Origin of the sequence: Mycobacterium sp. pV006 (assembly GCF_041287115.1) — a bacterium.
In the GTDB taxonomy this organism is placed as follows: domain Bacteria; phylum Actinomycetota; class Actinomycetes; order Mycobacteriales; family Mycobacteriaceae; genus Mycobacterium.
In genome coordinates this window covers 1-57,671 of record NZ_JBGGKT010000013.1, presented here as the reverse complement: position 1 = coordinate 57,671, position 57,671 = coordinate 1, and the positions used below count along the sequence as shown (strand labels likewise).

General features: G+C 68.2%; 48 protein-coding genes and 1 riboswitch (1 of these 49 running past the window's edge). Of the genes, 20 read left to right on the top strand and 28 right to left on the bottom strand.

Annotated features, from left to right (window positions below; genetic code table 11):
- The 3 genes in view from ACAG25_RS19095 to ACAG25_RS19085 are tightly spaced (each overlapping or abutting the next) and all read right to left on the bottom strand, a layout consistent with a single transcriptional unit that may run on beyond the window.
- Window positions 1-86, bottom strand: the start of a protein-coding gene (locus ACAG25_RS19095; protein WP_370490045.1) for an ABC transporter ATP-binding protein. It extends 1,726 nt beyond the left edge of the window; 86 of the gene's 1,812 nt are visible here — the first part of the coding sequence; its start codon is at window positions 84-86; its stop codon lies off the left edge, out of view.
- Entirely contained in the window at window positions 83-1,936 is a 1,854-nt protein-coding gene (locus ACAG25_RS19090; protein ID WP_370490044.1) for an ABC transporter ATP-binding protein, read from the bottom strand. The genes ACAG25_RS19095 and ACAG25_RS19090 overlap by 4 nt, the downstream gene beginning before the upstream one ends.
- Window positions 1,929-3,947: an ABC transporter ATP-binding protein gene (locus ACAG25_RS19085; RefSeq protein WP_370490043.1), complete on the bottom strand. Its 2,019-nt coding sequence runs from the start codon at window positions 3,945-3,947 to the stop codon at window positions 1,929-1,931. Before ACAG25_RS19085 ends, ACAG25_RS19090 begins: the two co-directional genes overlap by 8 nt.
- 129 nt (window positions 3,948-4,076) lie before the next feature.
- Between ACAG25_RS19085 and prrA the strand changes: the two genes are divergently transcribed.
- On the top strand, window positions 4,077-4,787 hold the full coding sequence (gene prrA / locus ACAG25_RS19080) for a two-component system response regulator PrrA (RefSeq protein ID WP_370490115.1): 711 nt from the start codon (window positions 4,077-4,079) through the stop codon (window positions 4,785-4,787).
- A gap of 9 nt (window positions 4,788-4,796) precedes the next feature.
- Window positions 4,797-6,131, top strand: a complete 1,335-nt coding sequence (locus ACAG25_RS19075; protein WP_370490042.1) for an ATP-binding protein — start codon at window positions 4,797-4,799, stop codon at window positions 6,129-6,131.
- A 42-nt stretch (window positions 6,132-6,173) separates the two neighbouring features.
- On the opposite strand, the gene ACAG25_RS19070 is transcribed toward ACAG25_RS19075, so the two are convergent.
- Window positions 6,174-6,548, bottom strand: a complete 375-nt coding sequence (locus tag ACAG25_RS19070) for an FKBP-type peptidyl-prolyl cis-trans isomerase (RefSeq protein ID WP_370490041.1) — start codon at window positions 6,546-6,548, stop codon at window positions 6,174-6,176.
- 52 nt (window positions 6,549-6,600) lie between these two features.
- Between ACAG25_RS19070 and ACAG25_RS19065 the strand changes: the two genes are divergently transcribed.
- Window positions 6,601-6,849, top strand: a complete 249-nt coding sequence (locus tag ACAG25_RS19065) for a DUF2630 family protein (protein WP_370490040.1) — start codon at window positions 6,601-6,603, stop codon at window positions 6,847-6,849.
- A 4-nt stretch (window positions 6,850-6,853) separates the two neighbouring features.
- On the opposite strand, the gene ACAG25_RS19060 is transcribed toward ACAG25_RS19065, so the two are convergent.
- The 4 genes from ACAG25_RS19060 to ACAG25_RS19045 are packed head-to-tail and all read right to left on the bottom strand — an operon-like array spanning window position 6,854 to window position 9,016.
- Window positions 6,854-7,126 carry a hypothetical protein gene (locus ACAG25_RS19060; RefSeq protein WP_370490039.1) on the bottom strand — a complete coding sequence of 91 codons (273 nt, stop codon included), beginning with the start codon at window positions 7,124-7,126 and terminating at the stop codon, window positions 6,854-6,856.
- Window positions 7,127-7,133: 7 nt separating this feature from the next.
- Window positions 7,134-7,667 (bottom strand): hypothetical protein, encoded by a 534-nt coding sequence (locus ACAG25_RS19055; RefSeq protein WP_370490038.1) that lies wholly within the window; start codon window positions 7,665-7,667, stop codon window positions 7,134-7,136.
- Window position 7,668: 1 nt separating this feature from the next.
- Window positions 7,669-8,352: an MspA family porin gene (locus ACAG25_RS19050; RefSeq protein WP_370490037.1), complete on the bottom strand. Its 684-nt coding sequence runs from the start codon at window positions 8,350-8,352 to the stop codon at window positions 7,669-7,671.
- A gap of 1 nt (window position 8,353) precedes the next feature.
- Window positions 8,354-9,016: an MspA family porin gene (locus ACAG25_RS19045; RefSeq protein WP_370490036.1), complete on the bottom strand. Its 663-nt coding sequence runs from the start codon at window positions 9,014-9,016 to the stop codon at window positions 8,354-8,356.
- A gap of 171 nt (window positions 9,017-9,187) precedes the next feature.
- Between ACAG25_RS19045 and ACAG25_RS19040 the strand changes: the two genes are divergently transcribed.
- Window positions 9,188-9,661: a hypothetical protein gene (locus ACAG25_RS19040; RefSeq protein WP_370490035.1), complete on the top strand. Its 474-nt coding sequence runs from the start codon at window positions 9,188-9,190 to the stop codon at window positions 9,659-9,661.
- Window positions 9,662-9,671: 10 nt separating this feature from the next.
- Complete coding sequence (locus ACAG25_RS19035) at window positions 9,672-11,210, top strand: phytoene desaturase family protein (RefSeq protein WP_370490034.1); 1,539 nt, start codon at window positions 9,672-9,674, stop codon at window positions 11,208-11,210.
- Here ACAG25_RS19035 and ACAG25_RS19030 read toward each other — a convergent pair.
- The 5 genes from ACAG25_RS19030 to pdxH form a co-directional block, all read right to left on the bottom strand.
- Window positions 11,207-11,626, bottom strand: a complete 420-nt coding sequence (locus ACAG25_RS19030) for a MarR family winged helix-turn-helix transcriptional regulator (RefSeq protein WP_370490033.1) — start codon at window positions 11,624-11,626, stop codon at window positions 11,207-11,209. The genes ACAG25_RS19035 and ACAG25_RS19030 overlap by 4 nt on opposite strands.
- Window positions 11,616-13,052: an MFS transporter gene (locus ACAG25_RS19025; RefSeq protein ID WP_370490114.1), complete on the bottom strand. Its 1,437-nt coding sequence runs from the start codon at window positions 13,050-13,052 to the stop codon at window positions 11,616-11,618. The genes ACAG25_RS19030 and ACAG25_RS19025 overlap by 11 nt, the downstream gene beginning before the upstream one ends.
- Before the next feature lie 176 nt (window positions 13,053-13,228).
- A complete protein-coding gene (locus tag ACAG25_RS19020; protein ID WP_370490032.1) occupies window positions 13,229-14,533 on the bottom strand; it encodes a citrate synthase in 1,305 nt (434 codons plus the stop codon).
- Between the two features lie 106 nt (window positions 14,534-14,639).
- Window positions 14,640-15,290, bottom strand: coding sequence for a TetR family transcriptional regulator (locus ACAG25_RS19015; RefSeq protein ID WP_370490031.1), 651 nt, complete (start codon window positions 15,288-15,290; stop codon window positions 14,640-14,642).
- Window positions 15,291-15,371: 81 nt separating this feature from the next.
- Window positions 15,372-16,028, bottom strand: coding sequence for a pyridoxamine 5'-phosphate oxidase (pdxH, locus tag ACAG25_RS19010; protein ID WP_370490030.1), 657 nt, complete (start codon window positions 16,026-16,028; stop codon window positions 15,372-15,374).
- A gap of 70 nt (window positions 16,029-16,098) precedes the next feature.
- On the opposite strand from pdxH, the gene ACAG25_RS19005 reads away from it, so the two are divergent.
- The 3 genes from ACAG25_RS19005 (at window position 16,099) to ACAG25_RS18995 (ending at window position 18,355) form a co-directional block, all read left to right on the top strand.
- The gene (locus ACAG25_RS19005) at window positions 16,099-17,217 is read left to right on the top strand and encodes a citrate synthase 2 (RefSeq protein WP_370490029.1); all 1,119 of its coding nucleotides are present in this window, start codon (window positions 16,099-16,101) and stop codon (window positions 17,215-17,217) included.
- A complete protein-coding gene (locus ACAG25_RS19000; RefSeq protein WP_370490028.1) occupies window positions 17,214-17,828 on the top strand; it encodes a maleylpyruvate isomerase family mycothiol-dependent enzyme in 615 nt (204 codons plus the stop codon). Before ACAG25_RS19005 ends, ACAG25_RS19000 begins: the two co-directional genes overlap by 4 nt.
- 74 nt (window positions 17,829-17,902) lie before the next feature.
- Entirely contained in the window at window positions 17,903-18,355 is a 453-nt protein-coding gene (locus tag ACAG25_RS18995) for a VOC family protein (RefSeq protein ID WP_370490027.1), read from the top strand.
- On the opposite strand, the gene ACAG25_RS18990 is transcribed toward ACAG25_RS18995, so the two are convergent.
- The 3 genes from ACAG25_RS18990 to ACAG25_RS18980 all read right to left on the bottom strand — a co-directional run bounded on the left by ACAG25_RS18990 (window position 18,352) and on the right by ACAG25_RS18980 (window position 23,898).
- Window positions 18,352-20,976: a family 1 glycosylhydrolase gene (locus ACAG25_RS18990; RefSeq protein WP_370490026.1), complete on the bottom strand. Its 2,625-nt coding sequence runs from the start codon at window positions 20,974-20,976 to the stop codon at window positions 18,352-18,354. The two genes, ACAG25_RS18995 and ACAG25_RS18990, sit on opposite strands and share 4 nt — an antisense overlap.
- Window positions 20,977-21,165: 189 nt before the next feature.
- A complete protein-coding gene (locus ACAG25_RS18985; RefSeq protein ID WP_370490025.1) occupies window positions 21,166-22,842 on the bottom strand; it encodes a 4Fe-4S binding protein in 1,677 nt (558 codons plus the stop codon).
- Window positions 22,843-22,860: 18 nt separating this feature from the next.
- Window positions 22,861-23,898 (bottom strand): diiron oxygenase, encoded by a 1,038-nt coding sequence (locus ACAG25_RS18980; protein ID WP_370490024.1) that lies wholly within the window; start codon window positions 23,896-23,898, stop codon window positions 22,861-22,863.
- A gap of 217 nt (window positions 23,899-24,115) precedes the next feature.
- Between ACAG25_RS18980 and serC the strand changes: the two genes are divergently transcribed.
- Together serC and sepH are read left to right on the top strand one after the other, a co-directional pair.
- A complete protein-coding gene (serC, locus tag ACAG25_RS18975) occupies window positions 24,116-25,225 on the top strand; it encodes a phosphoserine transaminase (RefSeq protein ID WP_370490023.1) in 1,110 nt (369 codons plus the stop codon).
- Window positions 25,226-25,326: 101 nt separating this feature from the next.
- On the top strand, window positions 25,327-26,169 hold the full coding sequence (sepH, locus tag ACAG25_RS18970) for a septation protein SepH (protein ID WP_370490022.1): 843 nt from the start codon (window positions 25,327-25,329) through the stop codon (window positions 26,167-26,169).
- Here the strand turns inward: sepH and ACAG25_RS18965 are convergent.
- Both ACAG25_RS18965 and ACAG25_RS18960 read right to left on the bottom strand, forming a co-directional pair.
- A complete protein-coding gene (locus ACAG25_RS18965) occupies window positions 26,137-26,418 on the bottom strand; it encodes a DUF2537 domain-containing protein (RefSeq protein WP_370490021.1) in 282 nt (93 codons plus the stop codon). The genes sepH and ACAG25_RS18965 overlap by 33 nt on opposite strands.
- Window positions 26,415-27,254, bottom strand: a complete 840-nt coding sequence (locus ACAG25_RS18960) for a TrmH family RNA methyltransferase (protein ID WP_370490020.1) — start codon at window positions 27,252-27,254, stop codon at window positions 26,415-26,417. The genes ACAG25_RS18965 and ACAG25_RS18960 overlap by 4 nt, the downstream gene beginning before the upstream one ends.
- Before the next feature lie 79 nt (window positions 27,255-27,333).
- Here ACAG25_RS18960 and ACAG25_RS18955 point away from each other — a divergent pair, with 79 nt between their 5' ends.
- Together ACAG25_RS18955 and ACAG25_RS18950 are read left to right on the top strand one after the other, a co-directional pair.
- Window positions 27,334-27,579: a DUF2530 domain-containing protein gene (locus tag ACAG25_RS18955; RefSeq protein WP_370490019.1), complete on the top strand. Its 246-nt coding sequence runs from the start codon at window positions 27,334-27,336 to the stop codon at window positions 27,577-27,579.
- 31 nt (window positions 27,580-27,610) lie between these two features.
- Window positions 27,611-28,063 carry an SRPBCC family protein gene (locus ACAG25_RS18950; protein WP_370490018.1) on the top strand — a complete coding sequence of 151 codons (453 nt, stop codon included), beginning with the start codon at window positions 27,611-27,613 and terminating at the stop codon, window positions 28,061-28,063.
- Here the strand turns inward: ACAG25_RS18950 and ACAG25_RS18945 are convergent, their stop codons facing one another.
- On the bottom strand, window positions 28,064-28,879 hold the full coding sequence (locus ACAG25_RS18945; RefSeq protein WP_370490017.1) for a DUF3027 domain-containing protein: 816 nt from the start codon (window positions 28,877-28,879) through the stop codon (window positions 28,064-28,066).
- Between the two features lie 179 nt (window positions 28,880-29,058).
- On the opposite strand from ACAG25_RS18945, the gene ACAG25_RS18940 reads away from it, so the two are divergent.
- Together ACAG25_RS18940 and ACAG25_RS18935 are read left to right on the top strand one after the other, a co-directional pair.
- A complete protein-coding gene (locus tag ACAG25_RS18940; RefSeq protein WP_370490113.1) occupies window positions 29,059-30,660 on the top strand; it encodes an MFS transporter in 1,602 nt (533 codons plus the stop codon).
- Window positions 30,657-31,139: a DUF2771 domain-containing protein gene (locus tag ACAG25_RS18935; protein ID WP_370490016.1), complete on the top strand. Its 483-nt coding sequence runs from the start codon at window positions 30,657-30,659 to the stop codon at window positions 31,137-31,139. The genes ACAG25_RS18940 and ACAG25_RS18935 overlap by 4 nt, the downstream gene beginning before the upstream one ends.
- Here ACAG25_RS18935 and ACAG25_RS18930 read toward each other — a convergent pair.
- Complete coding sequence (locus ACAG25_RS18930) at window positions 31,136-32,149, bottom strand: glutathione S-transferase family protein (protein ID WP_370490015.1); 1,014 nt, start codon at window positions 32,147-32,149, stop codon at window positions 31,136-31,138. The two genes, ACAG25_RS18935 and ACAG25_RS18930, sit on opposite strands and share 4 nt — an antisense overlap.
- Before the next feature lie 106 nt (window positions 32,150-32,255).
- Complete coding sequence (locus tag ACAG25_RS18925) at window positions 32,256-32,666, bottom strand: cold-shock protein (protein ID WP_370490014.1); 411 nt, start codon at window positions 32,664-32,666, stop codon at window positions 32,256-32,258.
- Window positions 32,667-32,832: 166 nt separating this feature from the next.
- Between ACAG25_RS18925 and ACAG25_RS18920 the strand changes: the two genes are divergently transcribed.
- From ACAG25_RS18920 to ACAG25_RS18905, 4 genes are all read left to right on the top strand, one after another.
- Complete coding sequence (locus ACAG25_RS18920; RefSeq protein WP_370490013.1) at window positions 32,833-33,240, top strand: YccF domain-containing protein; 408 nt, start codon at window positions 32,833-32,835, stop codon at window positions 33,238-33,240.
- Window positions 33,237-34,298 carry a GTP 3',8-cyclase MoaA gene (moaA, locus tag ACAG25_RS18915; RefSeq protein WP_370490012.1) on the top strand — a complete coding sequence of 354 codons (1,062 nt, stop codon included), beginning with the start codon at window positions 33,237-33,239 and terminating at the stop codon, window positions 34,296-34,298. Before ACAG25_RS18920 ends, moaA begins: the two co-directional genes overlap by 4 nt.
- A 3-nt stretch (window positions 34,299-34,301) precedes the next feature.
- Window positions 34,302-34,568, top strand: a complete 267-nt coding sequence (locus tag ACAG25_RS18910; protein ID WP_370490011.1) for a MoaD/ThiS family protein — start codon at window positions 34,302-34,304, stop codon at window positions 34,566-34,568.
- A gap of 240 nt (window positions 34,569-34,808) precedes the next feature.
- Window positions 34,809-35,011: riboswitch (cyclic di-AMP (ydaO/yuaA leader) on the top strand.
- 9 nt (window positions 35,012-35,020) lie between these two features.
- Window positions 35,021-36,220, top strand: coding sequence for a transglycosylase family protein (locus ACAG25_RS18905; RefSeq protein ID WP_370490010.1), 1,200 nt, complete (start codon window positions 35,021-35,023; stop codon window positions 36,218-36,220).
- 23 nt (window positions 36,221-36,243) lie between these two features.
- Here ACAG25_RS18905 and ACAG25_RS18900 read toward each other — a convergent pair whose 3' ends face one another.
- From ACAG25_RS18900 to ACAG25_RS18885, 4 genes are read right to left on the bottom strand one after another with little or no spacing between them, the layout of a single operon-like run.
- Window positions 36,244-36,669 (bottom strand): molybdenum cofactor biosynthesis protein MoaE, encoded by a 426-nt coding sequence (locus tag ACAG25_RS18900; RefSeq protein WP_370490009.1) that lies wholly within the window; start codon window positions 36,667-36,669, stop codon window positions 36,244-36,246.
- Complete coding sequence (locus ACAG25_RS18895) at window positions 36,666-37,145, bottom strand: molybdenum cofactor biosynthesis protein B (protein WP_370490008.1); 480 nt, start codon at window positions 37,143-37,145, stop codon at window positions 36,666-36,668. Before ACAG25_RS18895 ends, ACAG25_RS18900 begins: the two co-directional genes overlap by 4 nt.
- On the bottom strand, window positions 37,142-37,630 hold the full coding sequence (gene moaC, locus ACAG25_RS18890) for a cyclic pyranopterin monophosphate synthase MoaC (RefSeq protein ID WP_370490007.1): 489 nt from the start codon (window positions 37,628-37,630) through the stop codon (window positions 37,142-37,144). The genes ACAG25_RS18895 and moaC overlap by 4 nt, the downstream gene beginning before the upstream one ends.
- A gap of 11 nt (window positions 37,631-37,641) precedes the next feature.
- Window positions 37,642-37,827, bottom strand: coding sequence for a hypothetical protein (locus tag ACAG25_RS18885; RefSeq protein WP_370490006.1), 186 nt, complete (start codon window positions 37,825-37,827; stop codon window positions 37,642-37,644).
- A 65-nt stretch (window positions 37,828-37,892) separates the two neighbouring features.
- Here ACAG25_RS18885 and ACAG25_RS18880 point away from each other — a divergent pair, with 65 nt between their 5' ends.
- Window positions 37,893-40,145 carry a helicase-associated domain-containing protein gene (locus ACAG25_RS18880; protein ID WP_370490005.1) on the top strand — a complete coding sequence of 751 codons (2,253 nt, stop codon included), beginning with the start codon at window positions 37,893-37,895 and terminating at the stop codon, window positions 40,143-40,145.
- Here ACAG25_RS18880 and ACAG25_RS18875 read toward each other — a convergent pair whose 3' ends face one another.
- Complete coding sequence (locus ACAG25_RS18875; RefSeq protein WP_370490004.1) at window positions 40,146-43,391, bottom strand: hypothetical protein; 3,246 nt, start codon at window positions 43,389-43,391, stop codon at window positions 40,146-40,148.
- Window positions 43,392-43,779: 388 nt separating this feature from the next.
- Here ACAG25_RS18875 and ACAG25_RS18870 point away from each other — a divergent pair, with 388 nt between their 5' ends.
- Window positions 43,780-45,429: a DNA repair helicase XPB gene (locus ACAG25_RS18870; protein ID WP_370490003.1), complete on the top strand. Its 1,650-nt coding sequence runs from the start codon at window positions 43,780-43,782 to the stop codon at window positions 45,427-45,429.
- 5 nt (window positions 45,430-45,434) lie between these two features.
- Here ACAG25_RS18870 and ACAG25_RS18865 read toward each other — a convergent pair whose 3' ends face one another.
- Together ACAG25_RS18865 and ACAG25_RS18860 are read right to left on the bottom strand one after the other, a co-directional pair.
- On the bottom strand, window positions 45,435-55,862 hold the full coding sequence (locus tag ACAG25_RS18865; protein WP_370490002.1) for a hypothetical protein: 10,428 nt from the start codon (window positions 55,860-55,862) through the stop codon (window positions 45,435-45,437).
- Window positions 55,863-56,658: 796 nt separating this feature from the next.
- The gene (locus ACAG25_RS18860) at window positions 56,659-57,609 is read right to left on the bottom strand and encodes an LLM class F420-dependent oxidoreductase (protein WP_370490112.1); all 951 of its coding nucleotides are present in this window, start codon (window positions 57,607-57,609) and stop codon (window positions 56,659-56,661) included.
- Window positions 57,610-57,671 lie beyond the last annotated feature (62 nt).

Below are 57,671 nucleotides of genomic sequence, written 5' to 3'. Positions count from 1 at the left end.
AGCGCCCGTGCCTCGCGGCGCCGCGGCTGGGTCTCGTCGATCGGCAGGTCGGCGTGCTCGTCGAACCGGCCCCGCCAGTCGGTCATCGGGGTCGCTCCGCGGTCTGCAGCGGGCGCGCATCGTCGACGTCCTCGTCCGCGGCGAGCAGGTACCGGTATTCGGGGACCTCGGCGAGCAACTGCGCATGCGTCCCGACGTGGGTGATGGTTCCGTTCTGCAGCAACGCCACCCGGTCGGCGAGCAGGACGGTGGAGGCCCGGTGGGCCACCACGACGCCCGTCACGTCGTCGAGGACGCGGCGCAACGCCTCCTCGACGACCGCTTCGGTGTGCACGTCCAGGGCGGACAGCGTGTCGTCGAGCACCAGGATCTTCGGTTGGGCGAGAACCGCACGGGCCAGCGAAAGTCGTTGGCGCTGACCGCCGGACAGGCTCATGCCCTGCTCACCGATGCGCGTGTCCAAGCCGAACGGCAGCTCGTAGACGAAGTCCGCGGCGGCCACCTCGACGGCGCGTCGCAGGTCGGCGTCGGAAGCCTCCGGCCGGCCCAGCCGGAGATTCTCCGCCACCGACATCGAGAACAGGGTCGGGTCCTCGAACGCGGTGGCCACGGTGCGCCGCAATGCCTCGACGGGCAGCTCCCGGATGTCCTGCGCGTCGATGCGGATCTCACCCTCGGTGACGTCGTAGAGCCGCGACAGCAGACCCACCAGGACCGACTTGCCCGACCCGGTGGCACCGACCAGCGCCAGCGTCTCACCCGGTTCGACGGTGATGTCGACGTGGCGCAGGACCCAGTCGTCTGCCGGTTTGTCCGGCCCGCCGGACGCCGAGTCCGGGAACCGGAAGCCCACGTCCACGAGCTCGAGGCGGCCGCGGCGCGGCGCCTGATCGCGGGGCCCGTCGGTGATGTCGCGCGGGGCGTCGAAGATCTCGGCGATGCGGTTGGCCGCGGTGAACGATTCCTGGGTCATCGACAGCAGGAAGCCCAGGGACGCGATCGGCCACACCAGCGACAACATCATGGTGATGAACGCGACCAGCGTGCCCATGGTGACGTGGCCCTGCCCGGCCGCATACGCACCGAACCCGAGCACGACGATCAGCGTCAGGTTCGGGATGACCTCGAGCAGCGTCCAGAACTTCGCCGACACCCCGACCCTGCGGATCTGGGTGTCGTAGAGCGCGGTCAGCTGCTCGTCGAAGCGACCGTAGATGTGCTCCTCGCGGCCGAACGACTTGACCACCCGCAGACCGTGAGCCGCCTCTTCGACGTGGGTGGCGACGTGGCCGGCCTGATCCTGCGCCAGGCGCGACAACCGGGTGTACTCGCGCTGGAAGTGCAGCACCGTCAGCGTGATCGGCACGATCGAGACGCACACCACCACTCCGAGCGGCCAGTACATCACCAGCAGGATCGCGGTGACCACCGTGATCTGCAGCATGTTGAGCAACAAGAACAGCATCCCGAACGACATGAACCGCCGGATGGTGCCCAGGTCGTTCATGATCCGCGACAGCAGCTGCCCGGAGTCCCAGCGCCCGTGGAACGACATCGGCAGGATCTGCAGCCGCGCGTACAGATCCTTGCGGATGTCGGCCTCGACACCCATCGTGGCGCGGGCAACCAGCCAGCGGCGGATGAACCACAGCACCGCCTCGGTGACACCGATGCCCAGCGCGGCCGTACCCAACAGCCACAGACCCCGCTGGTCCTGATCGGTCACCGGTCCGTCGATGACAGCCTTGGTCATCAGCGGGATCGTGATCGTCGCGGCCAGGCTCGCGAGGGCGACGACGACCATCGCGATCCACCGCACGCGGTAGGGCATGAGGTAGGGCAGCAGACGCCACAGGTCCGAGCTGGGTCGCACCCGGTCGCGGCGCGGCGCGATCGCCGGGCCAGCGCGCAGCGCGTCGGGCCGGGAGTCACTCACTCAGAGAATCTTCCCAGTGTGCGCAATCGGATAACCCGTCGCCGGTGCGGCCATGGACGCAGCGGATCTGCGCCGGCGGGCTCGAGGGGACGCACGCCCGCCGATCGGTGGGGCCGAACTGGGTGCGGTACAGCTGGGCGTACCGGCCCCCGCGGGCCAACAGTTCGGTGTGCGTGCCGCGCTCGACGATCCGGCCGTCCTCGACGACCAGGATGACGTCGGCGGCGCGGACCGTGGACAGCCGGTGCGCGATGACCAGCGAGGTCCGTCCGGCCAACGCCTCGGCGAGCGCCTGCTGAACCGCAGCCTCGGATTCCGAGTCCAGCGACGCCGTCGCCTCGTCGAGGACGACCACCCGGGGCGCAGCAAGCAGCAGACGCGCGATGGTGAGGCGTTGGCGCTGCCCACCCGAGAGTCGGTAGCCGCGCTCGCCGACGATGGTGTCCAGTCCCTCGGGCATCGCGGCGACGACGTCGTCGAGCCGCGCCCGGCGCAGCGCCTCCCAGAGGTCGTCGTCGGTCGCGTCCGGAGCGGCCAGGGTGAGATTGGACCGGATCGACTCGTGGAAGAGGTGGCCGTCCTGGGTGACCATCCCGACGGTCGCCTTCAGCGACGCGAACGTCGCGTCGCGCACGTCGAGTCCGTTGAGCCGGACCGCGCCGTCGTCGCGGCCGGATGTCGGCGCCGTCGCGCCTCCGACGTCGTAGAGACGCGCCAACAGCGCGGCGATCGTCGACTTCCCGGCTCCCGATGAACCCACAAGCGCGACCATCTGGCCCGGCTCTGCGGTGAACGAGATGCCGTGTAGCACCTCCTCGCCGCCGCGCAGGTCGGCGTCGGACAGTTCGGCGACCTCTTCCAGCGACGCCAGCGAGACTTTGTCCGCCGACGGGTAGGCGAACCGCACGTCGTCGAACTCGACGCGCACCGCTCCGGCGGGGATGTCCACCGCGTCGGGACTCTCCCGGATCAACGGCACCAGGTCGAGCACCTCGAAGACCCGCTCGAAACTCACCAGGGCGCTAGCGATCTCGACCCGCGCGTTGGCCAGCGCGGTCAGCGGCGCGTAGAGCCGGGTCAGCAGCAGCGCGAGCGACACGATCGCGCCGGCCTGGAGATGCCCGCCGAGCGCGAGCGCCCCGCCCAGCCCGTAGACCAGCGCCAACGCGAGCGCAGACATCAGCGTCAACGAGTTCATGAACGTCGACTGCAGCATCGAGGTGCGCACGCCGATGTCGCGGACGCGCGCCGCCCTGGCCCGGAACTCGCGGGACTCGGCGGCGGGGTCCCCGAACAGTTTGACCAGGGTGGCGCCCGGCGCGGAGAAGCGCTCGGTCATCTGGATGTTCATCGTCGCGTTGTGTACCGACGCCTCGCGCGCCAGCGACGCCATCGCGGTGCCGATCCGGCGCGCGGGGATCAGGAACAGAGGCATCAACGCCAGCGACAACAACGTGATCTGCCAGGACAGACTCAGCATGACCGCGAGCGTCAGCGTCAGCGTCACGAGGTTGGACACGACACCGGACAAGGTGTCGGAGAACGCGCGCTGCGCGCCCAGCACGTCGTTGCCCAGCCGGCTGACCAGCGCACCGGTGCGGGTGCGGGTGAAGAAGGCCACCGGCATCCGCTGGACATGGTCGAACACCGCGGCGCGCAGGTCGAGGATCAGACCCTCGCCGATGGTCGAGGACAACCAGCGCGTGGTCAGCGACAGCGCGGCCTCGGCCAGCGCCACCACGGCGATGACCACCGCCAGGGCCACCACGACACCGGCGCGGCCCGCGCCGGTGATCTCGTCGATGACGCGTCCCGCCAGCAACGGCGTGGTGACCGTCAGCACGGCGCCGATCACGCTGACCGCCAGGAACACCGCCAACCGGCGATGATGGCGTGCCGCGAAACGCCAGATGCGACCCATCAGTTCGCGGTCGAAGACCGCATGCAGGTCTGTGCCGCGCGCGCGGGTCTGGCGGTACAGGGTCTGCCGCGCCACGGTTTCCAAGCTCATGAAATCACCGTAGAACCTCAACAAAGGATCAGGTCAAAGCCTTCCGCGGCGCGCCCGCGTCCCGCCGACCGGCCCGGTGCCCACCCAACCGGCACGGCATCCCGCGGGCGGACGGCATCTTCAGGCAAGATTGCGGGCATGGACAGTGGTGTGGGTTCACCCCGGGTGCTCGTGGTCGACGACGACCCCGACGTCCTGGCCTCGCTCGAACGTGGTCTGCGGTTGTCCGGATTCGAGGTCTCCACCGCCGTCGACGGCGCCGAAGCGCTGCGCAGCGCCACCGAGACCAAACCCGACGCCATCGTGCTCGACATCAACATGCCGGTCCTCGACGGCGTGTCCGTGGTCACCGCGCTGCGCGCGATGGACAACGACGTGCCGGTCTGTGTGCTCTCGGCGCGATCCTCGGTCGACGACCGGGTGTCCGGCCTGGAAGCCGGCGCCGACGACTACCTCGTCAAGCCGTTCGTGCTGGCCGAGCTGGTGGCACGGGTCAAGGCGCTGCTGCGCCGGCGCGGATCCACCGCGACGTTCTCCTCGGAGACCATCACCGTCGGCCCCCTGGAGGTCGACATCCCGGGCCGGCGGGCACGGGTCGACGGCGTCGACGTCGACCTCACCAAACGCGAGTTCGACCTGCTCGCGGTGCTGGCCGAACACAAGACCGCGGTGTTGTCGCGCGCCCAGCTGCTGGAGTTGGTGTGGGGTTACGACTTCGCCGCCGACACCAACGTCGTCGACGTGTTCATCGGCTACCTGCGCCGCAAGCTCGAGGCCAACGGCGCTCCTCGGCTGCTGCACACGGTGCGTGGTGTGGGCTTCGTGCTCAGGCAGCAGTAGGTCGCGGCGATGTTGACCCGCATCTTCCGGCGCACCCCGTCGCTGCGCACCCGCGTCGCCTTCGCCACCGCGATCGCCGCCGCGATCGTCGTCGGCATCGTCGGAACCGTGGTGTGGGTCGGGATCACCCAGGACCGCAAGGAACGGTTGGACCGTCGACTCGACGAGGCCGCCGGGTTCGCGATCCCGTTCCTGCCGCGTGGACTCGACGAGATCCCGAAGTCCCCGAACGACCAGGACGCGGTGATCACCGTGCGGCGCGGCGGCGCGGTCACGTCGAACTCGAACGTGGTGTTGCCCGCACTCGAACCGGGCTACGCCGACACCTACGTCGACGGGGTGCGGTACCGGGTCCGCACGGTCGACCTGGCGGGCCCGGAACCCATGTCGGTGGCTGTCGGCGCCACCTACGACGCGACCATCGCCGACACCAACAACCTGCACCGGCGGGTGCTGGTGATCTGCACGCTGGCGGTCGGGGCGGCGACGTTCGGCGGCTGGCTGCTGGCGGCGTTCGCGGTGCGACCGTTCAAACGCCTGGCCCAGCAGACGCGGTCGATCGACGCCGGTGACGAGCGGCCCGACGTCGAGGTCCGGGGCGCCACCGAGGCGGTCGAGATCGCCGACGCTGTCAACGGTCTGCTGCAGCGAATATGGAAGGAACAGGACCGCACCAAGGCTGCGCTCGCATCGGCGCGCGACTTCGCGTCGGTCTCGGCGCACGAGTTGCGCACCCCGTTGACCGCGATGCGCACCAACCTCGAGGTGTTGTCCACACTCGACCTGGCCGAGGAGCAGCGCAAAGAGGTCGTCAACGACGTCATCCGGACGCAGACCAGGATCGAGGCCACCCTGGGCGCGCTGGAGCGCCTGGCCCAGGGCGAACTCTCCACCGCCGACGACCACGTGCCCGTCGACATCACCGAACTGCTCGACCGGGCGGCCCATGACGCCATGCGCGTCTACCCGGATCTGGAGGTGTCGCTGGTGCCCGCGCCGACGGTCATCATCGTCGGATTGCCGACCGGTCTGCGCCTGGCGGTGGACAACGCGATCGCCAACGCGGTCAAGCACGGCGGCGCGACCCGGGTACAGCTGTCGGCGGTCAGCTCGCGTGCGGGTGTCGAGATCGCGATCGACGACGACGGCGTGGGCGTACCCGAAGAGGAACGCAAGGTCGTGTTCGACCGGTTCTCGCGGGGATCCACGGCGTCACATTCCGGGTCCGGTCTGGGTCTGGCGCTGGTCGCGCAGCAGGCCGAACTGCACGGCGGGACCGCATCGCTGGAGGCGAGTCCGCTGGGCGGCGCCCGGTTGCTGCTGCGGCTCCCGGGCCACCGCTGAGGGGCTAGCGGGTGGCCAGCAGGTCGATGACGAAGATGACGGTCATCGGGTGGCCAGCAGGTCGATGACAAAGATCAATGTCTTGCCCGACAGGCGGTGCCCACCGCCGGCAGGTCCGTAGGCCAGCGCGGGCGGGACCACCAGCTGACGACGACCGCCGACCTTCATTCCGGGGATGCCGTCCTGCCAACCCTGGATCAGCCCACGCAGGGGGAACTCGATGGATTCGCCCCGGTTCCACGAGCTGTCGAACTCTTCGCCGGTGTCGTATTCGACGCCGACATAGTGCACCTCGACGTTGGCGCCGGGAACGGCTTCGGGTCCGTCGCCGACCACGAGGTCGGTGATCACGAGCTCGCTGGGCGCCGGACCGTTGGGGAATTCGATCTCGGGCTTCTGCCCGGAAGAAGACGTCATCAACTCACCCTACGCAGGTGTCGAGCGGCCGGTACGCGGGCAGACTATCGGCGTGGTGAAAGACGAGGACATCCTGGCCCAGGTGAACAAGCTGGTGGCCGAAGAGCAGGATCTTCGGTCCAAGCTGCAGCACGGCGAGATCGACGAGTCCGAGGAACAGCAGCGACTGCACGCCGTCGAGGTGCAACTCGACCAGTGCTGGGATCTGTTGCGGCAGCGCCGCGCGCTGCGTGATGCCGGCGCCGATCCGCGCGAGGCGCAGGTGCGGCCCCCGGACGAGGTCGAGGGCTACCTCAACTAGAGGGCTACTGCGATCCGTCCGGCGGGCAGTTGATCGACACGTACGCCGCCGGTGGCGCCGAGGTGTCGATGCTGGTGACGGTGCACTGCGACAACGGGATGTTCGACGGCGTGCCGGCGACCCAGTTGACGTGCACCGTGAACCCCTGATCGGTCAACTCCTGCATGGTGTCGGCCGGCGACTGCGATCCCGCTGCCGGCGTCGCGGTGGCCACCGGTGTTGTCCACGCGCCGACGGCCACCGCCGCCGCAGCAACCGCTCGCGCCACCATGGTCATGACCTCATCATGCTCCCGGCACGGGCGGCGCCGCAGGCGGTTCGACCGGAAGCGGCTTGTTGAGGTCCTGCACCGGCCGCTGCCCGAGCAACCCGCCCTCGAGTCCACCGGCCTGGTACATCTCCCACAGCCGGCGCAGATAGTCGATGCTGCGGATGTCGGCGTTCTCCTGGCCCGGTTCCACGCCGAAGACCGTGCCCTCCCCGGGCGCGGCCGGAGCGACGTTCTGCGGCAGCAGATACTGGTTGTTGAACGCGTTGAGGTGCGGTGGCGCGGCCGGCCCGGTCCCGGGCAGCGACGGCACCGCATGTTGACCGAGCATCAGCTCCCCCGGACCGGCGATCTGCGGTGGCAGCCCGGCGATCCCCGTCGCCGATCCGCTCTGCGCCAGCGGAGCCAACAGCTGCGAAGGCGGTGGGACGGGAGCCGGCAGGACCGGCGCCGGTCCGGGCGGTGCAGGCGGTGCGGGCGGCTGGGCCAGCGCCGGCGGCGTCAGGAAGAGGGCCGCACACCAGAGCGCCGGGATCACCGAACGCGCCACCTCACACCGCCTTCGCGACGCCGTAGTACGCGACGATGTCGTCGGCGGTGTCGGTCGAACTCGTCAGGACCGCGTAGGAGCGCAGGAACGACTGTCCGACACAGCCGTCGATCTTGATGCGGGCGTCCTTCACGGTGACCCTGGGGTCGGTGCCGGTGAAGGACTTCTGGGTCAGTTGCACCGTGATGACCTCCCCGGGCTGTGGGAACACCTCGATCTGTGCGGTCACGGGGAACCGCACGTTGTCCAGGATGGGCAGCAACAGGTTCGTCGACGGCGTCACGCCCACCGACCCGTTCAGCTTCACTACGTTCAGACTGATCCCGCACCCGATCTGGTAGCCGACCTCGAGGGTTCCTCCGCTCAATTCGCTACTGCCGGAGCCCTTTACGCTGCCGGTGAAGGTGCCAGCGACGAGAAACTCCCGCGACGACAGCGCCGTCGTCAACGGCGCCACCGCGACCTGGACCTCGTCACGTCCGGCCACCGTGAGCTCCCAGCCGTCGGGCGTGACGACGGTGCCCGGCGGACCGGACGGCACCGCACCGTCGGGCGGTAGCACGTCGGCGGCCGCCGAGACGGTGTTGTCGGGTCCCGTCACGGGGTCCGGTTGGGCTGAGGCGGGAGGCGTCGTCGCTGCCAGGATGCACAGCGCGCTCACGATGCTCGTTGTCCAGGCCCTCATCTCAGACCACCGTGACCTGACCGGCGTAGGTGACGATGTCCGAGGTGTCGGCGGTGGAGCTGGTGAACGTCGCGTACGACTGCAGGAAGGACTGCCCGACACAGCCGTCCACGCGCACCCGGAAACCGGTCACCGTGACTCGGGCTTCGTCGGACTTGAAGTTCTTCTGCCCGACGGGAACCAGGGTGACGGTGCCCGGTCGCAGGTTCACCTTGATCTGGCCGTTCAGCGGGAACTCGATGTTGGGGTCCACCCCGATGCGGGGCGACACCCCCGCAGATCCCAGCAATTCGACCGGACCGCCGATGATCCCGCAGCCGATCCGATAGCCCACGACCAGCGAACCACCCGTCAACGATGTGCTCCCGCTCCCGGTGACCGTCCCGGTGAACGTGCCGCCGACCAGGTATTCGCGGGAGCTCAGCGCCGTGGTCAGCGGCGCGACCGGTTGATGGGTCTCGTCCTTGGCAGCCACGGTCAGCTCCCAGCCCTCGGGCGTCTTCAGGTACCCGGGCGGCGACGAGGGCACCGCCGACGTGGGCGGCGGCGGGGCCTCCGCGGCCACCGGTTCGGTCTCCGGGGCAGGCTGGGCCGACCCGTGCGGCATCGTCGCGGCGGTAGCCAGTACACCGGCCGCAACCACGACGGCCGTCCGTTTCCACATGTACCAGCGCCCTCCGACCCGCCAATTCCTTTGAGGTACTAAGGGTACGGGTTGCGCGGCCAGCGCGTTCGGCGAACTGCCACCTGGACTCGTGTGAGCACAAATCCCTTCGCCGGACCCGCCGGTGTGATCTGCTGTCTGCGTCCTGGTGGATCGGCGCGGAAGGCACGGATGAGACGTACCCGGGTGCTCGTCGCGGCGTTCGCCGTGTCGGCCGCCGCGTGGTCGCCGGGCTGTCCCGCGTCGGCGCAGCCCGCCGATCCCGCCCCGGAAGCCGTGGCCGCCTGCAGCGAGTTCGCCCGGGCCCTGGATCTCGCGGCGCTGAGCTACTCCGACTTCGCCAACGCGCTCGCACTCGGCGAGGCCCGACCGGACTACGCCGACCCGATCGTGTCCTCGAGTAACACCTACGGCCGGACCGGGCTGCGGGAGGCGGTCGGAGTCGCGATGAGCGCGGCAGGGACTCCGGGGCTCGCACCCCAGATCGCGGCGCCGATGCGGGCCTGGGCGTTGGGTGCCACCAAGCTGATCGTGCTCATGGGTCTGCGCGTCGGCGTCGACCGCTTCAACGCCAACGCCACCGCGATCAACGAGCACACCGAAGCCGTGCAGCAGGCGTGCGCGGACGCCGGAACGCGGGCCTGACGGAAAACTGATGCGGCACAGACAGTTCGACGCCCTCATCATCGGCGGCGGGCACAACGGCCTGGTCGCTGCGGCCTACCTGGCCCGCGCCGGCCGTCGGGTTCGCATTCTCGAACGCGCCGATCACGTCGGCGGGGCAGCGGTGTCGGCCCATGCGTTCGACGGCGTCGACGCGCGGTTGTCCCGCTACTCCTACCTGGTAAGCCTGTTGCCGCGCCGGATCGTCGAGGACCTGGATGCGCACGTACGCCTGGTGCGCCGGCGCTACTCGTCCTATACCCCGGACCCGTCGAGCGGCGGTCGGACCGGACTGCTGGTCGGACCCACGTCGACGTTCGCGGCCATCGGCGCCGAACCCGACGAGGCGACGGTTGCCGAGTTCTACGGCCGCTGTGGCGCCGTCGCGCAAGGCTTGTGGCCGACACTGTTGGCTCCGCTTCCCACCCGCTCCCAAGCCCGCATCCTGGTCGACGACTCCGACGCGTGGCAGACCATGACCGGTGAGCCGATCGGGCACGCGATCACCCGTGCGGCACAGCATGATCTGGTGCGCGGGGTCATGGCCACCGACGCACTGATCGGGACCTTCGCCCGCCTGGACGATCCGTCGCTGGTGCAGAACATCTGCTTCCTCTACCACGTGCTGGGTGGCGGTACCGGAGACTGGGATGTGCCCGTGGGCGGGATGGGTGCGGTCACCGGTGCACTCGAAGCCGCAGCCCTGCGGTTCGGCGCCGAGATCGTCACGGGCGCCGACGTCTTCGCCGTGGACCCCGACGGCGAGGTCCGCTACCGGTTCGACGGCGCCGAGCACCGGGCGGATGCCGAGTGGATCCTGTCCAACGTGACGCCGTCGGTGCTGGCCCGGTTGGTCGGTGCTGCCCGGCCACGACAAGCGGTCGGCTCCCAGGTCAAGGTCAACCTGCTGCTGCGGCGCCTCCCCCGCCTGCGTGACCAGACGGTCACCGTCGAACAGGCCTTCGGCGGCACCTTCCACGTCAACGAGACATTCAGTCAGCTCGATGCGGCCTACGATCAGGCCAGCGAAGGGCTTGTCCCCCAACCGCTCCCGTGCGAGATCTACTGCCATTCCCTGGCTGATCCGACGATTCTCTCCGAGGACCTGCGCGCAACCGGCGCGCACACACTCACCGTCTTCGGGCTGCACACCCCGCACACACTTCACGACCGACGCGACCCCGACGACCTGCGCGACACTCTCACCGCCGCGGTGTTGGCTTCGTTGAATTCCGTTCTGGCCGAGCCGATCGAGGACGTGATCCTCACCGGACCCGACGGCCGGGCCTGCATCGAGACCAAGACCACCGCGGATCTGGAGTCGACGTTGGGGATGACCGACGGGCACATTTTCCACGGCGCGTTGCAGTGGCCCTTCGCCGAGGATGACGAACCTCTCGAGACCCCGGCGCAACGCTGGGGCGTCGACACCTCTCATGAGCGAATCCTGTTGTGCGGCTCGGGTGCACGCCGCGGCGGCGGCGTCTCGGGCATCGGCGGCCACAACGCCGCGATGGCCGTCCTCGGCTAGCGGTCGGCGAGCTTCCCCAGGATCCGACGCAGCGCAGCCAGGTCGTCGGCGTCGAGAACCGAGAACACCTGCGGTGCGGGGTCGTGGACCTCGTCGATGACCCGCAGGAGGTCGCGGCCCGCGTCGGTCAACGACACCTGTTTACACCGCCGATTGTCCGGATCGACCTGTCGCACCACCAGACCGCGCTCCTCCAGCGCGTTGACCGCCACGGTTGCCGCCGATGCGTCGATGGTGGCCGCCGACGCGATCTGCTTGACCGTCATCGGCGTCCGGGCCAACCGTTTCAACACCCGGATCCGACTGAACGGCAGCCCCGCTTTCTCGATCACGGCCCGCTTCCAGGTGTCGCGGTGCTCGATGACCAGCGCGACCAGATCGCGCCACACCTCGTCGGCGAGTTCCTCACCGGACATGTGCGTCTCCTCGGGTCGTCACATCGCCGGAGATGAGCGGCGCCAACCGTTCCGCCGAGCGCAGCGCCCGTTTCGAGGTCGAGAACAACGCCAGCGCCGTGATCACCAGACCCACGCCGACGCAGACGAACCAGAGCGGGCGGGCCGCGGCCGCGAAATCCGTCGTGGTGCCCGCAAGTGCTCCGCCGGCCACCGAACCACACAGCGCCACACCGATACTCACACCGATCTGCCTGCTGGTCGACGTCACCGCCGACGCCGCGCCGGCGCGTTCCAACGGCATGCCGCTGACGGCGGCGTTGGTGATCGGCGCGTTGACCATCGAGAACCCGATGCCGAAAACCGCGAACACCACGAGCAGCAGCTCCACCGGGGTGGTCGCGGTGAGGAACGTCAGCATCCCGGCCGCGATGGTGATCATGACACCGGCGGTCAGCAGTGATGGGCGCGCACCGAAGCGGCCCACCATCCGGCCCGACAGCGGGGAGAACAACAACGCGCCGATCGCGATGGGCAGGTAGATCAACCCGGTCTCCATCGCCGAGAAGCCCCGCTCCCCCTGCAGGTACAGCGACATCATGAACAGGAACGCACCCCAGCCCGCGAACGCCGAGATCGCGGTCACCGTCGCCGAACTGAACGGGATGCTCCGGAAGAACCGCAGATCGATGAACGGGTCACGCCGACGCGACTCGTAGCGCAGGAAGACGACGAACGCCACGGCCGCGACGACGCCGGCGGTCGCCGTGCGAGGGTTGGTCCAGCCCAGCACCGGACCCTCGATCAGCGCGTAGACCACACCGAAGAGGAACAGCACCGCAAGCACCTGCCCGATCGGGTCGATGTCACGCATCGTCGGCGACTTGGACTCGGGGACGAACACGGCGGTGAGGACGATCGCGGCCGCGCAGATCGGCAGGTTGATCCAGAACACCGAGCGCCAACCGACGAGGTCGATCAGCAGACCACCGACGATCGGGCCCGCCGCCATCGAAATACCCACCACCGAACCCCAGATCCCCAGCGCCCGTGCCCGTTCCACCGGGCCGGTGAACACCTGAGAGACGATGGACAGTGCGACCGGATTCATCATCGAACCGCCCACGGCTTGGAGAAGGCGCGCCGCGATCAACGTATTCATGTCCGGCGCCAAGCTGCACAGCAGCGATCCCAGCGCAAAGGTCGTCAGACCGATCTGGAACACCCGGCGTCGCCCGAACCGGTCACCCGTGGCGCCGGCGAGGATCAACAGGGAGGCGAGCACCAGGGTGTAGATGTCGATCACCCATTGCAGCTGCGACGGTGTCGCGTGCAGATCGGCGCGGATCGCCGGGATCGCGACGTTGACGATCGTCGCGTCCATCGACACGATCAGCAGGCTCAGACAGCAGGACGCCAGGATGATGGCCTTGCGTTGCGCTGTCATCGCGTCGGCGGGTGCGGTCACCCAACGATTGTGAAACTACAACTGTTATCGGGCAAGCGGCAGAACTGTGACATTCAGCGCGATCGAACGCGCGCAAAATGCCGGCCCGCCGCGGCGCGTCGAGGCGCAGACGCGCGCGCTCGCGGGAAGAGGGAGGGCCCGCCTCGCGGGATGAATCAGCGGGAGGTGATGTCGGCGTAGTCGCGTTCGGTGTAGCCGGTGTAGATCTGGCGCGGGCGGCCGATCTTGTTGGGCTCGCCGTGCATCTCGCGCCAGTGGGCGATCCAGCCCGGTAGCCGTCCGAGGGCGAACAACACGGTGAACATCCGGGTCGGGAAGCCCATCGCGCGGTAGATCACGCCCGTGTAGTAATCGACGTTCGGGTAGAGCTTGCGCTCGATGAAGAAGTCGTCGGTCAGCGCGATCTCTTCGAGTTCCTTGGCGATGTCCAGCAATTCGTCCTTGACGCCGATCTTGCCGAGGATCTTGTCGGCCTGCTCCTTGACGATGCGCGCCCGCGGGTCGTAGTTCTTGTAGACGCGGTGGCCGAAGCCCATCAGCTTGACGTTGTCCTCGCGGTTCTTGACCTTCTTGACGAACGTCGCGACGTCGTCGTCGCCCTCGCGGATCTTCTCCAGCATCTCCAGCACGGCCTGGTTCGCGCCGCCGTGCAGCGGACCCCACAACGCGTTGATGCCGCCGGACACCGAGGTGAATAGGTTGGCCTGCGACGAGCCGACCAGCCGCACGGTCGAGGTCGAGCAGTTCTGCTCGTGGTCGGCGTGCAGGATGAACAGCATGTCCAGCGCCCGCACGATCTCGGGGTCGACTTCGTAGGGCTCGGCCGGCAGGCCGAAGGTCATCCGGAGGAAGTTCTCCACCAGGGTGAACGAGTTGTCCGGGTACAGGAACGGCTGCCCCTCGGACTTCTTGTACGCATACGCCGCGATGGTCGGCAGCTTGGCCAACAGGCGGATGGTCGACAGCTCGACCTGCTGGGGATCGAAGGGATCCAGCGAGTCCTGGTAGTAGGCGCTCAACGCGTTGACCGCGCTGGAGAGCACCGGCATCGGGTGCGCGTTGCGCGGGAAGCCGTCGAAGAACCGCTTGAGGTCCTCGTGCAGCAGCGTGTGGCGCTGGATCCGTGTGGTGAAGTCCTCGAGCTGGTCGGCGGTGGGCAGTTCGCCGTAGATCAGCAGGTAGCTGACCTCGATGAACGTCGACTTCTCGGCCAGCTGCTCGATGGGGTAGCCGCGGTAGCGCAGGATGCCGGCGTCGCCGTCGATGTAGGTGATGGCGCTCTTGGTCGATGCGGTGTTGACGAAGCCACCGTCGAAAGTCGTGTAGCCGGTCTTCGCCAGCATGGACCCGAGCGCGATGCCGTCCGCGCCTTCGGTCGCTTTGACGATGTCGAGTTCGAGCTCTCCACCGGGGTACTTCAGGGTGGCGTGCTCCTGCCCGGCTTCGGCGTTTTCGGCCACTGCGATCCCTTCAGTTCGTCTGTAGGTCCAACGCGAATTCACAGAGTCTGACTACAGAAGGTAGTCCCATTCCTGCCGGCCCGCCCGCGGGGGTACGGCCGGACGGTCAGACGGGTTGCCCGATGCCCGCGATTTCACTCGTGAATTCGGCGAATGTGGCCTCGTAGGCGTCGATGACGTCGTCGACCGTCATCGCATCCAGACTGGTCAGATTGTCGGCCAGGCTCTCCAGCGCCGTCATCATCAAAGCCCCGGTCACCCCGGCCGCCAGTTTGACCCGGCGGTCGTCCACGCCCACGCCGAGTCGCTGGGCCACCACCATGTCCACGGCGTTGACCCGAAACTCCACCGCCGCGGTCCGCAACACCGGCGAGGTCATCAGGATGCGCAGGAGCTGCAGCAGACGAGGGGCCGGTAGCGCGTCCCTGCGGCCCTCGCGACAGGCGATTGCGGTGGCGACGTACGCGCGTCGAATCGCGTCGTAGAGACACATGTCCAGAGGTTGCCGGGCGAGCTCGGCGGCCGTGATCGCGAGGACGTCGTCGATCAGGGCGAGAGCGATGGCTTCCTTGGTGGGGAAGTAACGGCTGAACGTTCGGGGCGAGACGTTGGCGATCGCGGCGATCTGGTCGACGGTGGTGCGTTCGAAACCCTGCTCTTCGCACAGTTCCACCGCCGCACTCAGCAGAGTCGCCCGGGTCTGCCGTTTCTTGCGCTCTCGCAAACCGATCGTGCGGCCCCCCCGTAGATCAACCACGTTCCGGATGCTATCTCCCCAAGCTTGGAAAATTGTGAGAAACGGACCGGGCGTCCGCACCGGCCCGCCGGCCCGCGGCAGCTACGGCTGCAGACGTTCGACGATGTCGCTGTGCAGCCGGATCCGGTTGTGGACCCGATTCTCGCGACCCTGCCAGAACTCCACCACGTCGGCGGCGATCACGTATCCGCCCCAGGTGGGCGGGACGGGGATCTCGTCGAGATCGGCGAAGCGGGCGGTGACCTCGGCCAGCTTGTCGAGCAACGCGGCACGCGATGCGATGGGGGCGCTCTGCGCCGAGGCCCAGGCACCCAGCTGGGAGCCGCGCGGACGCTTCGCCCAATAGGCCGCCGTCGCCTCGGATGCCACCTTGGTGACCGAGCCGCGCACGTGCACCTGCCGTCCCAGACCGAACCACGGGAACGTCGCCGACGCGAACGGCGTCGCGGCGAGCTGCCGCCCCTTGTCGGAGTCGTAGTTGGTGTAGAACGAGATTCCCGACTCGTCGACGCTCTTGCACAGCACCGTGCGGGTGACGGGGCGACCGGTGGCATCGACGGTGCCCACCACCATCGCGTTGGGCTCGGCCAGCCCCGCGGCCGCGGCGTCACCGATCCAGCGGTTCAGCAATGCGGCCCAGCCGTCGGCCAGCCAGTCGGCATCGAGGTCGGCGCTGCCGTCCTTCTCGACCGATCCGTACTCCACCCGCATCCGCGCCAGGTCATCTGAGGTGTCCACGCGACAACGCTACGCCCGACGTTGGGCGGTCCGGGTCCGGTGACCCCGAGCCGGTGCGACAATCTGGCCCATGACTGCGGTGCCGGAGGATTTCGCGGCCGGTTTGTCCGGCGTGGTGGCGTTCGAGACCGAGATCGCCGAACCCGACAAGGACGGCGGGGCGCTGCGTTATCGCGGCGTCGACATCGAGGACCTGGTGGCCCGGCAGGTGACGTTCGGCGACGTCTGGGGCCTCCTCGTCGACGGCCGGTTCGGCGACGGGTTGCCGCCGGCCGAGCCGTTCCCGCTGCCGATCCACAGCGGTGACGTCCGCGTCGACGTGCAGGCCGGTCTGGCGATGCTCGCACCGATCTGGGGTTACCGGCCGCTCCTCGACATCGACGACCAGACGGCCCGCGACCAGTTGGCGCGCGCGTCGGTGATGGCGCTGTCCTATGTCGCGCAGTCGGCGCGCGGCATCTATCAACCCGCGGTGCCGCAGCGCACCGTGGATGAGTGCGACACCGTCACGGCACGGTTTATGACGCGGTGGCAGGGCCAACCGGATCCCCGCCATGTCGAGGCCATCGACGCCTATTGGGTCAGCGCGGCCGAGCACGGCATGAACGCGTCCACGTTCACGGCCCGCGTCATCGCGTCCACCGGCGCCGATGTGGCCGCCGCGCTGTCCGGGGCGATCGGCGCGATGAGCGGTCCGCTGCACGGGGGAGCGCCCGCGCGCGTCATCCCGATGCTCGAGGAGGTCGAGCGCACCGGCGACGCCCGCGCGGTGGTCACCGGCATCCTCGACCGCAACGAGAAACTGATGGGCTTCGGCCACCGCGTGTACCGGGCCGAGGACCCGCGCGCACGGGTGCTGCGCGCGACCGCCGAGCGACTCGGCGCCCCGCGCTACGAAGTCGCCGCGGCGCTCGAGCAGGCGGCGCTGGCCGAACTCCGGGAACGTCGGCCGGACCGCGCGATCGAGACCAACGTGGAGTTCTGGGCGGCGGTGATCCTCGACTTCGCGCAGGTGCCGCCGACGATGATGCCGGCGATGTTCACCTGTGGACGCACCGCCGGTTGGTGCGCCCACATCCTCGAGCAGAAACGGCTCGGCAAGCTCGTGCGGCCGTCGGCGGTCTACATCGGTCCGGCGCCCCGCAGGCCCGAGGCGGTCGAGGGCTGGGATCTGATCTCCCGGTCATGACCGATGCGCGCGCGGTGTTCTCCCTGGCCGCCGACCATTTCGTCACCCTGGTAGGCAGAATCCCGGCCGACCGTTGGGACGACCCCGGGTTGGGCGAGTGGAGCGTGCGCGACCTGGTCGGGCACACCTCGCGCTCGCTGCGCACCATCAGTACCTATCTGAAGACGTCGGCGCCACGCGAAGATCTGGCCGACGCCGTGGACTACTACGTGGAAGCGCAGTCCCTGATGTCCGGCCTGGGGGCCGCGGCCATCGTCGAACGCGGCCGGCAGGCCGGCCGCGACCTCGGGCAGAACCCGACCGGCGCCGTGGCGGACCTGGCGAGGCAGGCCCTGGCCGACGTCGCCGCCGCCGGCGACCCGCTGATCGAGGTGATCGGCGGCCACGGCATCAGGCTGGGCAAATACCTACCGACCCGGACTTTCGAGCTGACAGTGCACAGCATCGACATCGCGCGCGCCACCGGCGTGGAGACGACCGTGCCGGTCGACGTGCTCGCCGACGCGGCCGCCCTCGCCGCGCGGATCGGTGTCGCTCTCGGCCACGGACCGGCGCTGTTGCTCGCGCTCACCGGACGCGCGGACCTGCCCGACGGATTCTCCGTGGTGTGACCGTCTGCGGGCGATGAGTTTCCGGTCGGGTGGCGGTCTGTACGGCGACTGCACCCGACTCCCGAGGAGACATCATGGCCATCGACAACACCCCCATGCTGGTACCGCATCTCGTCGTCGACGACGCAGCGGCCGCGCTGGACTTCTACACCCGGGCCTTCGGCGCCGAGGAGATGGTGCGCATGCCCGGTCCCGGCGGCAAGCTCATCCACGCCTGCATGCGGGTCAACGGAGCGCTGGTGTTCCTCAACGACGACTTCCCCGAGTTCAACGACGGTAAGTCCACCACCCCGACCGCACTGGGTGGGTCGTCGGTGACCATCCATCTGCACGGACCCGACGTCGAGGGACGGTTCCAACGGGCCCTCGACGCCGGCGCCACCGTGGTGAACCCGCTCGAAGACCAGTTCTGGGGCGATCGTTACGGCGTCGTTCGCGACCCGTTCGGCCATCAGTGGTCGCTCGCGGAATCGGTTCGCGAGGTCGACATGAACGAGGTGATCACCCAGATGGCCGAGGGCTCCTAGCGCGGGAGATAGGCCTGCAGCAGGGACACCGGCAGTCCGTTGGCGAAGGTGATGCCGCCCAGCGCGGCGATGCTCGCGGCCTTCGGGACGCGCTCGAGCTCCGGGGTGGCAGGATCCGAACCGTAGAGGCCGAACTGCAGGTCGTACCCTTCCGACCATTCCAGGTTGTCGACGAACGACCAGTATGTGTAGCCGCGGATGTCGGTGCCGTGGGCGACCAGATCCTGCAGCACCGCAAGGTGATTGACGATGTAGGAGGGCCGTTTGGTGTCCTCGTCGTCGGCGATGCCGTTCTCGGTCACCCACAGCGGCTTGCCGTAAGACGCCGCGAGTTCGAGCACCTCCCGGAATCCACCCGGGTCGGTCGGCTGGTTGAAGTCGCTGCACGTCGGTTCGTCGGCTGAGCACCGGACGGGGAGGCCGCGCAGGAACGGGAAACCCGGCACCGGGGCGACACCGAACCCGATCATCGGCTGGGATCCGTAGTACTGCACGCCGAGGAAGTCGACCTTGCCCGCCATGTCGGGACGGACCTCGTCGGCGGTCTTGATGCCGTCGAAGTTCGCGTCGACCCAGCCGTCGATGACCGCATTGGGGAACCACGTGTTGTAGTAGTGATTCCAGGCGTCGGCGGCCTGCACGTCGAGCGGATTGACGGGGTTGGCGGGCCGTGCCGGGATCATGTTGTGGGTGAACCCGACGAACGCCGCGGGCCCACCCTCGGTGGCCGCAGTGGTGTCCCAGGTGTGGATGGCGTCGTAGGCGGCAACATGTCCGACGGCCTGGTTGACCAGGAAAGTTGACGCCAGGTCGGGTCGGAGCACCCCCGGCGGCCAGTTCGGTACCACCCACGGGATGGCCAGAAACTCGGTGAGCACCGGCGGGAACGGCTCGTTGAGGGTGGCCCAGTTGTCCACCTGGTCACCGAATTTCCACGCGAGGTAGGCGGCGTACTTCTCGAACTCGACCGCGGTGGTCGGTGACAACCAGCCCGCCGCCGGGGCCGGGAGGCCGAGCTGGAGCAGGGGGCGCGCCACGATGGGGTCGTGGATCCACACCGGCAGGGTGAAGTGGTTGACGGTGACGAACGGGTCGAGGTCGTACTGCCGCAGCGTGGCGAAGACGTCGCGATAGTGCGCAACCTCGTCCTGGTCGGCCAGCGCGTCGAGCGCTTCGAGGTCGGCCCGGGTGAGCTTCCCGCCCTCGTCGGAGATGTCGACCGCGGCGGTGGAGTCCGGGAAGATCCGGCTCCACTCCACACTCATGCGGAAGGTGTTCATGCCGAGCTCGTCGCGCGCGAGCGCGGCGTCTCCGGCGTAGGACACATAGGCCCCGGGCCCGTTCTCTGGGATGCCGCGGACGAGGCGCAGCAGCCGGTTGATCGGGTCGTGCACCCAGCGGTACCAGTCCGAGCGGGTGTCCACCGGCGAGCCGGGTCCACCTTCGGCCTGAAAACCGGAATGTGCGACACCCCAACGGAATCCGTCTGGCATTGACAGGTCGATGCCGTCGACGCGTTCCACGTCTACGGTGACGGTCACGGTGCGGCCGTGGCCGCCGCCGGGATGCAGCAGGTTGCCCAGGATGGGCACGAACTGCAGCAGCCCGGCGAGGCCGTGGACGTGCAAGCCGTCGTGCTCGTCGCTGACGGCGACGGTGAAGGTGTCGCGTCCGCCGACCGCGGCCAGCGCGTTCATCGGCCGGTAGACGAAGTTGCCGGCGGCGTCGACGGAGACGGTGCCACCGTTGTGTGGCCGGCCGATCACGGTGTAGGTCAACCGGTCCCCGTCGGCGTCGGTGACCCCGAGGTTGCCGGTGATCCGCACTGCGCCGTCGTCGGTGCGGCTCTGGGTGTGCGGTGGCGGGGTGTCGGGCAGCTGGGGTGTCGAGTTGAACAACTCCCGGCGCACCCAGGCCAGCAAAGCCCATCCCGACGGGTCGCTGGGCGGTCGCGGCGGGCCCGCGGCAAACGGGCTCAACAGTGCGCGGACGAAACTCGTGGCCAGATCGACGACATAGGTGACCCCGGTGCGCACGTCGTGCGCCATCGGCCACGGCCGCCAGGAGGGCACCCTCGGCGGATCGAAGGTGGCTGTGGTCGTGGGGACGGCCGTGGCCTCTCGGCGCCGTACCGGTGCGGAGACAGTCCGGGTTTCGGCGGTGGCGGTCTCCTGCGGCGGCGCCACGGTGCGGGCGGCCGCCGGCCACGCCTCGCGGACGGTCGTCGCGTCGCCGGCGGGGGCGCCACGTTCCTCGACGATTCTTGTTGTGTGTCTTGCCTTTCGCTCGATCACGACGGCCTCGTCGTCCGCGTCGCGTGCGTCCGCGCCGTCGCCACCGGCGGTGCGGCCGCGGCGGCGGTCGGCCTCCGGGCCGGGATCCGGGTCGGGGTCGGCCTCCGCTACGGGGTCGCTCTCGGTAAAGGTGTTGTCCGTGTCGTCGGTCGGGGTCGAGACGCTGTCACGATCGGCGCGGTTGGTGACCGACTCGGACTCGGAAGAACTCGCTACGGCACCGTCTTCGCCAGCCCACGCCACCCCCGTGCCGGTGAACACCGCGGCTCCGACGCCCAACGTGACGGCCAGCGCGCCGACGCGGCCCACGAATTGCCCAGCATCCATCTCCACTGCATACCTCCGCGCGCGACGCGGCGACGGTGATTTGGCGAAACTGCAACCGTTCCCATGGCGGCGGCGTGTTGCTGCGCCGCGGCGATCCGGCGCATGGATACTTGCCCAATTGCGCCGGCGCCAATCGAGGTGATTCGTGATCGCGTTCACCCGGGTGTTGAGCGAGTGGGCGACCTGAGTTCAGCGCCGCAGCCCGGCGAGCACCCGACGATGCAGCGGTGGCTCCTGCTCGGCGGCGGCGCCGAGCAGCTCGGCCACCGAGGTGAACTTGCCGCGCGGCCGCCGGCCGTCCCCACGGGCGACCTCCGCGGCGTCGATGGCCCGCCAGCCGCGCCGGTCGACGAGACGCGGCTGACGTTCTCGCACCAGACGGTCCAGCGCGGACGGCTTGTGCGCCGGCGTGGCCAGAAGGCCGCCGTTGTAGTCGGCGACCAGGTTGCGCACGGTCTCGGCGGCACACGACTTGTTGGTGCCGATGAAACCGGTGGGCCCGCGTTTGATCCAGCCGGCGACGTATGTTCCGGGCACCGGTTCACCGGTTCCGGGGTCGACGACCCGCCCACCGGTGTTGGGAACCACGGCCTCGGTCTCGTCGAACGGCAGACCGCGAATCGCCTTGCCGCGGTAGCCGATCGAGGTCAGCACCAGCCCCGCCGGGACGTCGCGGATCTGATCGGTGCCGGTGCCGGTGAAGCGGACCCCGGCAGCGCGGGAGGTGCCGAGGACCTGCTGCGGGGTCAGGTGGTAGGCCAGCCTGATCCGCGGCCGGGTGATCGGCGACGAGGCGTCGCCGAGCTTCGACAGGATCTCGAGCTTGTTACGGGTCAGCTGGTCGGTCGTCTCGGCCAGCGCGGCGAGCACGCGTTCGTGGTCGGCGGAGTCGAGCACCACGTCCACCGACGTGGTCAGTCCGATCAGTTCGGGCAGGGTGAAGGCCGACGCCTCGGGTCCGCGCCGCGCGGCGATCACCACCTCTTCCACGCGGGACTTCCGCAGCGCCGCAAGGGCATGGTCGGCGATGTCGGTGCCGGCCAGATCGTCCGGATCGGTGGTCAGGATCCGGGCGACATCGAGTGCCACGTTCCCGTTGCCGACGATGACGACGCGGTCACCGCTGAGATCGACTGTCAGATCGGAGAATTCGGGGTGACCGTTGTACCAGGCCACCACCTCCGTGGCCGTTGCGGTGCCGGGCAGGTCCATCCCGGCGATCTCGAGGCGCCGGTCGTTGGGAGCGCCGACGGCGTAGAGCACCGCGTGATGGTGAGCCAGCAGCTCGTCGTGGGTGATGTGGGTACCCACCTCGACGTTGAGATAGAAGGTGAAACCCGGCTGTTGGGCGATGCGGTCGAACAGCCCGGTGACGCGCTTCGTGTCCTGGTGGTCCGGCGCCACCCCGGCACGCACCAATCCATAAGGCGTGGGCAACTTCTCGAACACGTTGACCTCGACCCCGGACTGGGTGAGCAGTTCGTCGGCGGCATACATCGCGGCCGGGCCCGAACCCACCACGGCGACCCTCAGCGGGGCGTCCGGACGCCGGTGCACCACCGGCGCTTCCAGCACCGGCGCGAGCTTCGACGTGGGCGGGAGCTTGCCCTCCCGTTTCGGGTAGAAGGCCGCGTTGAGTTCGATGAACGGCAGCTGCTCGGGTGTCAGCTTGGTGTCGGGTGCGATCGCGCCGACCGGGCACGCCGAGACGCACGCCCCGCAGTCGACACACGCATCGGGGTCGATGTAGAGCATCTCGGCGGTGGCGAACCCCGGCTCGTCCGGGGTGGGGTGGATGCAGTTGACGGGGCACGCGTAGACACACGACCCGTCGCTGCAACACGACTGGGTAACCACATGGGGCACTGGGGAACTCCTGGGTCGTTATGCGGCGCTGACCACGTGCTGCCGCGCAGGCTCACTCCGGTAGCGGCTGGGCGGTCCGTCGATCTTGCAGATCCGCCACATCAGCTTGGCGACCGGGTTCATCAGACCGGTGTCGTGACACAACATGCGGACGTCGCCGAACATGTCGCGCAGGAACTGGCGAGCTTCCGGGGTACCGAAGAAGATCTCCTTCTTCACCGAGCGCGGGATGTCGAACTCCTGCCAGAACGACTTCGGCGGCACGATGATGGCCTGACAGAGCACGCGCATGATGATCGGCACGTTCAACGACAGCAGGAACTTCTGCGAACGCTTCAGATTCGGCACGCGCTTGCGCAGGTATTCGTGAGCGAACGAGATGTGCCGGGCTTCCTCGGCGACATGGATCGCCATCACCCGCTCCATGATCGGGTGCAGGGCCTTGCCTTCGCGCAGCACGTTCTTCTGGGTGTGGTCGATGGGTTCCTCGCCGGCGAGCACGCCGAAGAAGAACGGGATCGGCAGCGGACCGGCGACCAGCGGGATGAACGGCGAGAGCCACTTGAGCATGCGGGGCATGCCCGGCACGTCGGCGCCGATGCGGTTGACCATCTCCTGGAACATCATGGTGTGATTGCACTCTTCGACCGATTCGTGCAGGCAGTAGCGGTATTCCGGGGAACCGTTGGGCACCCAGAACGCGTAGTTCATCAGGCCGCGGATCAGGATCGACTCGAAGTGCAGGCCGACCTTGGCGACGTTGGCCTGGCGCCACATCCCGATCCGGATCTGCTTGTCCTTGGGCTGCGACTGGTACCACTCGTGCTTGCCGAACGGGTCCGTCGCGGGCAGGATCCAGCGTTCGTCGTCGGGGGTGACGGCGAACTCCGGCGAGTCCCACTCGATGTCGGTGTACGGGTTGAAGTTGCGCCGCACCGAACCCTCGGACAGGGTCTGCAACATCTCGGCGTATGCACGGTCCTCCGGACTGTCGCCGATCTCCATGTTCTTGCGCCAGCGGCGCACGAGGCGCGTGCGTGCGGTTTTGACTGCCATCCTGGCCTCCTAAGCCTCGGGGCTGAGGTTTACATTCGTCGGCTCGATGTCTAAAGACAGTACCCACGGTCCCAGGAATTAACCAGGGGTTTCTCGCAGCTGTGCGCGAACCCGGTTACCCACGTCACATGTGACGCAGCTCACCGAAGCTCGACGGCCGGTCGGCCGCGCAACCGCGATTGGCCTGCATCTGACCGTCGGTTTTAGGCTGACCGTCATGGCCGAGAACCTGACGATCCCCGCCGACCTCAAACCGCGTGACGGCCGCTTCGGCTGCGGACCGTCGAAGGTCCGTCCCGAACAACTGCAGGCCCTGGCGGCCGCAGGCGACCTGTTCGGCACGTCGCACCGACAGGCCCCGGTCAAGAACCTCGTCGGCCGGGTCCGCGACGGACTGCGTCAGCTGTTCTCCCTGCCCGACGACTACGAGGTGATCCTCGGCAACGGCGGTTCGACGGCCTTCTGGGACGCCGCCGCTTTCGGCCTGATCGACCAACGTTCGCTGCACCTGACCTACGGCGAGTTCAGCTCCAAATTCGCCTCCGCGGTGGCCAAGAACCCGTTCGTCGGCGACCCCATCGTGATCAAGGCCGACCCGGGCAGCGCGCCGGCCCCGCAGTCCGACCCATCGGTCGACCTGATCGCGTGGGCCCACAACGAGACCTCCACCGGCGTGGCGGTACCGGTGTCACGCCCGGACGGCGACGCACTCGTCGCGATCGATGCCACCTCGGCCGCCGGCGGGTTGCCCGTGGACATCACCCAGGCCGACGCGTACTACTTCGCCCCGCAGAAGAACTTCGCCGGCGACGGCGGACTCTGGATCGCGATCCTGTCCCCCGCCGCGCTCGCGCGGGTCGACGCGATCGCGGGATCCGGCCGGTGGGTTCCGGAGTTCCTGTCCCTGCCCATCGCCGTCGAGAACAGCTTGAAGAACCAGACCTACAACACCCCTGCGATCGCGACGCTGGTGCTGCTGGCCGACCAGATCGACTGGCTGCTCGGCCACGGTGGCCTGGCCTGGGCGACCCGGCGTACCGCCGACTCGTCGTCACGGCTGTACTCCTGGGCCGAGGCATCGTCGTTCGCGACCCCGTTCGTCAAGGATCCGGCGCTGCGGTCGGCGGTGGTGGGCACCGTCGACTTCAGCGACGACGTCGACGCGGCGGCGGTCGCCAAGACCCTTCGCGCCAACGGCATCGTCGACACCGAGCCGTACCGCAAGCTGGGCCGCAACCAGCTGCGGGTCGGCATGTTCCCGGCCGTCGAGCCCGACGACGTCAGCGCGCTGACCGCATGCGTCGACTGGGTCGCCGAACGACTCTGAAGGACTCCCCCGGACCACCGCCGCGTGTCACCCCGGTTACGGATCGATAACACAGTAGGGTGACGTCCGTATCGGGCTCGGCCGGCCCGGAGGAGGTCGTAATGAGGGAACTCAGAGTCGTCGGACTCGATATCGACGACGGGCGTGGCGCGCGCATCATCTGCGAGACCGACGACTCCGCGGAGAGGTTCGTGTTGCGCTCCGACGAGCGGCTGCGGGCGGCTGTGCGGGGCGACAAGGTCGCATCGAATCAAACCACGATCAATGTCGAGGTCCCGAACATGCTGCGACCCAGGGAAATTCAGTCACGCATCCGTGCCGGCGCGTCGGTCGAGCAGATCGCGTCCGCCGCCGGTGTCGACCCGGCCCGCGTCGAGCGCTTCGCCCACCCGGTGCTGCTCGAGCGCGCCCGCGCCGCGGAGCTGGCCACCGCGGCCCACCCGGTGCTCTCCGACGGCCCCTCGGTGCTGACCCTGCTGGAGACGGTCACCGCGGCGATGGTGGCCCGGGGCCTGGACCCCGACGCGACCGCGTGGGATGCGTGGCGCAACGAGGACGGTCGGTGGACCGTGCAACTGGCCTGGACCGCCGGACGTTCGGATCTGCAGGCACACTTCCGCTATGCGCCCGGCGCGCACGGCGGCACGGTGACGGCGTTCGACGAGAATGCCGCTGAACTGATCGACCCGAACTTCAGCCGCACGCTGCGGCCCTTGGCGCCGGTGGCCCAACTCGCGCTGGGTGAGCCCGAGGAGCCCATCGTCGAGACGCCGGCCGAGACGCCTGCACCCGAGCGGCCCGAACCCGCGGCAGTGTCGGAGACGGAGTCGGAGCCCGCACCGGCACCCGCACCCAAGACCGCACGCGCGCGCAAGTCCCGGCCCGCGGTCCCGGCCTGGGAGGACGTCCTGCTAGGCGTTCGCTCCAGCGGCGGCGAGCGCTGACAGCGCGATCCACGCACCGGCCACCCCGACGGCCGACCCGAGCACGAACCACCGCCACACCGGACGTCGTCGCCATCCCCAGAGCGTCGGGGCCAGCCCGCCGACCGCGACCAGGTTGAGCCCCACGGCCAACAACGGATGCACCCGGGCCATGCCGATGCTCAGCACGACGATCGCCGCGGCGATGACCGCGGCGACGAAAGCCGCGACCGTCAGTCCGGTCCCCCAGGGAGTGCCGTCCTCGGTCACGGAGCCACCTCGACGCGCAGGCGGTCGCGCTCGTAGAACGCCAGCGCCGCTGCCGTGGCGACGTTGAGGGAGTCGGTGCCGCGCGACATCGGGATGCGCACCCGCACATCGCTGGCCCGCATGGTGCGTTCCTGCAGACCGGGCCCCTCGGCGCCGACGAGGATCGCCACGGGCTCGTCGACCCGCGCGGACATCACCTCGGCGAGGGTGGCCGCCTCGGGGTCGGGGGTCATGGCCAGCAGGGCGAATCCTCTGTCCCGCAGGATGTCGAGGTCCTGTGGCCAGTTCACCGACCGGGCGAACGGCACCAGCAGCGCGTGTCCCATCGAGACCCGCACCGCGCGCCGGTACAGCGGGTCGGCGCATCCGCTGCCGAACACGACCGCGTCGACGCCGAGGCCGGCGGCGTTGCGGAAGATCGAACCTAGGTTCTCGTGGTCGTTGACGCCCTCGAGGACCACGACGGTGCGGGCGCCGTCGAGCACCTGCGGTACCGCCAGCTCCGCCGCCCGGGACGCCGAGGCGAGCACGCCGCGGTTGAGGTGGAACCCGACCACCTCGGCCATCACCTCGGCGTCAACCCGGTAGAACGGCACGGTGAGGCCGTCGAGGTCGGAACCGAGTTCGACGAGCCGCCGGTCGGTGCCCAACAGTGCGCGCGGGGTGAACCGGGACGCCAGCAGGCGCTGCACCACCAGGACCCCTTCGGCGATCACCAGACCCTTACCGCTCGGCAGATCGGGGCGACGGTCGACGCTGTTGAGGTCGCGGAAGTCGTCGAGACGGGGGTCGGCCGGGTCGGCGATGTCAATGACCTCGATCGATGTGCCGCTCATGCCGTTTCGCAGTCCACCGGCATGCTCCACGGGTCGAGACTACCCAGACGCCGGGAGACGTCGGTTACCTTGGTGCGCGATGGACGAACCCGTGGCGCCTCCGCCCCTGCCGCCTCGCCTGCTGTCACCGTGGCCGATGATCCTGGTGATCAGTTCGATGTGGTTGGTGGCCGCGGTCCTGGCGTTCACCGTCGACGCGCTGCACAGCTGGCGCCCGGTCACCCTGGCCGGGCTCGGCGTGGCAGTGGTTGGCACGTCCATTTTTCTGTGGCAACGTCACGCAGTGCGGCGCGGCTCCCGCGGCGCACAGAGCGGCTTGACCTGATCCGGTGACGGTGAGCAAAGGAGACAGCGCGATGGCAGCGCCCATACTGCAGGCCCAGATCGACATCAACGCGCCGGTGTCGCGGGTCTGGGACCTGGTGTCCGACGTGAGCAACATGCCGCAGTGGAGTCCGCAGTGCCGTTACATGAAGGCCCTCGGCGGTGTCCGGCCCGGCGCTCGCACCATCAACTTCAACCGGCGGGGAATGATGTTCTGGCCCACCACCTGCCGGATCATCGAGGTCGTGCCGCAGAAGAAGCTCTCGTTCCGGGTCAACGAGAACACCACCGTCTGGAGCTACGAACTCGAGCCCACGGACGCGGGCACCCGGCTGATCGAGACCCGCAACGCGGAGAACGGCACCTCGGCGGTGTCGAACTTCCTGGTGAGCAAATTCATGGGCGGGGTGCCCAGCTTCGAGGACGAGCTGGTCGAGGGGATGAACGCGACGCTGTCGCGGATCAAAGCCGCCGCCGAACGCTAGCTAACCCTCGTCGGACTTCTCGTCGGGGTTGTCGTCGGGCTTCTCGACCAGATCGAGGACGCCGTCGTCGAACGGGTCGTACAGCGGCGAGCCCGCGCCCTGCGGCGCCGGGGTGTCGGAGTGCGCGCCGCACCCGTACTCGGCGTCGACGACGTGGCCGTCGGCGGCGAGTTCGTTCGCGCAGACCCCGAACATCACGCCGAGCGCGCCGCCCAGCCGCACGTAGAACCCGCAGTCGCGGCACACGCGGCGCGTGGACCGGGCCATCGCCGAGTTCGGTCCGTACTCCCCGTCGTGCCATCGCTGCGCAGCATCGATGCGGCCCCAGAGGCTGAGCACCTGGCGGCGACCCAGACCGAGCTCCACGGCGACGTCGTCGACCTGCGGATCGCCGGTCGCGGTGTGTCCCGGCACCAGGCGGGGGTCGTCGGCCGGGGGCGCCAGCAGATCACCCGGGCCGAGGTCACCGGGTCGGACCCGGTCCTCCCACGGCACCCACTTCGGCGCCAGCAGCGCGGTCGGGCCGGGCACGAGCACCACTTCACTGATGGTGGCCCGCTCGGCCCCGGGGACCGCGGCCACCACCACGGCCCACTGCCAGCCCCGGTAGCCCGGCATCTCGGCCAGGAAACGATGTGTCGCCGACGACGGATCCTCGAACTCGGCGCCGAGATATTCCCCGACCGTCTCCGCGCCGCTGTGTTCGGCGATGGCCCCGCGCGCGTCGTCGACGGCCCCCTGGAGCACAGCCGCCAGTTCCGGCGGCACTTCCGGGGCCGACGCCACGTCGGGTTGAGACTCGGTCACGCTGTCCATTGCCCCCAATACTGCCCGAAGCCAACGCACGTTAGCCACACCGGTCGGCCGTGCGACGACTGTCGGCCGGATAGGGGAGAATCGAGCGCGTGAGCGAGCGACGTGACCATCACGACCCCGAGAGTCGCCACGGTGCCCGCTACTATCCGCCGCGACCACCCGCAGGCGAGCACCCGGGGATGGCGAACTACCCGAGCGATCCGGTGCCCGGTCCCGGGCCGGGTCGGCCGCGCACACCCCGTCCACCGAGCGGAAACCGATGGCTACCGCCGCTGGACGAGCACGGTGAACACCGCAGTTACCGACGCACCGACACCGGCCCCGGCCGGCCGCGTGCCGACGGCGGTGAGCGGGTCACGGTCACCCGGGCCGCGGCGCAGCGCAGTCGCGAGATGGGTTCGAAGATGTACGGCCTGGTCCATCGGGCCGCGACCGCCGACGGTGCCGACAAGTCGGGTCTGACCGCGCTGACGTGGCCGGTGGTCGCGAACTTCGCCGTCGACGCCGCCATGGCGGTGGCGTTGGCCAACACGTTGTTCTTCGCAGCGGCCACCGGCGAGAGCAAGAGCAGGGTGGCGCTGTACCTCCTGATCACCATCGCGCCGTTCGCGATCATCGCGCCGCTGATCGGCCCGGCGCTGGACCGGCTGCAGCACGGCCGCAGGGTCGCGCTGGCCACCTCGTTCGCGTTGCGCACCGTGCTGGCGCTGGTGCTGATCGCCAACTTCGACAGCGCCACCGGCAGCTTCCCGTCCTGGGTGCTCTATCCGTGTGCGCTCGGGATGATGGTGTTGTCCAAGTCGTTCTCGGTGCTGCGCAGCGCGGTCACGCCCCGTGTGCTGCCTCCGACCATTGACCTGGTGCGCGTCAACTCCCGCCTGACCATGTTCGGTTTGCTGGGGGGAACGATGGTCGGTGGCGGTATCGCGGCTGCCGCCGAATGGGGCTTCCAGCTTTTCGCGATGCCCGGCGCGCTCTACATCGTGGTCGCGGTGTCGGTGGCCGGCGCGGCGCTGGCCATGCGGATCCCGAAGTGGGTGGAGGTCACCGAGGGCGAGGTGCCCGCGACGTTGAGCTATCACGGCCGCTCCGGCGACCTACGTCGCGACAGCCCGCCGCCGACGACCGACAAGGCCCGGCAACCCTTGGGCCGCAATGTCATCACCGCGTTGTGGGGCAACTGCACGGTCAAGGTGATGGTCGGCTTCCTGTTCCTCTACCCGGCGTTCGTGGCCAAGGCACACGACGCCACCGGCTGGGAGCAGCTGCGCATCCTGGGACTCATCGGCGCCGCCGCAGCCGTCGGCAACTTCATCGGGAACTTCACCGCAGCCCGGCTCGAGTTGGGTCACCCCGCGCAGCTCGTGGTGCGCTGCGCGATCGCGGTGACGGGGATGGCGCTGGCCGCCGCGGTCACCGGCAACCTCCTGGTGGCTGCCGCGGCCACCCTGGTCACGTCGGGGGCCAGTGCGATCGCCAAGGCCTCGCTCGACGCGTCGCTGCAAGACGATCTGCCCGAGGAATCGCGGGCCTCGGCGTTCGGCCGGTCGGAGTCGCTGCTGCAGTTGGCGTGGGTGGCCGGCGGCGCGACCGGGGTGTTGATCTACACCGAACTCTGGGCGGGTTTCACCACCATCACCGCGATCCTGATCCTCGGCCTGGCCCAGACCGTGCTGAGTTATCGCGGTGAGTCCCTGGTGCCCGGCCTGGGCGGCAACCGTCCGGTGCACGCCGAACAAGAAGGCGGACCGGTCGACGCGACGACGATGAGGTATCCATGAAACGCGTTCTGGGCGTACTGGTCGCGATCGCGGTCGTCGCGACGGTGGCCACCGGCGTCCTGGTGTGGCAGCTGTCGCGCGACCACGGACCGGATCTGCCGGAGATCTCGGCGTACTCCCACGGCAACCTCACCCGCGTGGGCCCGTACCGGTTCTGCGAGGTGCTCAACCCGACGGACTGCGTCGTCCCCGCCGAGCAGGGTGAACTGCCGGTGAACGGCCGTGACCCCGTACAGCTTTCGTTGCCTGCGGCCATCTCCGATGCGCCGTGGGTGCTGTTGAGCGCCTACGAGGACGACGACGTCATCGAGGAGTTCCGGCCCGGCGCCCGCCTGGCGGTGACCATCCCGACGCTCGACCCGTTCCGTGGACGGTTGACCGGCATCGCGGTGCAGCTGCCGACCCTGGTCCGCGATCAGGACGGCAACGAGTTCCCGGTGCCGCACGCGGAATGGTCGGTGCGGACGGTCTGGTCCTAACCCGCCGAGTGTTCGGCGGGGACACGCTCGCCCGCGCGCACCGGCCCCGGCGGGGTGCCCTCACCGAAAGGCTTGCCGCCCAGCGCTTCCCGGCCGTGCGGGGTCAGCCAGGCCGACAGGTCGGGCCCCTTGGGTACGACACCGGTGGGGTTGATGTCCGAATGCACGATGTAGTAGTGCTGCTTGATCTGCACGAAGTCGACGGTGTCGCCGAACCCGGGCGTCTGGAACAGGTCGCGGGCGTAGGCCCACAACACCGGCATCTCGGACAGTTTCGCGCGGTTGGTCTTGAAGTGACCGTGATAGACGGGGTCGAAGCGCACCAGCGTGGTGAACAGCCGCACGTCGGCCTCGGTGATCGTGTCGCCGACCAGGTAGCGGCGATCGGCCAGGCGCTCCGACAACCAGTCCAGCGCGGCGAACAACCGGTCGTAGGCCTTCTCGTAGGCGGACTGCGAACCGGCGAAGCCGCAGCGGTAGACACCGTTGTTGACCTCGGTATAGATCCGTTGGGCGACCTCGTCGATCTCGTCGCGCAGCGGCTCGGGGTACAGCTGCGGCGCGCCGTCCCGATGGTAGGCCGTCCACTCCGTCGACAGATCGAGAGTGATCTGGGCGAAGTCGTTGGTCACCACCGCTCCGCCGGGGATGTCGACGATCGCCGGGACGGTGACCCCCTTCGGGTAGTCCGGTATGCGCTTGTTGTAGGCATCGCGCAGAAAGCGGATGCCGAGAACGGGGTCACGCCCGTCGGGGTCGAGGTCGAACGTCCAGCTGCGCTCGTCGTGGGTCGGCCCGCAGAATCCGATGGACAGGACATCTTCGAGTCCCAGGAGCCGTCGGACGATGATCGCCCGGTTGGCCCAGGGGCAAGCGCGGGCCACGATCAGCCGGTAGCGGCCCGGCTCGACCGCATAGCCGTCACGGCCGTCGGCGGTCACCCGCGTGTCGATGTAGTCGGTGTCCCGGTTGAACTCTCCGTCGGAGGTGTCGGCGGCCACGTAACTCATGGCCTCAGTGTTACCCCACGGGCGTCGCGTCGACCCGCGAAAGTGCTGTCAGCGTTGTGACGACCGGCGCGTGGCGACGTTCAGCGCACTCTCGCGACCACAGGACTCAGCTGTCGAGTTCGCGCGCGACGGCGCGGACGACCTCCGAGACCCGGCGGGCGACCTTGCGATCGGGGTAGCGACCCTTACGCAGCTCCGGTTGCACCGCGCTTTCCAGCAGGGTGATCATGTCCTCGACCATGCCGTGCAGCTCGTCGGGAGTGTGCTTCTTCTCCGCGGCGGCCGCTTCGCGCCGCGTGCGGCTGAGGCTGGGCGGGGGGTCGATGAGTTTGAGGCTCAGCGCCTGCGGTCCGCGCCGGCCGGCGGCGACACCGAACTCGACGCGCTGACCGGCTTTGAGGCCCTCGACACCGGCGGGCAACGCCGAGGACCGCACGTAGACGTCCTCGCCGTCCTCCTGCGAGAGGAACCCGAAGCCCTTCTCCGCGTCGTACCACTTCACCCGGCCGGTCGGCACTGGTCTCACCTGCTGTCTGTCTGTTGCCAACACTTTCGTACCTGATGGGTACATAAAGTAAGCGTCCCGCATTCCCGGGACGCGTCGTGCAAGATCCTACTCGGACGCTCGCACGGCGAGCACCCCCTTGTGTCGGTAGGCTGGTCGACACCGCCGGAGGAAGATTATGCGCCTGATACTGAACGTGATCTGGTTGATCTTCGGTGGGCTGTGGTTGGCTCTGGGTTATCTGCTGGCCGCGCTGATCTGCTTCGTCCTGATCATCACGATCCCGTTCGGGTTCGCCTCGCTGCGCATCGCGGTCTACGCGCTGTGGCCGTTCGGCCGGACGATCGTCGACAAGCCCGGGCCCCGTCCCGGCGCACTGGTCGGCAATGTCATCTGGGTCATCGTCGCGGGTGTGTGGCTGGCGATCGGGCACATCATCAGCGCCGTGGCGATGGCCGTCACCATCATCGGGATCCCGCTGGCGCTGGCCAATCTGAAGATGATCCCGGTGTCGCTGATGCCGCTCGGCAAGGAGATCGTGCCCGTCGACGCCCCGCACATCGGCTATGTCGGAGCCGCCCGGTGACCGTCGTCTCCCTCGGACTGCCGGCGGTGCACCGCGCCGTCGGGCCGGCCCCCGCCGAGGGCCCCCTCATCGACACGTTCGGTCGCATCGCCACCGATCTGCGGGTGTCGCTGACCGACCTGTGCAATCTGCGCTGCACCTACTGCATGCCCGCCGAGGGGCTCGAGTGGATGCCGGCTGAGCAGAAGTTGCACCGCGACGAGTTGGCCCGGCTGCTGCACATCGCCGTGACCCGGCTGGGCATCACGAGCGTCCGCTTCACCGGCGGTGAACCGCTCGTGGTGCCTCACCTGGAGGAGTTGGTGGCGGCGACGGCCGCGCTGCGTCCCCGACCGGAGATCACCCTGACCACCAACGGCGTCGGCCTGGCCAAACGCGCTGCGGCGCTCAAGCAGGCCGGGCTGGACCGCATCAACGTCTCGCTGGACACCGTCGACCCGGCGCGGTTCGCCGCGACCACCCGCCGGGACCGACTCTCCGACGTGGTGGCCGGGCTGCGCGCGGCCAAGGACGCCGGCTTGAGCCCGGTGAAGGTCAACGCGGTGCTCGACCCGGTGACCGGTCTCGAGGACGCGGTGGCCCTGCTGCGGTTCTGCCTGGCCAACGGCTACCAGTTGCGCATCATCGAACAGATGCCGCTCGACGCCGGTCACGCGTGGGAGCGGGACCGCGTCCTGGGCGCCGACGAGATCCTGGGCGCGCTGCGCCGGCATTTCGCGCTGGCGCCCGACCCGGCGCCTCGCGGATCGGCTCCGGCGCAGCTGTGGCAGGTCTTCGAGGGCACGACGGTCATCGGGCGGGTCGGGATCATCGCGTCGGTGTCGCAGGCGTTCTGCGCGGCGTGCGACCGCAGCCGCCTGACAGCCGACGGGCAGGTCCGCAACTGTCTGTTCGCCCAGGACGAGACCGATTTGAAAACACTGCTGCGCTCGGGAGCTGACGACGCAGCGCTGGAAGCCGCATGGCGACAAGCCATGTGGAGTAAGGCCGCAGGGCACGGCATCAACGATCCGGATTTCGTCCAGCCCGCGCGGCCGATGAGTGCGATTGGCGGTTAGGGAATGCGTTCAGAGGTTTCGGTACTCGTCACGGTCCGCTTCTTTGCGGCGGCACGCGCGGCCGCAGGGACGGATTCGGAGCGGGTCGAGGTGCACGACGGCGCCACGATCGCCGAATTGGTCGATCTGCTGTCGGCGCGTAACGAGGACCTGGCGAAGGTTCTGCGCCGGTGCTCGTTCCTGTGCGACGGCATCGCGGTGCGAGAGCTGTCACGCCGACTGGGCGCGGGCCAGACCGTCGACGTCCTCCCGCCGTTCGCCGGCGGTTAGCAGTCCACCGATTCGCAGAACCAATCCGTGATATGCGTCACATGACATAACGATCGCGGGATGGCTACATTCGCATCACCGCACCCCGCACCTGCAGTAACGACGGTTTGTCCTGGGTGTTTAGAGTTTTTTTAGGATTTGCCGACCGGTTCGACACGGCGCCGAGCAAAAGATGACGGGCTCCAAAGGAGCCGTTACCGTCTTGAACGGGCCATCGACCCCACACGATGAGCCTCCCGCGCACCGGCCGCGCCGAACTCCATCCGTCGGCGCGCGGGACACAAGACACACCTGGATGGAGGCGGGGGACCCACCGGTCCACCGAGACAGGACCTGGAGTCGCATGCGACTCCTTGGGGTGAAGCCGACGTCCGACGTCGGCCGGGCTACCTCTCCGGCCCGAACCCGACAGCTGACCTCGCGGGCGCTCGACGAGAGGACCACACGCACTTATGAGTGGACGGCATCGCAAGCCCGCCCCTTCTGCTGTGAACGTCGCCAAGATCGCCGTCGGCGGCGCCGTACTGTCCGGAGGTGCGCTGGCCATGTCCGGCCAGGCCGCCGCCGCGACCGATGCGGAATGGGATCAGGTAGCCCGCTGCGAGTCCGGCGGGAACTGGGCCATCAACACCGGCAACGGCTACCACGGTGGTCTGCAGTTCGCGCCGGGCACCTGGTCCGGCCACGGCGGTGGCGAGTTCGCCCCGGCTGCCCACATGGCCACCAAGGAAGAACAGATCGCGGTCGCCGAGCGTGTCCTGGCATCCCAGGGCAAGGGTGCTTGGCCGTCGTGCGGCGGGCCGCTCTCCGCCGCAACACCGCGCAACGTGGTCGCCGAGGAGCCCGCACCGGCTCACCCGCTCGGCGTGGATGTCGCCCCGCCGCCGCTCGACCCGATGGCTCCCCCGCCACCGCCGCCGGCCGCTCCGGTCGACATGTTGGCCGCCCCGGTCGATCCGTTCGCCCCGCCACCGCCTCCTGCGCCGGCTCCTGCCCCCGAGGTGGCGCCGCCGCCTGCCGCGCCGCTCGATGCGCCGCTGCCGCCGCCGCCGGGCGATCCCCTTCTTCCGCCGCCGGCACCGCTGGACGCGCCGCCGGCTCCGCTGGACGCGCCGCTGCCTCCGCCGCCGGCCCAACCGGCGGTGACTGTCGCCGACTGGGACGTCGTGCCGGCTCCCGCGCCGGCCGATCAGCCGCAGCTCTTCTCCCTGCAGTCCGGTGACGTGCCGCTGCAGCCGGTTCCTGTTGATCCCGCGATGCCGCCGGCGCCTCCGGCGCCCCCCGCGCCCGTGGCCGATCCGTTGGCACCATTGGCTGCCGTCGACGTGCCGCCCGCGGCTTTCGACCTGGCCAACCAGGCGATCACCGAGGGTGCGCCGCTGCCCACAGAGGTGCCGCACCTGGCCAGCCCGGACAACCTGCCGCCGGGAACGACGATCAGTCCCGCCGACATCCCCAACGAGAGCCCCAACGTCACCTATCTGCGGGAGATCTGGCACGCCATTCAGACGCAGGAGATCTCCGGGCGCGACGCATTGCTGGCTCTGACGCAGCGCCCGCTGACGACCCCGGATCCGGGTGGAGTGGCACCGAATGCTCCGGCTCCCCCGGCTTCGGCAGTTCCTCCGGCGCCGATCCTTCCGCCCGCCTGACGCTCACGCGGCACGAAGTCGCCTCAGGCGGAGTTGACCCACTCGTCGCTGCCGTCGGCGAAGAACTGGTGTTTCCACACCGGTAACCGTTCCTTGACGGCGTCGACCAGGCGAGCGCAGGTGGCGAACGCGGCACCACGGTGATCAGCGGCCACCGACGCCACCAATGCGGCGTCCCCGATCTGTAACTCGCCGATGCGGTGACTGACCGCGATCGCGCGCACCCCGGTGGCCTCGGCTGCCACCGCCTCGGCCACCTCCGCGAGCGTCTGTTCGGCAGACGGATGCGCCGAGTACTCGAGCCGCGTGACGGTGCGACCCCCGTCGTGGTTGCGGACCACGCCGGAGAACGTCACCACCGCGCCGGCGGCATCATGGCCGACCAACGCCTCGTGTTCGGCGGGGTCGATGGGCTGTTCGGTCAGCGCGCTGCGCACGACGACGGTCATCGCGAGTGGTCCCTACCCTGGAGTTGATCGAGTGCATGGTCGATGACGTCGCTGAGCACCGACAGGCCGTCGCGGACCCCGCCCCGGGAGCCGGGCAGGTTCACGATCAGCGTGCGACCGGCGACTCCGCAGACGCCGCGCGACAACACCGCGGTCGGCACGTGCGGCAGACCGGCCCGGCGGATCGCGTCGGCCAGCCCGGGTAGCTCGTAGTCCAGCAGCGCGGCGGTGACCTGCGGGGTGGCGTCGGTCGGCGAGATGCCGGTGCCCCCGGAGGTCACGATCACGTCGGGCTTCCCGGCTAAGGCGTCGCGCAAAGCCTGCGCGACGGCATCACCGTCTGCGACGACGACCGGGGCCGAGGCGGCGATGCCGCGTTGGGTGAGCCAGTCGACGATGAGCGGTCCGCACAGGTCTTCGTAGACGCCGGCCGAGGCGCGGGTGGAGGCGATGACGACTGCGCCGGACCTGGTCACGGGCGGCGGTCCCAGGTTCCGGTCTTGCCGCCCTCTTTGTGCACGACCTGGATGGCATCGATGCGGGCGGCCCGGTCGACGGCCTTGATCATGTCGTAAAGGGTCAGAGCCGCGACGCTCACGGCGGTCAGTGCCTCCATCTCGACGCCGGTGCGGTCGGCGGTGCGCACGGCGGCGGTGATGCCGACCGCTCCGGGGTCGTCGTCCACCCCGATGGTGAAGTCGACGTCGACGCCGGTGATGGCCAACGGATGACACAGCGGCACCAACTCACTGGTGCGTTTGGCCGCCATGATGCCGGCGATGCGGGCGGTGGCCAGCGCGTCGCCCTTCGGCAATCCGTTGGCGGTGATCAGGTCGACGACGTCGGCGCGGGTGCGCACGACACCGGACGCCACCGCCACCCGCTTGGTGACGTCTTTGGCGCTCACGTCGACCATGTGGGCTGCACCGGTCTCGTCGAGATGGGAGAGGCGGTCACCCACGATCGGACGCGCTATCGATTGACGACGGTTGCTGACTGAAGAAACGGCAACTCGTCGGCCGGCAGCGGGAACGTCAGGTCGCCGTAGGGCGACAGGGCGCCGGCACGATCGGCGGCCAGTTCGCTGACCGCGTGATCGTCGGGATCCACCGTGGGCCAGCCTGGGTCGACATAACGGTTCTTCTTGTCATCAGCCACGCAGCCATTGTGGCAAACGCCTCACGGGCAAGCCAGGTGGGGCGGCTGCTTTACGCTGGTCAGCAATGAGTGCGAACACTCCAGGCGTGCCGTTGGGCGTCTGGTTGGCCGATCTTGACGACGAGCGGCTGATCCGGTTGCTGCGACTTCGGCCCGACCTCACCCAGCCCCCACCGGGGACGATCGCTGCCCTGGCCGCCCGTGCTGCGGCCCGGCAGTCGGTCAAAGCCGCAACCGACGACTTGAACTACCTGCAGCTGACGGTGCTCGATGCGCTCCTGACGCTGGGCGCCGACACCCTCGCGGTGCCGATCGCCGCCGTGACCGAGCGCCTCGGCATCGACGAGGCCACCGTCACCGGCGCGGTGGACAGCCTGACCGAGCGTGCCCTGGTCTGGGGTACCGATGGCCTGCTGCGGGTCGTCGCCGAAGCAGCCGGGTGTCTGCCGTGGTATCCCGGCCAGGCCACGCTGGAGAACGGAGCTCTGTCGGACAGCGACATCCGCGCGACGCTGGAGAGCACCGACGACGCTTCCCGCGATCTGCTCGACAAGCTGCTGGAGGGCTCACCGGTCGGACGTACCCGCGACGCCCTACCCGACGCGCCCCCCGACCGACCGGTCCAGCGGCTCCTGGCCGCCGGGCTGCTGCGCCGCCTCGACGCCGATACGGTGATCCTGCCGCGCCTGGTGGGTCAGGTCCTGCGCGACGAGATGCCGGGTCCGGCGACGTTGACCCGACCGGATCCGATCCGTTCGCAGACCTCCGGGTCCGACGTGGACGCAGTCGCCGCGGGGGCCGCGCTGGATCTGCTTCGCGAAGTCGAGATGCTGATCGAGATCCTCGGTGCGACACCGGTTCCCGAGCTACGCAGCGGCGGTCTCGGGGTGCGCGAGGTCAAACGGCTGACCAAGCTCACCGGTATCGAGGAACGCCGGCTGGGCTTGCTGCTCGAGGTCAGCGCCGGTGCCGGGCTCATCGCATCCGGAGTGCCCGAACCCGACCCTGCCGACGGAACCGGCAGTTTCTGGGCGCCGACGGTGGCAGCCGATCGCTTCCTCGAATCCTCGACCGCCGCTCAATGGCATCTGCTGGCCACCTCCTGGCTGGCGCTGCCCAGCCGGCCCAGCCTGGTCGGCACCCGCAGCCCTGAGGACAAACCCTATGCGGCGCTGTCGGATTCCCTGTTCTCCACCGCTGCGCCGTTGGATCGACAATTGCTGCTCGACGTTCTCGCCGAGCTGCCGGTGGGAGCCGGCGTCGATGCGGCCTCCGCGGCCGAGGCGATGGTCTGGCAGCGGCCACGGTGGTCGGCTCGCCTGCAACCGGGGCCGGTGGCCGACCTCCTGACTGAAGCCCACGCCGTCGGCGTGGTCGGTCGCGGGGCGCTGGCCGGCCCGGTCCGGGTATTGCGCGACGGCGGCGATGACGATGCGGTGATCGCCGCGATGGCCAAGGTGCTGCCCGCTCCGCTGGACCACTTCCTGGTGCAGGCCGACCTCACCGTGGTCGTCCCCGGCCCGTTGCAACGCGACCTCGCCGAACAATTGGCCGCCGTGGCGAATGTCGAATCCGCGGGTGCCGCAATGGTTTACCGCATCGAGGAGGCTTCGGTACGACGCGCGCTGGACACCGGCAAGACCGCCGGGGAGTTGCATGCACTGTTCGCCAAGCACTCGAAAACCCCTGTGCCGCAGGCGCTGACGTACATGATCGACGACGTCGCGCGCCGGCACGGTCAGCTGCGGGTGGGGATGGCGACGTCCTTCGTGCGCTGCGAGGACACCGCCCTGCTGGCCCAGGCGGTCGCCGCACCGGCCACCGAGACGGTGGAGTTGCGCCTGCTCGCGCCGACGGTGGCGGTCTCGCAGGCCGGCATCGGTGAGGTGCTCAACGCGTTGCGCAGCGCCGGATTCGCTCCTGCTGCAGAGGATTCCACCGGCGCGATCGTGGACCTGCGCACCCGCGGGACGCGGGTCGCCGCACCGGTTCGGCGACGTGGCTACCGCCAGCACACCCCGCCCACCGACCAGACTCTGGCGGCGATCGTCGCCGTCCTGCGGAAGGTGGCCGCGGCCCCGTCGTCGGGTCTACGGCTCGATCCGGCGGTGGCGATCTCGGAGCTGCAACAGGCCGCGCACCACGGAGACTCGGTGGTGATCGGTTACGTCGACCCCGCAGGTGTCGCGACGCAACGGGTGGTCGCCCCGATCAACGTGCGCGGTGGACAGCTCACCGCGTACGACCCGGCGTCCGGGCGCGTCCGCGAGTTCGCCATCCACCGCGTCACGTCGGTGGTGTCGGCCGACTCCGGCTGACTACCGGTAGATCGTCACCAGGACGGTGCCCGGCAGTGCGGCCTCGAGGTTGGAGTCGTCTTTCACCTGAATGGTCAGGGTGCGGGTGTGGCTGATGGAGAATGTTCCGCCCCCGTAGCTGTTCGCTTTGAACGTGACGTTCTGCAGGGCCTGCTTGTACTGGGCAAGTGTGGCCGTGCCGGACAGCGTGAGTTCGCGCGTCGCGGAGTTGAACGTCGCCGTGACCGGGTTACCGGCAATGGTTGCGAAAGCCAGCGTGTCGCCGTTGACGTAGTTGTTGGTGATCTTGACCGACGCACCGTACAGCACGGTCGAGTCGGGGTCGATGATCGTCGCCGAGGTGATCGGCTTGACCGTCTCACCGACGTTGGGGAGTACCAGCCCCGACAGTCCGAGCGTCACGATGGACGGTCTATCCGGGTTCTTGACCATGACTTCACCGCTGGCGTGAACCAACGAGCGCACGTTGGAGTCATCCCAGACGTGGATCTCCACCATCCGAGTGTTCAACAGTCCGGCACCCTCGGTGGTCTCGAACGTCACCGACTCCAGAGCCGCACGGTACTGGTCGATGGTGGCGGTGCCCTGCAAGGTCAGGGTGGTCCCATCCCACGACGCGGTGATGGGATTGCCGTCAATTCTGGTGTAGGAGAGCTTGTCACCGGCCTCCTTGTTGACCGTGATCTTCATCGTGGCCTTGGTCAGGTGCGTCGAGTCGAGATCACCGATCAGCACGGTCGGCGCCAGGACGACACCCCGCTTGCCGATGGTGTACACCGGTATGCCCAGCGACGGGGCGACCACGGTCGGCGCCACGGCCGGCAGGACGGTCACGACCAGCGGGGCGGGCACCGGGGTGTCGTCGCCGTCGGACTCGACAGCAGTGAACGTCACCGTCCGGGGGAGACCCAATTCTGTTGCACTGAAGGCGATCTGCTTGAACGCCTGCTCGTACTCGGCGACCGAACCCACACCCGACAGCTTCAGCGTGTAGTCGTTGGTCTGGGTGACCTGGATGTTGCCCACCTGGGCGCCTGTGAAGACGAGTTTGTCACCGCTCAACCGCGCGATCGCGATGGTGACGGTCGCACCTGTGAGGGTGTCGTCGTCGGCGTTGTGGATGCTGACCGAGGACAGCAGCCGGACCGCGGGCTTGCCGATCGTGTAGGTGGGCAGGCCCACTCCCGGCACGATGGCCAACGGGAGCTCCGGAGCGGCGAAGACCCCGAGGATCACCGGGGTGTCTAGCAGGCCTTCTGTTCCATCCTCGTCGACCAGCTTGATCGTGATCGTTCGGGACAACGGACCGAGCTCGGTCGCCTTGAAGGTCACCGCCTTGAGCGCGGCCTCGTAGGCGGCGATCGACGCCACGCCTTCCAGAGTCAGTGTGCCGGCGTCTGCATCCCAGGTCGGCTTGATGTTCGAATCCTCGGGTTGGATGTAACCGAGGACGTCGCCGGCGCGAAGTCCACCGATGATCTCCAGAACGACCCGCTTGAGGTTAGCCGAATCGGGGTCGACGATCTCGGCGACTGACAGCACCCGGCCCGGCGCATCCCCGATCCGGTACGGCAGCCCCGGCAGGGCGACGAGCCCGGGTGCCTTGAGCACCGCAGGTATGACCGTCACCGTGACGGGGAACGGCAGCGACTTGTTGTCGTGTTCATCAACCAGGGTGATGGCGACAATTCGGCCCACCAACCCGACCGAGGTCGCGCTGAAGGTCACCGATTTCAGCGCGGCTTCGTACGCGGCCGGCGACGCGTCACCGGAGAGTGTCAGCGTCTTGCTTTCCGGATTCCACGACCCCTTGATGTCTTCGGTGTCGACGAAGTGCAGGGCGTCTCCGGCGACATCGCCCGCCGCGAACTTCACCTCCACCCGCTTGAGCGTGTCGGAGTCGAGGTCCTCGATTGTTGCGCCTGTGAGGAGTGCGATCGGATCCGAACCGAGTTGGTAGGGCAATATGTTGCCGACCGCGATCAAGCCGGGAGGCAAGTCCAACAGCGGCTTCATCTCGAAGGACACCGTCTGCGTGACATTGTCGGTCTCGGCGAGGCCGAAGTATCGGGCCACATCGTGCAGCAGAGTTTGGATGGCGCCGAGAGCACCGGTGAGGTGCTCCGAGTCGTCACGAACGACGATCTGGAACTCGACGGTTTTCGGGTCGCCCATGACAGGCAGGCCCGGCGTGTAGATGAACTTCGACGTGAACGGCACCTGCACGACGATGCCGCCCTCGGGCTGGATGATGTCGTAGGTCAGCGGGTCGCCGTTGGGATCGTAGGCGTCGATGTCGATGACGACCGTGTTGAGGACCTGGGTCGTGGTCACGTCGCGCACGACCGGGGCCTTGTTGAAGAACGTGTGATTGATCAGCCGTCGCACGTAGGCGAAGATCGCGTCGTTGATCGGGTTCGACACCGGGGCGTCGGTGTCGAGGACGCCACCGAGAGCGGTGCTCATCACCGCACCGAAGACGTTGGTCTCGGTGAGTTCCTGTGTCTGGGTCTCCGGTTCGACCGTCTTGGAGACGGCTGCTCGGGCAGCGGCGCGACCGGACATCGTCGTCGTCACGGTCGTGGTCGCGGCGCTCGTGGTCGTGGTGGTCGTGGTGGTGCCGTCATCGGTGGCCGACGGGTCGGCGGTGTCGACGTCGATCACCGGTGCGGTGTCGTCGTTCTGGTCGTCGGCCGGAGTGGGGTCGACGTCGGCAACGTCGGTGCCGGCGCTGGTGCTCTTGCCACTCGTCGTGGGCTCGACGCTGTCGTCGACCGACGACGTCAGGTCCTCGCTGTCGTCGACCTCGACCTCATCGGCCTCGTCGACGTCGCTGGAGCCGAGCGCGCCCTGTGAACGGGCTTCGGCGCGTTCGGCGCGGGTCCCGGTGCGAACGGAGGGCCTCGAGGACGTCGAGGATTCCGTCGAGGCGGATTCGGAGGTCGACACAGACGATTCGGAGGTCGACGCAGACGACGAGGACGAAGACGATGCCGACGAGGTGCCGGAATCAGTATCGGTTTCCGCATACGCGGGGGTCGCCGAGTTGACGACCGCGATGCCGATGCCGAGGGACACCGCCAAGGCACCAACCCGCCCGACGTGGGTGGCGTACTTGGAAGTCACCTTGCGCGCGTGCCTGGGTCGGCCACCCGGCGCAGCGTCGGCCAGGAGTTCCCGGGCCGCCCAGAAGGTCGACGCCTCCGCGGACGCGTCGGTGCGATGGCGAGCTGGTCGTGCGGTCATGCGGTCGGCCTCCGTCGGTCGCGCTGAGCCCCCTCAGCTGTCCCCCGTGCTGTTCTGCGCCGAACGTCAGCAGGTGCTTCTGTTCGCCAGGATGAGATTAGAGCAAAAAATTGACGGAGGTCACAAAAAAGATGAAATTGGTTGTCCACGCAACTATCTAGCACATGCTGCTAGCGCCCTTAACTGGGCTTTAATCGTACCTAGCAACATTAATGATAACGCAACATTTCGTAGCGTATGACCGGTAAACGAACACCGGTTCCGGCGTGTCGCAATGTTTCACACCAGCGCGCCGACATCGGGACGCCGCACGTGACCCGCCCACCCAACGCCGCTCTGGATAATGGACAAACGTGACCGAAAACCGACATCAGCGACGAGGCGCCGCATGACCGAGGGCCCGCTGATCGTCCAATCCGACAAGACCGTCCTGCTGGAAGTCGACCACGAGCAGGCGCAGGCCGCGCGTGCGGCGATCGCGCCGTTCGCCGAGCTGGAGCGCGCACCCGAGCACATCCACACCTACCGCATCACGCCCCTTGCGCTGTGGAACGCGCGCGCCGCCGGCCACGACGCCGAGCAAGTCGTCGACGCGCTGGTGACATACTCGCGGTACGCGGTGCCGCAGCCCCTGCTGGTGGACATCGTCGACACCATGGCCCGATACGGCCGGCTACAGCTGGTCAAGCATCCGGCACACGGCCTGACGTTGGTCAGTCTGGACCGCGCGGTGCTCGAAGAGGTGTTGCGCAACAAGAAGATCGCTCCGATGCTGGGTGCGCGTATCGACGACGACACCGTGATCGTGCACAACAGCGAGCGGGGACGCGTCAAGCAGATGCTCCTCAAGATCGGTTGGCCCGCCGAGGATCTGGCGGGCTACGTCGACGGTGAAGCGCACCCCATCGATCTGGCCCAGGACGGGTGGCAGCTGCGCGACTACCAGCAGATGGCCGCAGACTCGTTCTGGGAGGGCGGCTCCGGCGTGGTGGTGTTGCCGTGCGGCGCCGGTAAGACTCTGGTGGGTGCGGCCGCGATGGCCAAAGCCGGCGCCACCACGCTGATCCTGGTGACCAACACCGTGGCCGGACGGCAGTGGAAGCGGGAGCTGGTCGCGCGTACGTCCCTGACCGAAGACGAGATCGGAGAATACTCCGGCGAACGCAAGGAGATCCGGCCCGTCACCATCGCGACCTACCAGGTGATCACCCGCCGCACCAAGGGCGAATACAAGCATCTGGAGTTGTTCGACAGTCGCGACTGGGGCTTGATCATCTACGACGAGGTGCACCTGTTGCCGGCACCGGTGTTTCGCATGACCGCCGACCTGCAGTCTCGACGACGCCTCGGCCTGACCGCGACGTTGATCCGGGAGGACGGCCGCGAAGGCGACGTGTTCTCGTTGATCGGCCCGAAGCGGTACGACGCGCCGTGGAAGGACATCGAGGCCCAGGGCTGGATCGCCCCGGCCGAGTGCATCGAGGTCCGCGTGACGATGACCGACAACGAGCGGATGCTCTACGCCACTGCCGAACCGGACGAACGCTACAAGCTGTGCGCCACAGCGCACACCAAGATCGCGGTGGTGAAGTCGATCCTGGCCCGCCACCCCGACGAGCCGACCCTGGTGATTGGTGCGTACCTCGACCAACTCGACGAGCTGGGCGCCGAACTCGACGCACCGGTCATCCAGGGGTCGACGAAAACCGCAGAGCGCGAGGCGTTGTTCGACGGCTTCCGGCGCGGCGAGATCCGCACCCTGGTCGTCTCCAAGGTCGCCAATTTCTCCATCGACCTGCCGGAAGCCAGTGTGGCCGTGCAGGTTTCGGGCACCTTCGGGTCACGTCAGGAGGAAGCGCAGCGACTCGGCCGGCTGCTGCGCCCGAAGGCCGACGGCGGCGGAGCGGTGTTCTACTCCGTGGTGTCGCGCGACAGCCTCGACGCCGAGTACGCCGCGCACCGCCAGCGCTTCCTGGCCGAGCAGGGCTACGGCTACGTCATCAAAGACGCCGACGACCTACTGGGACCGGCGATCTGACGTCGCTACACAATGACAGTGAGCGCCAACCCCGATGCGTTGCTCGAGAGACCCTGCATATCAACCACTCGGAACGTGACCGTGCGAAGTCCCACTGACGTCACACCACTGGTGCTGAATCGGACCGAACTGAGTACCTGTGCGTACTCGGCCGGTGTGCCCCATCCAGTCAGCGTCAAGACGCCGTCTTGGTAGGCGCCGACGACGTCACCCACCGGCGTGAACGACAAGTTGTCGTTGTTGTGCACGCCGCCGATGGTGACGGTCGCACTCTGCAGGTACGACGACTCGTCGACGATCGTGGTCGCTGGACTTAGCGTCAGCAAAGACCCCAAAGTGAGACTGTAGGTACTGACCGGCAGCACCGCGGTGATCAGCGGCGGAGTGTTGGCCACCACGGTCAGCGTCACCAACCCGGGCGGACTCGTCGCTCCGCGCGCGTCGGTCACGGTGAACGAGACCACCTTGACCGACGCCAACAGCGTCCCGCTCGAAGCGAATTGAACCGACCTCAGCGCCTGCTGGTACTGGTCGGCCGTACCCGGTCCGGACAGCGTCAATGTCCCTGTATCCGGGTCGAATCCACCGGAGATATTGCTTCCTTCCGGCTTGGTGAAGGTCAAGACATCGTTCTCGGAGAACCCGGCGGATATTTTGATTACCGCACCGGTCAAGTCGTCCTGATCGAGATCACCGACCGTCAGCAGCGGGTTCACCGCGACGGGGGTGTTGCCGGCGGTGTATATCGGCCCAACCGGGATGGTGGCGACCAGTGGGGGAACATTGGGCGAGAGCGCGAGCACGGCCACAGCGACCGAACCCGGAAGGCTCTGCGCCCCGTTCACGTCGGTGACCCGGAACGTCACCGTCTTGAGCGCAGCCGGCGCCGATGAATCGCTGGATATCTGTACCGTGCGCAACAATCGCTGGTAATCGTCCATCGACGCGGCGTTGGTGAACGTCAACACCCCGTTCGCGTATGACCCGTCCACGCCGAGTTCACCGGCCAGCACCTCGTCATAGGTCAGGAAGTCCTTTCCGGCCGCATAGCCGATGGAGATCCTGACCGTGGCGCTCGCGATGTCGAGGGGATTGAGGTCCAACAACGTCAGGTTGTCATCGACCGACAACGGGTCGTCGCCGGCCGTGTAGCCGAGATTCACTCCGGAGGTGACAACCAAAGGTGCGACGCCGACCGGCGCCTTGACCACCGTCACCGCGACCAAACCCGGTGCGCTGGTGTTGTTCTGGTCGTCGGTGACGACGAACGAGATGGTCTTGATGGTGGCCAGCGCCCCCTCCGGGGCGGTGAACGTCACCGACCGCAGCAGCTCCTGGTACACCTCCTTCGATGCCGCCTCGGTGAAGGTCAGCACTCCCCCGCCGTAGGTGTAGTCCAGGTCGAAACCTGCCGGCATGGTGAATCCCAGGCTCTCGCCGTTGGCGGCGCCGCCGACGATCCGTACCACGGCTCCCGCGATCACATCCGAATCGAAGTCCAGCAGAAGCAGATTGGAGTCGACCACCACCGCCGAGCTCCCTGCCGTGTAGTCGACGTTGGCCAACGACGTGACGATGACGGGGGTGGCCGTCACCGGCAGCGACACGACCGCGACCGCGACCGACGTCGGGAGACTGGCCCGTTGGTCGACATCGGTGACGGTGAACTCGATCATCCTGATGTCCGCGAGCGCCGACGATCCCGACGAGAACGTCACCGTCCGGAGCAGCTCCTGATACTCCGCAGCCGAGGCGGTACCAACGAACGTCAGCACTCCGTCTTCGTAAACCCCTTGCACATCCCGAGGTGTGGCACCGAAGTTCAGGACGTCGCCGGGATCGGCGTCGTGGATCCGCACGACCGCACCCGAGATCTCGCTCATATCAGGATCGAGCACCACCAGCCCGGGATCGACCGCCACCGCGCCCGCTCCCGCGGTGTACTTCACGCTGATCAACGAGCTCAGCACAATCGGGGCGGCCAGTGCAGGCAGACCCAGCACGGTGACCAGCGTGGCCGCCGCCATCCGGCTCTGGTTGCCGTCGACATCGGCGACGGTGAAGGTGACCGTGCGCAGACCTGCGTCCGTCGAGGTCAGCGTCACCGAGGAAAGCAGCTCCTGATACTCCTCGGCGGTCGCGGGTCCATCGAAGACCAGCCCGCCGTCGACATACTCGACAGTGACCTCCGAGGGCAACACACCGGTGAAGTCGAGTGTGTCGCCCGCTCGCGGCTCCGCGAGTTCGACTCGGGCAGAGTCGATCAGGCTGAAATCCACGTCGGCGATCGCCAGGATGGGACTGACCCTGATGGGTTGGCCCGCCACGCCCGCGGCCACCGGCGCCACCACGACCACCGGCGCGATCGGCGCCGAGACAGCCGGTACGACCGTGACCAGGGTGACTGCCGCGCCCACGCTCGGCTTGCCCGTGGAGTCGACCAGCGCGAAGGTCACCGTCTTCACCCCGCCCGTGGACGAGGTCAGCGTGACAGATTCCAACAACTCGCGATACTCGTCGACGGAGGCCGCGCCACTGAAGGTCAGTACACCACCGGTGTTCTGCACCACCATGTCCGCCGGCAGGGTAGCGGTGTAGCCCAACACGACTCCGGCGCTGTCGCCCTCGACCGTCACGATGGCCGACTGCAGCCCCACGGAACTGGGATCCGCGAGAGCCACGAAGCGGCTGACGGTGATGGGTGACCCCACCGTGCCCGCGGCCACCGGGGTCGCCACCACCACCGGAGGGATCGACACATCGGGGATGCCGACAACGGTGACCGTGGTGATGGCGGCAACGGTGCTGGGATGCCCCTCCAGGTCGGTGACGCTGAACGTGACGGTCTTGAGTCCCTCCGCCTGCGCCGTCAGCGTCACCTCCGAGAGCAGCCGCTCGTAGTCGGCGACCGAAGCCCCTCCGGTGAACGTGATCTCGCCGGCCGTGATGTCGATCCCGACCCCGGTCGGCAACTCTCCGCCGAAGTCCAGGACATCGCCGGCGGCCCCGTTGAGCAGCCGCACGGTGGCCGACAAGATGCGGTCGGAGTCCAGGTCGGCGATCGCCACCACCGAACTGATCTCGATCGGACTGCCGACGGTACCGACGGACACCGGTGCCACCAGGACCAACGGCGCCCGCGCTGCCTCCGGTGCGTCGATCACCGTCACCACGGCACCCGCGGGCACCTTGCTGGTGTTGAGATCCTCGTCGGTGACGGTGAAGGTGAGCGTGCGCAGTCCGGCAGACGCGGATGTCAGCGTCACTCCCGACAACATCTGCGCATACTCCTCGACGGTTGCGAGACCACTGATAGTCAGGACCCCCCGGTCGAAGTCGACGCTGACGCCGTTCGGCCTCGATCCGGTGTAACTGAGAACATCGCCTTCTGCGTAGTTCTCGAGCTCGACGCGCGCCGATTCGATCCGGTCAGAGTCGAGGTCGCTGATCACCACGACCCGACTCACCTCGGCGGGTCGTCCGACCACGCCCACCGCGACCGGCGCGGCCACCACCACCGGGTCCAACGACGCTGCGGGAGTGGCCAGGACGACCGTCGTCGTGGTGGCCGGCACCACGCTGCGTTTCCCGCCGCTGTCGGTGACTGCGAACCCGATCGTCTTCGCGCCGTCAGCGGTCGATGTCAACGTCACGGTTTCCAGCCATGCCTGGTACTGCACCAACGTTGCGGGACCGTAGAAGGTCAGTACCCCGTCGGAGTAGGTGACTTCCACATCGTCCGGCAGAACGGCGTTGTGCGCGAGGACATCTCCGTCGGTGAAGTTCTCGATCCAGACCTCCGCCGAGGTCAGTCCGGTGGAATCCAGGTCGGTGATCACGACGATCGGACTGACGGTGACGGCACGGCCCACCACGCCGACCGCGGCCGGAGCCGCGACGACCAACGGAGCCAGTGCCGCGCTCGGCAGCCCGATGATGGTCACGGCGGTGCCCGTCGTCAGCGCGCTGGGTGCACCCCCGATGTCGGTGACCTCGAAGGTCACCAGCTTCGTACCGGCCTGCGCCGAGGTCAGCGTCAACGACCGCAAGACTTCCTGATACTCGGCGACCGTGGCGGGACCGGTAAGGGTCAGAATTCCGTCGGAGTAATCGACACCCACATCGGTGGACAGGTCTGCGGTCACCTCGAGCAGATCGCCCTCGACGAAGCCGGAAAGGATCACTCGCGCGCCACGCAGTTGCGTCGAGTCGACGTCGGCGATCAGTAATACGGGACTCACGGCCACGCTGGAACCGACCAGGCCGGCCGCCACCGGCGAGGCCACGACCACCGGTGGGATCGACGTGCCGGTGATCCCGACAACCGTCACCGCTGTGCGCGCACTGATCAGGTTGGATTTGTCTGAGGGGTCGGTGATCTCGAACTCGACCCACCGGATGCCACCGTCGGTGGCGGTCAGAGTGACCGAGCGCAACAGTGCCTGGTACTGCGCGGGGGTGGCGTCGGCGGTGAAGGTCAGCACACCGTCGGTGTTGTCGACGGAGAACCCGTTGGCCAGGTCCGCGTCGAAGCCCAGGACGTCACCACTGCGATACCCGTCGACAGTGACGGTCGCCGAACGCAGCAGAGCGGAATCGACGTCCGCGACGACGAGCACAGGACTGACGACAATCGGGGAACCGGTCCTGCCGGCGGCCACGGGGGACACGACGACCAACGGCGGAAGCGACACGTCCGGCACAGCGATCACCGTCACCGTGACCGCCGCGCGCACGACGTTGGTCTTGCCCGTGTCGTCCTCCACCTCGAAGACCACCGTGCGGATTCCCGGCGTCGTCGCGGTCAGCGTCACCGACCGCAGCACCGTCTGGTAGTCCGCAACTGATGCGGTGCTGCTGAAGGTCAGCAGCCCGTCGGCGTAAAGTCCGTCGATCAATGCGTCGTCGAAGCCGAGCACGTCTCCCGGCGCGCCGCCTTCGATCCGCACTGTCGCGGAACGGATCTGCGAGGCATCGAGATCGGTGATCAGCAGAAGCGGGCTGACGGTGATGTCCGATCCGGCAAGTCCCGCCGCGAGGGGCGAGACCACCACCACGGGGGCCAACGCGACCTGCGGTACTCCGACGACGGTCACCAGCGTCGGTACGGGGATGGCGCTGGTGGCGCCACCGATGTCGGTCACCTCGAAGGTGACGGTCTTGATCGAAGCGGTCGCCGACGTCAGCATGACCGAACTCAGCAGGGTTTGATACACCTCGAGGGTGGCCTCACCGTTGATGGTCAGCACTCCGCCGGCGTAGCCGGCAGTGAAACCGGTGGGTAGCGCGGCGGTGACCGCGAGCACGTCGTCCGCGTCGGCGCCGACGAGAGTCACCTTCGCAGAACGCAAGTGCGTCGAATCCAGGTCCTCGATCACCACCAGTGGGCTGACCCGGATGGGTTTGTCCACCACGCCGGCAGCGACCGGGGACACCACGACCAGCGGACGGAACTCGATGTCCGGCAACCCCAGGACGGTCACCGCGGTCGTCGCGGCGAGCGCGTTGTCGAGGCCCAGCGCATTGGTGACGGCGAACTTCAGTGTTTTCAGCCCGGCCGTCTCCGAGGTCAAAGTCACCGATGCCAACAGGGCCGCGTACTCGTCGGCGGTGGCGGGACCGGTGAAGGTGAGCACGCCATCGCTGAACTCGGCATTCACGCGCTGCGGCAACGGGGCCGTGTATTCGAGACGATCACCGGCGTCGGCGTTCTCGATCGACACGGTTGCCGATTCCATGAGCGCGAGGCTGAGGTCGGTGATGACGACCACGGGGCTGACCCGGATGGCGTCGCCCACCGTTCCGGCAGCCAGAGGCGAGACCACCACCACCGGATCCACGGCGAGATCCAACAAGCCGACCACCGTCACGATGGTTCCCGCGGGGACCACACTCGGCTGCCCCTCGGCATCGGTCAGGGTGAACGACACGTGTTTGATCCCGCCGTTCGGGGTCGTCAACGTGACCCGCGACAGGATGTCCTGGTACTGCGCGGTGGTGGCATCCCACGAAATGGTCAGCGTGCCTTGGTTGTACACCGCGGTCGCCCCGGTCGGCAGCGGACCGGTGACCGCCAGCACATCGTCGTCGCCGGGGTCGGAGATCCGTATCACCGCAGACTTCAGCAGATCCGAATCAGGGTCGGTGACAACCACGATCGGGCTGAGGCGGATCGCCGACCGTGCGAGGCCGACGGCGGCCGGCGCCACCAGGACCAGCGGCGGGACTTCGGTCTGCAGACCGACGATAGTGACCAGGGTGCCTGCCACCAGGCTCTCGGCACCGTCGCTGTCGATGACCTCGAAGCCGACCGCCCTCACACCCGGCGTGTCCGTGGTCAACGTCACCGAGCGCAGTATGTCCTCGTATTGCTCCACGGTGGCGGTCCCGACGATCGTCAGGACGCCACCGGCGTAGTTCGCCTGCACACCCTCGGGGAGATCGGCGGTGACCGTCAGCTCGTCACCGGTCCCGGGATCGGCGAGAGTGACTGTGGCCGAACGGATGCGGTCGGAATCCAGATCGGTGATCAGCATGATCGGGCTGACCTGGATGGGCTCTCCGGTGGTTCCGGCCGCCACCGGCGACACCACCACGACCGGGGCGATCGACAGCCCGCCGGGCAGACCGACGACTGTCACCAGGGTCGCGGCCGGGATCACGCTGACGTTGTCTTCGTCGTCGGTGACCGAGAAACTCACGGCCTTCACCGCGCCGGTGGTCGAGGTCAACGTGACCGACTGCAACAGTTCGCGATAGGCCGCTACCGTCGCACCGCCGGAGAAGGTGATACTGCCCGCAGCGTAGCTGACATCCACGCCGGTCGGCAGGCTCGCAGTGAAGCCCAGGACGTCGCTATCACGCGCGTCCAGCACCGTGACGGTGGCCGACTTCAGGCGCGTGGAATCCGGATCTGTCAGCACGACAATGGGGCTGACCACGATCGGTGAATCGGTGAGTCCGGCTGCCACCGGTGCCACCACCACCAGGGGCGGTACATCCGCGGTCAGTTCGACCACAGTGACCAGCGTTGCGGCCTCCAGCAGGCTCGGGGCGCCCTCTAAGTCGGTGACCGAGAAGCTGACCGTCCGGATTCCGGCCGACGCCGAGGTCAACGTCACCGACTGCAGAAGTTGGCGGTACTGGTCGACGGTGGCCTTCCCGGTCAGGGTGAGGATGCCGTCCGTGTAGTCGGCATCCACCCCCGTCGGCAGCGCGATGCCGACGGCCAGCCGGTCGCCTTCTTCCGCATCGCCGAGTGTGATTGTGGCAGAGCCGATGTAGTCGGAGTCGAGGTCGGTGATCACGACGACCGGGCTGACCCTGATGGGTTTGTCGACGGTGCCGGCTGCCAGCGGGGTCGCGACGATCACCGGCGGCATGGAGACATCCGGGAGACCGATGACCGTCACCAGGGTGACGGCCGGGACCTTACTGGTGTTGCCCTCGACGTCGGTGACCGAGAAGGTGACCGTCTTCACGCCCGCGTCAGCGGTGCTCAGTGTGACCGCCGCGAGCATCCGCTGGTAGTCGGCCAGCGACGCCGGCCCGTCGAAGGTGAGTGCTCCGGCGGAGTAACCGACCCGGACACCGGTGGGTAGATCGCCGGTGTAGGACAGGACATCGCCGTCTGCCGGATCAGTGATCTTCACTGTCGCCGTTTGCAATTGCTCGGAGTCCACATCGGTGAGCAGCAGTATCGGGCTCACCGTGATGGGCGAACCGGCCCGGCCCGCAGCCACCGGTGACACGAGGACCAACGGCGGTAGTTCCGCGGACACTCCGACGACGGTCACGAGAGTGCCGGCCGGGAGGCTGCTGGGGTGCCCTTCCTCGTCGGTCACGGCGAAGCTGATCGCCTTGATTCCCGCCGTCGTCGACGTCAACGTGACCGAGGCGAGCAGCGCACGGTACTGCTCGACCGATGCGACGCCGCTGAATGTCAGGACACCATCGGCGAAGTCGGCGCCGACCCCGGTCGGCAGTGCCGCCGTGAAGCCGAGGACATCTCCGTCGTCGGGGTCGTCGAGAGTGACGGTGGCCGAACGCAACCGTGGCGAGTCCAGATCGGTGATCGCCACGATGGGCGTCACCTTGATCCGTGCGCCGACCACGCCCGCGGCCACCGGGGTCACCACGACCACGGGAGCCGTCACGACATCGGGGACGCCGAGCACCGTGACGACGGTGCCTGCGGGCGCGACGCTCTTGTTGCCTTCGATGTCCGTGACGGCGAAGCTGACCGCCTTCAAGCCGGCGCCGGCGGAGGTCAGGGTGACCGACTCCAGGATCGCCCGGTAAGCGGCGATCGAGGCTTCTCCGGTGAAGGTCAGCACCCCGCCGGCGTAGGTCGCCTTGACCCCGGTGGGCAAGGTCGCGGTGAAGTCGAGCAGATCGCCCGCCTCGGGTTCGCCGAGAGTGACGGTGGCCGAACGCAATCGCTCGGAGTCGAGGTCGGTGATCATCACGACCGGACTGAGCTTGATCGGCGTGCCCGCGGCACCGACGGCGACCGGGGACACCACGATCAAGGGCGGTACGTCGACCGGCAGGCCCAGCACGGTGACCGCGGTGAGCGCCCGAACGACGCTGGGATTGCCATCGCCGTCGACCACGGAGAACGACACCGACTTCAGAGACGGCGCGTCGGACGTCAGTCTCACCGACTGCAACAACTGCTGATACACATCGGCCGAGAAGTCCCCGGTGAAGGTCACCCAGCCGTGTCCCGAGTCGACGCTCACCCCTTCGGGCAGTGCGCCCCAACTCAGCGTGTCGCCCTCAGCCGGATCGGTGATCCGTACCGTCGCCGAGGCCAGGATGTCCGAATCGATATCCGTGATCACCACGATGGGACTCACCTGGATCGGCGAGTCGGTACGGCCGGCGGCCACGGGGGCAACCAGCACCAACGGCGGCACTTCGACCGGCAGCCCCACGATCGTGACCACCGTCGCCGCCGGTGCCAGATTCGCCTTGCCCTGGTCGTCGACCACGGCGAACGTCACGGTCTTGATGCCGATGTCGTCGGATCGCAGGGTCACCGTCTGCAGCAGTTGCTGATAGGCCGTCACGGTCGCCGGGCCGGTGAAGGTGACCGTCCCGTCTCCGACGGACACCGTGACACCTTCGGGCAGCTCGCCCCAATCCAGCACGTCTCCGGGTTCGGGATCACGGATCGTGACCGTGGCCGAGACAAGCTTGTCGGAGTCGAGATCGGTGACCACGACGACGGGACTGATCTTCACCTCGGTGCCGACCAGGCCGGTCGCGACCGGGGTCACCACGACGACGGGCGGAATCTCCACGATGGGGTTGGCCGTCACCGACACGGCCAGGGTGACCTCGTCGGGTTGGGCGAGTCCGATCATCCGGGCCAGCGAGTGGAAGATTCCCTGGATCATCCCACCGATGCCCTTGAGGTGTTCCGAGGAGTCGCTGATCGTGACGTAGAACTTGTCCTGCAGCGGTTGACCGGTGACCGGCACGAGCGGTGTGTAGACGAACTTGTCCGTCAACGGATTTCGGGTGACCAGGCCGTGTTCGGGCTGGCTGATCTTGTAGGTCAGCGGGTCATCGTTGGGGTCCCAGGCGTTGAGGTCGAATTCGACCTGCCCGGTGAGCAACTGCTGGCTCTCGACCGGTCCCCACACCGGGGTCCGGTTGAAGAAGGTGTGGGTGATCTGCCGGCGCACCCAGGCCAGCAATGCATCGAACCAGGGTGCGCGCGCGGGCGCGGACGGATCCGCGAACGGGGACACGAGGTTCGACACGAGTGTCGTCATCACGCCGACGGTCTCGACGTTCTGCTCGGTGCTCTCGGCGGGCTCGACGGGCACGGTCGTCTCGTCGGCCGGTGTGGCATCGGGCGTGCCGACCGTCAGGTCGACGGTGGCGGTTCGCTCCTCGACGGCGTCGACGGCGTCGTCGGCTTCGTCGGCTTCGTCGATGCCAGTTTGGTCGGTCTGCAGTGTGGCGTCCACCGGCGCGTCGATGTCGGCGTCGTCCCGCGTCTGTTCGGTCGCCGCGGCAGTTTCGTCCGGTGTCGAGGTCTGCTGGGCCTGCCGGGCCGACGCCCTGCGCTCGGCGCCAGTGGTCGGCGCCGCTCCGGTCGGACTTGCCGCGGGCTCGGCTTCCGTCAGCGGGGGTTCGGTCTCGTCGGCGGGTGGGCCCTCGTCGACCTCCACGTCATCGAGTTCCAGCTCGTCGGCCGTTTCGCCGGCGGGATCGGTTTCCTGCGCGTCGCGGTCGGTGTCGGTGCTGCCGGATCGCGAGGGCGCGGCACGGTCGGCACCTGCCCGCCGCGGCGAGGACGAGCGGTCGTCGTCACGGCTGGCCGAGACCGACGAGTCACCGTCGGTCTCGGCGTAGGCGACTCCGGTGGAGTTCACCACGGCGAACCCGATGCCCAGCGCCATCGCGAGAGCGCCCACCCGACCGATCGGCGGGGCGTACCTCCCCGCCTGCGTCCGGGCGTGCCTGGCCTGACCGCCACCTGAGGTCGGCAGTGCGCCGGCCGCCCAGAACGCTCGATTCCTGCCGAGGTCCCGACGGGGGGCGCGGTGTCGGGCCGGGGTCGCACACATAGCTGTCCTCCATTTGCTGCGACGGCCCCCCGGGGCACATCCAGTTGTCCAGCCGCGTAGCTGCGACGCTTCGATGATTCGCTGGAGTTGAATGCCGACGTCACGCCTCCCAACGCGTCGTCGCCACCCACTTCCTGCCACAACCACTCGCGCTGCTTTGCTGACACTGCACGATCCGTCGCATGCCGAGCCAGCAAAACTGAGCTTAGGCAATTCCGCGACGCCAATTCCGAAATCCCGCGAAAAATTTCATTCGGAAGAAATAGGCAAATTTCAGCTAACTGCTAATGAAAGTCTCCACGCAACAAAACGTGCACAGTAGAGGTCTACCAGCAAATTTTACTGCTGCGACAGTACCGAGTCGCCCCCAACGGTGCCGTAAGAACTCTCACAACAAGGTCCGTCATGCGTCCCGACCCGAACAACAGACGGCCGATCAGCCGGCTCTGGCATCGATGGCAACAGAGTTAGCACTGCAGATAGGTGCGACGGTCAGCCGGCCCGGATGTCCGCGGCGACGGACCGAGCACCTGTGACGGCCGGATGTCGACGCGTGGTGAGTCACCGCCACATCTGCGACCGCCGGTAACGGAATCGACGCCGCTGACAGTATTTGCTCGCGGGAAACCCCGTCCGTCCGCCGTCAGGACAGTGCGGGAATGACCTCGCGCGCGAACAGGTCGATGCTCGACCGGTCGTAGGCCGCCTCGGGGAAGTAGCAGATCACGTACTCGCAGCCGAGACCACGCAGCCGTTGCAGGGATTCCACGAGTTGCTCAGGCGTGCCGCTGCCGGCTTGCGGCGTGCTCATCGAGTTCAGCATCGCGTCGGCGGCGGCGTCCCCACTCAACCCACTGATCCGGGAGCGGACCCGACCGAGACGTTCCTTCACCTCGGCCTCGGAGCCACCCACCACCGCGTTGATGTTGACGCTACGCACGATCGCGTCGAAGTCGGTGCCCACGTCCCGGCAGTGCCCGGCCAACACCTCCGACTTGTGGGCGAATCCCTCGGGCTCGCTGGTGAAGTTGGTGTACTGCGCGTACTTCGCGGCGATACGCAACGTCACCTTCTCTCCCCCCCCGGCGATCCAGAGCGGAATACCGCCGCGCTGCAGCGGTTTGGGCGCCACGATCGCGCCGTCGACCTGATAGTGCTTGCCGTCGAAGGTGACCACGCCCTCCCGCCAGGCGTCGGCCATGATCTGCACCCCCTCGTCGAGCCTGCCCAACCGCACGCCCGCCGACGGGAACCCATATCCGTACGCGCGCCATTCGTGCTCGTACCAGCCGCCGCCGATACCCATCTGCACCCGGCCGCCGGAGATGATGTCGGTCGTGGCAGCCACTTTCGCGAGGTAGGCGGGATTGCGGTAGCTCATGGCGGTGCACATCTGACCGAGCTTGATCCGGGACGTGGAGGCGGCGAACGCCGACATCAGCGTCCACGCCTCGTGGGTGGCCTCTCGAGTGGGCACCGGGACGGTGTGGAAGTGGTCGTAAACCCACAGCGAGTCCCAGACGGGATTGTCGTCGGCATAGACCGCGAGGTCACGCATCACCGGCCACTGCTGCGCGGGCTCTGTTGCAAAAATCGTGAAGCTTGAGCATGCTTGGCGGAGATTGGACGGACGGAACGATGACGGATTTCAAGTGG

Coding starts and splice junctions, on each gene's coding strand:
- ACAG25_RS19085 (WP_370490043.1), bottom strand. CDS start 3,947: ATGAGCTTGGAAACCGTGGCGCGGCAGACCCTGTACCGCCAGACCCGC.
- ACAG25_RS19075 (WP_370490042.1), top strand. CDS start 4,797: ATGTTGACCCGCATCTTCCGGCGCACCCCGTCGCTGCGCACCCGCGTC.
- ACAG25_RS19070 (WP_370490041.1), bottom strand. CDS start 6,548: ATGACGTCTTCTTCCGGGCAGAAGCCCGAGATCGAATTCCCCAACGGT.
- ACAG25_RS19060 (WP_370490039.1), bottom strand. CDS start 7,126: ATGACCATGGTGGCGCGAGCGGTTGCTGCGGCGGCGGTGGCCGTCGGC.
- ACAG25_RS19050 (WP_370490037.1), bottom strand. CDS start 8,352: ATGAGGGCCTGGACAACGAGCATCGTGAGCGCGCTGTGCATCCTGGCA.
- ACAG25_RS19045 (WP_370490036.1), bottom strand. CDS start 9,016: ATGTGGAAACGGACGGCCGTCGTGGTTGCGGCCGGTGTACTGGCTACC.
- ACAG25_RS19040 (WP_370490035.1), top strand. CDS start 9,188: ATGAGACGTACCCGGGTGCTCGTCGCGGCGTTCGCCGTGTCGGCCGCC.
- ACAG25_RS19035 (WP_370490034.1), top strand. CDS start 9,672: ATGCGGCACAGACAGTTCGACGCCCTCATCATCGGCGGCGGGCACAAC.
- ACAG25_RS19030 (WP_370490033.1), bottom strand. CDS start 11,626: ATGTCCGGTGAGGAACTCGCCGACGAGGTGTGGCGCGATCTGGTCGCG.
- ACAG25_RS19025 (WP_370490114.1), bottom strand. CDS start 13,052: ATGACAGCGCAACGCAAGGCCATCATCCTGGCGTCCTGCTGTCTGAGC.
- ACAG25_RS19005 (WP_370490029.1), top strand. CDS start 16,099: ATGACTGCGGTGCCGGAGGATTTCGCGGCCGGTTTGTCCGGCGTGGTG.
- ACAG25_RS19000 (WP_370490028.1), top strand. CDS start 17,214: ATGACCGATGCGCGCGCGGTGTTCTCCCTGGCCGCCGACCATTTCGTC.
- ACAG25_RS18995 (WP_370490027.1), top strand. CDS start 17,903: ATGGCCATCGACAACACCCCCATGCTGGTACCGCATCTCGTCGTCGAC.
- ACAG25_RS18990 (WP_370490026.1), bottom strand. CDS start 20,976: ATGGATGCTGGGCAATTCGTGGGCCGCGTCGGCGCGCTGGCCGTCACG.
- ACAG25_RS18980 (WP_370490024.1), bottom strand. CDS start 23,898: ATGGCAGTCAAAACCGCACGCACGCGCCTCGTGCGCCGCTGGCGCAAG.
- serC (WP_370490023.1), top strand. CDS start 24,116: ATGGCCGAGAACCTGACGATCCCCGCCGACCTCAAACCGCGTGACGGC.
- sepH (WP_370490022.1), top strand. CDS start 25,327: ATGAGGGAACTCAGAGTCGTCGGACTCGATATCGACGACGGGCGTGGC.
- ACAG25_RS18960 (WP_370490020.1), bottom strand. CDS start 27,254: ATGAGCGGCACATCGATCGAGGTCATTGACATCGCCGACCCGGCCGAC.
- ACAG25_RS18955 (WP_370490019.1), top strand. CDS start 27,334: ATGGACGAACCCGTGGCGCCTCCGCCCCTGCCGCCTCGCCTGCTGTCA.
- ACAG25_RS18950 (WP_370490018.1), top strand. CDS start 27,611: ATGGCAGCGCCCATACTGCAGGCCCAGATCGACATCAACGCGCCGGTG.
- ACAG25_RS18945 (WP_370490017.1), bottom strand. CDS start 28,879: ATGGACAGCGTGACCGAGTCTCAACCCGACGTGGCGTCGGCCCCGGAA.
- ACAG25_RS18940 (WP_370490113.1), top strand. CDS start 29,059: ATGGCGAACTACCCGAGCGATCCGGTGCCCGGTCCCGGGCCGGGTCGG.
- ACAG25_RS18935 (WP_370490016.1), top strand. CDS start 30,657: ATGAAACGCGTTCTGGGCGTACTGGTCGCGATCGCGGTCGTCGCGACG.
- ACAG25_RS18930 (WP_370490015.1), bottom strand. CDS start 32,149: ATGAGTTACGTGGCCGCCGACACCTCCGACGGAGAGTTCAACCGGGAC.
- ACAG25_RS18920 (WP_370490013.1), top strand. CDS start 32,833: ATGCGCCTGATACTGAACGTGATCTGGTTGATCTTCGGTGGGCTGTGG.
- ACAG25_RS18910 (WP_370490011.1), top strand. CDS start 34,302: ATGCGTTCAGAGGTTTCGGTACTCGTCACGGTCCGCTTCTTTGCGGCG.
- ACAG25_RS18905 (WP_370490010.1), top strand. CDS start 35,021: ATGAGTGGACGGCATCGCAAGCCCGCCCCTTCTGCTGTGAACGTCGCC.
- ACAG25_RS18900 (WP_370490009.1), bottom strand. CDS start 36,669: ATGACCGTCGTCGTGCGCAGCGCGCTGACCGAACAGCCCATCGACCCC.
- ACAG25_RS18880 (WP_370490005.1), top strand. CDS start 37,893: ATGAGTGCGAACACTCCAGGCGTGCCGTTGGGCGTCTGGTTGGCCGAT.
- ACAG25_RS18875 (WP_370490004.1), bottom strand. CDS start 43,391: ATGACCGCACGACCAGCTCGCCATCGCACCGACGCGTCCGCGGAGGCG.
- ACAG25_RS18870 (WP_370490003.1), top strand. CDS start 43,780: ATGACCGAGGGCCCGCTGATCGTCCAATCCGACAAGACCGTCCTGCTG.